59 protein-coding genes (1 of these 59 running past the window's edge) are annotated in these 54,047 nt (G+C 64.8%); 30 read left to right on the top strand and 29 right to left on the bottom strand.

Translation table 11 applies throughout. The features are described from left to right. Positions 1 to 11: the 5' end (the start) of a transglycosylase SLT domain-containing protein gene (locus ACWGPT_RS00295; protein WP_452603580.1), read on the bottom strand. 562 nt of this gene lie to the left of the window's left edge; 11 of the gene's 573 nt are visible here — the first part of the coding sequence; it begins with the start codon at positions 9 to 11; its stop codon lies beyond the left edge, outside the window. Between the two features lie 282 nt (positions 12 to 293). Between ACWGPT_RS00295 and ACWGPT_RS00290 the strand changes: the two genes are divergently transcribed. Further along, positions 294 to 842, top strand: a complete 549-nt coding sequence (locus ACWGPT_RS00290) for a transglutaminase-like cysteine peptidase (RefSeq protein WP_452603579.1) — start codon at positions 294 to 296, stop codon at positions 840 to 842. Between the two features lie 36 nt (positions 843 to 878). Here ACWGPT_RS00290 and ACWGPT_RS00285 read toward each other — a convergent pair whose 3' ends face one another. Beyond that, the gene (locus tag ACWGPT_RS00285) at positions 879 to 1,766 is read right to left on the bottom strand and encodes a DMT family transporter (protein ID WP_452603578.1); all 888 of its coding nucleotides are present in this window, start codon (positions 1,764 to 1,766) and stop codon (positions 879 to 881) included. Positions 1,767 to 1,952: 186 nt separating this feature from the next. On the opposite strand from ACWGPT_RS00285, the gene ACWGPT_RS00280 reads away from it, so the two are divergent. Both ACWGPT_RS00280 and ACWGPT_RS00275 read left to right on the top strand, forming a co-directional pair. Next, positions 1,953 to 3,251, top strand: coding sequence for an adenylosuccinate synthase (locus ACWGPT_RS00280; protein WP_452603577.1), 1,299 nt, complete (start codon positions 1,953 to 1,955; stop codon positions 3,249 to 3,251). A gap of 61 nt (positions 3,252 to 3,312) precedes the next feature. Then, positions 3,313 to 5,634 carry a hypothetical protein gene (locus ACWGPT_RS00275; protein ID WP_452603576.1) on the top strand — a complete coding sequence of 774 codons (2,322 nt, stop codon included), beginning with the start codon at positions 3,313 to 3,315 and terminating at the stop codon, positions 5,632 to 5,634. Between the two features lie 101 nt (positions 5,635 to 5,735). Here the strand turns inward: ACWGPT_RS00275 and rpoH are convergent, their stop codons facing one another. Both rpoH and ACWGPT_RS00265 read right to left on the bottom strand, forming a co-directional pair. Continuing rightward, positions 5,736 to 6,638 (bottom strand): RNA polymerase sigma factor RpoH, encoded by a 903-nt coding sequence (rpoH, locus tag ACWGPT_RS00270; RefSeq protein WP_452603575.1) that lies wholly within the window; start codon positions 6,636 to 6,638, stop codon positions 5,736 to 5,738. 213 nt (positions 6,639 to 6,851) lie between these two features. After that, a complete protein-coding gene (locus ACWGPT_RS00265) occupies positions 6,852 to 7,874 on the bottom strand; it encodes an RluA family pseudouridine synthase (protein WP_452603574.1) in 1,023 nt (340 codons plus the stop codon). Between the two features lie 35 nt (positions 7,875 to 7,909). On the opposite strand from ACWGPT_RS00265, the gene ACWGPT_RS00260 reads away from it, so the two are divergent. Both ACWGPT_RS00260 and ACWGPT_RS00255 read left to right on the top strand, forming a co-directional pair. Then, positions 7,910 to 8,290 carry a hypothetical protein gene (locus ACWGPT_RS00260; protein ID WP_452603573.1) on the top strand — a complete coding sequence of 127 codons (381 nt, stop codon included), beginning with the start codon at positions 7,910 to 7,912 and terminating at the stop codon, positions 8,288 to 8,290. A gap of 3 nt (positions 8,291 to 8,293) precedes the next feature. Beyond that, positions 8,294 to 9,127, top strand: a complete 834-nt coding sequence (locus ACWGPT_RS00255) for a TrmH family RNA methyltransferase (protein WP_452603572.1) — start codon at positions 8,294 to 8,296, stop codon at positions 9,125 to 9,127. Position 9,128: 1 nt separating this feature from the next. Here ACWGPT_RS00255 and ACWGPT_RS00250 read toward each other — a convergent pair whose 3' ends face one another. Together ACWGPT_RS00250 and ACWGPT_RS00245 are read right to left on the bottom strand one after the other, a co-directional pair. Continuing rightward, a complete protein-coding gene (locus ACWGPT_RS00250) occupies positions 9,129 to 10,343 on the bottom strand; it encodes a hypothetical protein (RefSeq protein ID WP_452603571.1) in 1,215 nt (404 codons plus the stop codon). 149 nt (positions 10,344 to 10,492) lie between these two features. Beyond that, positions 10,493 to 11,038, bottom strand: coding sequence for a DUF1134 domain-containing protein (locus tag ACWGPT_RS00245; RefSeq protein WP_452604074.1), 546 nt, complete (start codon positions 11,036 to 11,038; stop codon positions 10,493 to 10,495). Between the two features lie 214 nt (positions 11,039 to 11,252). Here ACWGPT_RS00245 and chpT point away from each other — a divergent pair, with 214 nt between their 5' ends. Together chpT and ACWGPT_RS00235 are read left to right on the top strand one after the other, a co-directional pair. Continuing rightward, positions 11,253 to 11,900 (top strand): histidine phosphotransferase ChpT, encoded by a 648-nt coding sequence (gene chpT, locus ACWGPT_RS00240; protein WP_452603570.1) that lies wholly within the window; start codon positions 11,253 to 11,255, stop codon positions 11,898 to 11,900. Positions 11,901 to 12,032: 132 nt separating this feature from the next. Then, positions 12,033 to 12,395, top strand: coding sequence for a response regulator (locus ACWGPT_RS00235; protein WP_452603569.1), 363 nt, complete (start codon positions 12,033 to 12,035; stop codon positions 12,393 to 12,395). Positions 12,396 to 12,530: 135 nt separating this feature from the next. On the opposite strand, the gene ctrA is transcribed toward ACWGPT_RS00235, so the two are convergent. Next, a complete protein-coding gene (gene ctrA, locus ACWGPT_RS00230) occupies positions 12,531 to 13,232 on the bottom strand; it encodes a response regulator transcription factor CtrA (RefSeq protein WP_452603568.1) in 702 nt (233 codons plus the stop codon). A gap of 419 nt (positions 13,233 to 13,651) precedes the next feature. Here ctrA and ACWGPT_RS00225 point away from each other — a divergent pair, with 419 nt between their 5' ends. Next, positions 13,652 to 14,002, top strand: coding sequence for a flagellar export protein FliJ (locus ACWGPT_RS00225; RefSeq protein ID WP_452603567.1), 351 nt, complete (start codon positions 13,652 to 13,654; stop codon positions 14,000 to 14,002). 96 nt (positions 14,003 to 14,098) lie between these two features. Here the strand turns inward: ACWGPT_RS00225 and ACWGPT_RS00220 are convergent, their stop codons facing one another. From ACWGPT_RS00220 to ACWGPT_RS00210, 3 genes are all read right to left on the bottom strand, one after another. Further along, a complete protein-coding gene (locus tag ACWGPT_RS00220) occupies positions 14,099 to 14,380 on the bottom strand; it encodes a GNAT family N-acetyltransferase (RefSeq protein ID WP_452603566.1) in 282 nt (93 codons plus the stop codon). Positions 14,381 to 14,539: 159 nt separating this feature from the next. Beyond that, positions 14,540 to 14,815 (bottom strand): CtrA inhibitor SciP, encoded by a 276-nt coding sequence (gene sciP, locus ACWGPT_RS00215; protein WP_007769470.1) that lies wholly within the window; start codon positions 14,813 to 14,815, stop codon positions 14,540 to 14,542. Positions 14,816 to 15,021: 206 nt separating this feature from the next. Beyond that, entirely contained in the window at positions 15,022 to 16,047 is a 1,026-nt protein-coding gene (locus tag ACWGPT_RS00210; RefSeq protein WP_452603565.1) for a DUF2793 domain-containing protein, read from the bottom strand. Positions 16,048 to 16,407: 360 nt separating this feature from the next. On the opposite strand from ACWGPT_RS00210, the gene ACWGPT_RS00205 reads away from it, so the two are divergent. From ACWGPT_RS00205 to ureG, 16 genes are all read left to right on the top strand, one after another. After that, positions 16,408 to 17,310 carry a branched-chain amino acid ABC transporter permease gene (locus ACWGPT_RS00205; protein ID WP_452603564.1) on the top strand — a complete coding sequence of 301 codons (903 nt, stop codon included), beginning with the start codon at positions 16,408 to 16,410 and terminating at the stop codon, positions 17,308 to 17,310. A 1-nt stretch (position 17,311) separates the two neighbouring features. Next, positions 17,312 to 18,700 (top strand): high-affinity branched-chain amino acid ABC transporter permease LivM, encoded by a 1,389-nt coding sequence (livM, locus tag ACWGPT_RS00200; RefSeq protein WP_452603563.1) that lies wholly within the window; start codon positions 17,312 to 17,314, stop codon positions 18,698 to 18,700. Continuing rightward, positions 18,700 to 19,563: an ABC transporter ATP-binding protein gene (locus ACWGPT_RS00195; RefSeq protein ID WP_452603562.1), complete on the top strand. Its 864-nt coding sequence runs from the start codon at positions 18,700 to 18,702 to the stop codon at positions 19,561 to 19,563. Before livM ends, ACWGPT_RS00195 begins: the two co-directional genes overlap by 1 nt. After that, complete coding sequence (locus tag ACWGPT_RS00190; RefSeq protein ID WP_452603561.1) at positions 19,563 to 20,291, top strand: ABC transporter ATP-binding protein; 729 nt, start codon at positions 19,563 to 19,565, stop codon at positions 20,289 to 20,291. Before ACWGPT_RS00195 ends, ACWGPT_RS00190 begins: the two co-directional genes overlap by 1 nt. A gap of 22 nt (positions 20,292 to 20,313) precedes the next feature. Beyond that, positions 20,314 to 20,667: a DUF6867 family protein gene (locus ACWGPT_RS00185; RefSeq protein ID WP_452603560.1), complete on the top strand. Its 354-nt coding sequence runs from the start codon at positions 20,314 to 20,316 to the stop codon at positions 20,665 to 20,667. A 142-nt stretch (positions 20,668 to 20,809) separates the two neighbouring features. Beyond that, the gene (locus ACWGPT_RS00180; protein WP_452603559.1) at positions 20,810 to 21,928 is read left to right on the top strand and encodes a branched-chain amino acid ABC transporter substrate-binding protein; all 1,119 of its coding nucleotides are present in this window, start codon (positions 20,810 to 20,812) and stop codon (positions 21,926 to 21,928) included. 417 nt (positions 21,929 to 22,345) lie between these two features. After that, a complete protein-coding gene (locus tag ACWGPT_RS00175; RefSeq protein ID WP_452603558.1) occupies positions 22,346 to 23,464 on the top strand; it encodes an alpha/beta hydrolase family esterase in 1,119 nt (372 codons plus the stop codon). Continuing rightward, positions 23,404 to 24,225, top strand: a complete 822-nt coding sequence (locus ACWGPT_RS00170) for an urease accessory protein UreD (protein WP_452603557.1) — start codon at positions 23,404 to 23,406, stop codon at positions 24,223 to 24,225. Before ACWGPT_RS00175 ends, ACWGPT_RS00170 begins: the two co-directional genes overlap by 61 nt. A gap of 19 nt (positions 24,226 to 24,244) precedes the next feature. Further along, a complete protein-coding gene (locus ACWGPT_RS00165) occupies positions 24,245 to 24,547 on the top strand; it encodes an urease subunit gamma (protein ID WP_452603556.1) in 303 nt (100 codons plus the stop codon). A gap of 19 nt (positions 24,548 to 24,566) precedes the next feature. Next, positions 24,567 to 24,872, top strand: a complete 306-nt coding sequence (locus ACWGPT_RS00160) for an urease subunit beta (protein ID WP_452603555.1) — start codon at positions 24,567 to 24,569, stop codon at positions 24,870 to 24,872. After that, entirely contained in the window at positions 24,872 to 25,294 is a 423-nt protein-coding gene (locus tag ACWGPT_RS00155; RefSeq protein ID WP_452603554.1) for a lysozyme inhibitor LprI family protein, read from the top strand. The genes ACWGPT_RS00160 and ACWGPT_RS00155 overlap by 1 nt, the downstream gene beginning before the upstream one ends. A 46-nt stretch (positions 25,295 to 25,340) precedes the next feature. Beyond that, entirely contained in the window at positions 25,341 to 27,050 is a 1,710-nt protein-coding gene (ureC, locus tag ACWGPT_RS00150; protein ID WP_452603553.1) for an urease subunit alpha, read from the top strand. Positions 27,051 to 27,058: 8 nt separating this feature from the next. Further along, positions 27,059 to 27,511, top strand: coding sequence for a GNAT family N-acetyltransferase (locus ACWGPT_RS00145; protein WP_452603552.1), 453 nt, complete (start codon positions 27,059 to 27,061; stop codon positions 27,509 to 27,511). Positions 27,512 to 27,532: 21 nt separating this feature from the next. Then, positions 27,533 to 28,021, top strand: coding sequence for an urease accessory protein UreE (ureE, locus tag ACWGPT_RS00140; RefSeq protein WP_452603551.1), 489 nt, complete (start codon positions 27,533 to 27,535; stop codon positions 28,019 to 28,021). Between the two features lie 5 nt (positions 28,022 to 28,026). After that, positions 28,027 to 28,701 (top strand): urease accessory protein UreF, encoded by a 675-nt coding sequence (locus tag ACWGPT_RS00135; RefSeq protein ID WP_452603550.1) that lies wholly within the window; start codon positions 28,027 to 28,029, stop codon positions 28,699 to 28,701. Between the two features lie 32 nt (positions 28,702 to 28,733). After that, on the top strand, positions 28,734 to 29,345 hold the full coding sequence (ureG, locus tag ACWGPT_RS00130) for an urease accessory protein UreG (RefSeq protein ID WP_452603549.1): 612 nt from the start codon (positions 28,734 to 28,736) through the stop codon (positions 29,343 to 29,345). A gap of 17 nt (positions 29,346 to 29,362) precedes the next feature. On the opposite strand, the gene ACWGPT_RS00125 is transcribed toward ureG, so the two are convergent. The 8 genes from ACWGPT_RS00125 to ACWGPT_RS00090 all read right to left on the bottom strand — a co-directional run bounded on the left by ACWGPT_RS00125 (position 29,363) and on the right by ACWGPT_RS00090 (position 39,435). Then, complete coding sequence (locus ACWGPT_RS00125; RefSeq protein WP_452603548.1) at positions 29,363 to 30,046, bottom strand: Crp/Fnr family transcriptional regulator; 684 nt, start codon at positions 30,044 to 30,046, stop codon at positions 29,363 to 29,365. Between the two features lie 174 nt (positions 30,047 to 30,220). Further along, a complete protein-coding gene (locus ACWGPT_RS00120; RefSeq protein ID WP_452603547.1) occupies positions 30,221 to 33,544 on the bottom strand; it encodes an efflux RND transporter permease subunit in 3,324 nt (1,107 codons plus the stop codon). Positions 33,545 to 33,557: 13 nt separating this feature from the next. After that, positions 33,558 to 34,754 (bottom strand): efflux RND transporter periplasmic adaptor subunit, encoded by a 1,197-nt coding sequence (locus ACWGPT_RS00115; RefSeq protein ID WP_452603546.1) that lies wholly within the window; start codon positions 34,752 to 34,754, stop codon positions 33,558 to 33,560. Positions 34,755 to 35,032: 278 nt separating this feature from the next. Next, positions 35,033 to 36,004, bottom strand: coding sequence for an ABC transporter substrate-binding protein (locus ACWGPT_RS00110; RefSeq protein WP_452603545.1), 972 nt, complete (start codon positions 36,002 to 36,004; stop codon positions 35,033 to 35,035). Positions 36,005 to 36,064: 60 nt separating this feature from the next. After that, a complete protein-coding gene (locus ACWGPT_RS00105) occupies positions 36,065 to 37,180 on the bottom strand; it encodes an ABC transporter permease (RefSeq protein ID WP_452603544.1) in 1,116 nt (371 codons plus the stop codon). Next, positions 37,177 to 38,061 (bottom strand): ABC transporter permease, encoded by an 885-nt coding sequence (locus ACWGPT_RS00100; protein ID WP_452603543.1) that lies wholly within the window; start codon positions 38,059 to 38,061, stop codon positions 37,177 to 37,179. Before ACWGPT_RS00100 ends, ACWGPT_RS00105 begins: the two co-directional genes overlap by 4 nt. After that, complete coding sequence (locus ACWGPT_RS00095; RefSeq protein ID WP_452603542.1) at positions 38,058 to 38,438, bottom strand: endonuclease domain-containing protein; 381 nt, start codon at positions 38,436 to 38,438, stop codon at positions 38,058 to 38,060. The genes ACWGPT_RS00100 and ACWGPT_RS00095 overlap by 4 nt, the downstream gene beginning before the upstream one ends. Positions 38,439 to 38,643: 205 nt before the next feature. After that, on the bottom strand, positions 38,644 to 39,435 hold the full coding sequence (locus ACWGPT_RS00090; protein ID WP_452603541.1) for an ABC transporter ATP-binding protein: 792 nt from the start codon (positions 39,433 to 39,435) through the stop codon (positions 38,644 to 38,646). 109 nt (positions 39,436 to 39,544) lie between these two features. Here ACWGPT_RS00090 and ACWGPT_RS00085 point away from each other — a divergent pair, with 109 nt between their 5' ends. Beyond that, entirely contained in the window at positions 39,545 to 39,958 is a 414-nt protein-coding gene (locus tag ACWGPT_RS00085) for a cupin domain-containing protein (RefSeq protein WP_452603540.1), read from the top strand. 86 nt (positions 39,959 to 40,044) lie between these two features. Here the strand turns inward: ACWGPT_RS00085 and hydA are convergent, their stop codons facing one another. From hydA to ACWGPT_RS00070, 3 genes are read right to left on the bottom strand one after another with little or no spacing between them, the layout of a single operon-like run. Further along, a complete protein-coding gene (hydA, locus tag ACWGPT_RS00080; protein WP_452603539.1) occupies positions 40,045 to 41,502 on the bottom strand; it encodes a dihydropyrimidinase in 1,458 nt (485 codons plus the stop codon). Positions 41,503 to 41,529: 27 nt separating this feature from the next. Then, on the bottom strand, positions 41,530 to 42,306 hold the full coding sequence (locus ACWGPT_RS00075) for an endo alpha-1,4 polygalactosaminidase (protein WP_452603538.1): 777 nt from the start codon (positions 42,304 to 42,306) through the stop codon (positions 41,530 to 41,532). Positions 42,307 to 42,309: 3 nt separating this feature from the next. Continuing rightward, positions 42,310 to 43,563, bottom strand: coding sequence for a Zn-dependent hydrolase (locus tag ACWGPT_RS00070; RefSeq protein WP_452603537.1), 1,254 nt, complete (start codon positions 43,561 to 43,563; stop codon positions 42,310 to 42,312). Positions 43,564 to 43,828: 265 nt separating this feature from the next. On the opposite strand from ACWGPT_RS00070, the gene ACWGPT_RS00065 reads away from it, so the two are divergent. Then, complete coding sequence (locus ACWGPT_RS00065) at positions 43,829 to 44,473, top strand: TetR family transcriptional regulator C-terminal domain-containing protein (protein ID WP_452603536.1); 645 nt, start codon at positions 43,829 to 43,831, stop codon at positions 44,471 to 44,473. Positions 44,474 to 44,486: 13 nt separating this feature from the next. Here ACWGPT_RS00065 and ACWGPT_RS00060 read toward each other — a convergent pair whose 3' ends face one another. The 3 genes from ACWGPT_RS00060 to ACWGPT_RS00050 all read right to left on the bottom strand — a co-directional run bounded on the left by ACWGPT_RS00060 (position 44,487) and on the right by ACWGPT_RS00050 (position 49,042). After that, a complete protein-coding gene (locus tag ACWGPT_RS00060; RefSeq protein ID WP_452603535.1) occupies positions 44,487 to 46,148 on the bottom strand; it encodes an alpha-amylase family protein in 1,662 nt (553 codons plus the stop codon). Between the two features lie 198 nt (positions 46,149 to 46,346). Then, positions 46,347 to 47,663, bottom strand: coding sequence for an NAD-dependent dihydropyrimidine dehydrogenase subunit PreA (gene preA / locus ACWGPT_RS00055; protein ID WP_452603534.1), 1,317 nt, complete (start codon positions 47,661 to 47,663; stop codon positions 46,347 to 46,349). Between the two features lie 17 nt (positions 47,664 to 47,680). Further along, positions 47,681 to 49,042 carry an NAD(P)-dependent oxidoreductase gene (locus ACWGPT_RS00050; protein ID WP_452603533.1) on the bottom strand — a complete coding sequence of 454 codons (1,362 nt, stop codon included), beginning with the start codon at positions 49,040 to 49,042 and terminating at the stop codon, positions 47,681 to 47,683. Positions 49,043 to 49,252: 210 nt separating this feature from the next. Between ACWGPT_RS00050 and ACWGPT_RS00045 the strand changes: the two genes are divergently transcribed. Together ACWGPT_RS00045 and ACWGPT_RS00040 are read left to right on the top strand one after the other, a co-directional pair. Next, the gene (locus ACWGPT_RS00045) at positions 49,253 to 49,681 is read left to right on the top strand and encodes a DUF2325 domain-containing protein (protein ID WP_452603532.1); all 429 of its coding nucleotides are present in this window, start codon (positions 49,253 to 49,255) and stop codon (positions 49,679 to 49,681) included. Further along, complete coding sequence (locus tag ACWGPT_RS00040; RefSeq protein ID WP_452603531.1) at positions 49,662 to 49,940, top strand: hypothetical protein; 279 nt, start codon at positions 49,662 to 49,664, stop codon at positions 49,938 to 49,940. Before ACWGPT_RS00045 ends, ACWGPT_RS00040 begins: the two co-directional genes overlap by 20 nt. Positions 49,941 to 50,527: 587 nt before the next feature. Here ACWGPT_RS00040 and ACWGPT_RS00035 read toward each other — a convergent pair. The 3 genes from ACWGPT_RS00035 to ACWGPT_RS00025 all read right to left on the bottom strand — a co-directional run bounded on the left by ACWGPT_RS00035 (position 50,528) and on the right by ACWGPT_RS00025 (position 51,598). Then, positions 50,528 to 50,896: a DUF423 domain-containing protein gene (locus ACWGPT_RS00035; protein ID WP_452603530.1), complete on the bottom strand. Its 369-nt coding sequence runs from the start codon at positions 50,894 to 50,896 to the stop codon at positions 50,528 to 50,530. 4 nt (positions 50,897 to 50,900) lie between these two features. After that, positions 50,901 to 51,290 (bottom strand): globin domain-containing protein, encoded by a 390-nt coding sequence (locus ACWGPT_RS00030; RefSeq protein WP_452603529.1) that lies wholly within the window; start codon positions 51,288 to 51,290, stop codon positions 50,901 to 50,903. Between the two features lie 80 nt (positions 51,291 to 51,370). Further along, on the bottom strand, positions 51,371 to 51,598 hold the full coding sequence (locus ACWGPT_RS00025; RefSeq protein ID WP_452603528.1) for a hypothetical protein: 228 nt from the start codon (positions 51,596 to 51,598) through the stop codon (positions 51,371 to 51,373). 164 nt (positions 51,599 to 51,762) lie between these two features. Between ACWGPT_RS00025 and ACWGPT_RS00020 the strand changes: the two genes are divergently transcribed. After that, positions 51,763 to 52,146, top strand: coding sequence for a response regulator (locus tag ACWGPT_RS00020; protein ID WP_452603527.1), 384 nt, complete (start codon positions 51,763 to 51,765; stop codon positions 52,144 to 52,146). A gap of 169 nt (positions 52,147 to 52,315) precedes the next feature. Then, the gene (locus ACWGPT_RS00015; RefSeq protein ID WP_452603526.1) at positions 52,316 to 52,705 is read left to right on the top strand and encodes a nuclear transport factor 2 family protein; all 390 of its coding nucleotides are present in this window, start codon (positions 52,316 to 52,318) and stop codon (positions 52,703 to 52,705) included. 151 nt (positions 52,706 to 52,856) lie between these two features. Here the strand turns inward: ACWGPT_RS00015 and ACWGPT_RS00010 are convergent, their stop codons facing one another. Together ACWGPT_RS00010 and ACWGPT_RS00005 are read right to left on the bottom strand one after the other, a co-directional pair. After that, positions 52,857 to 53,543: a Fic family protein gene (locus ACWGPT_RS00010; protein ID WP_452603525.1), complete on the bottom strand. Its 687-nt coding sequence runs from the start codon at positions 53,541 to 53,543 to the stop codon at positions 52,857 to 52,859. Next, positions 53,540 to 53,737, bottom strand: coding sequence for a hypothetical protein (locus ACWGPT_RS00005; protein ID WP_452603524.1), 198 nt, complete (start codon positions 53,735 to 53,737; stop codon positions 53,540 to 53,542). Before ACWGPT_RS00005 ends, ACWGPT_RS00010 begins: the two co-directional genes overlap by 4 nt. Positions 53,738 to 54,047: the final 310 nt, after the last annotated feature.

The following is a 54,047-nucleotide window of genomic DNA, read 5'->3' as shown; positions in this document are numbered from 1 at the left end:
GCAATACGCATCGCTTAACCTCTCGTTTCGGAAGATTAATGGCGCCTAAAATTTAATGAAAAGTTTCGAGACCCGGCCGGCGGTCCGATCCGTTGCCGGCGGCGCGACTGTGCCAAGACTGGAAAAAATCCGATTTCCGTAAAATTGCATCTTTCCGCTTAAGCGCCCGGCAAAGGCGTTCGCCTATGGTGAAGGCACAGACGGCATGAGGCCCGCACATCCGAGATGACTTCGGAGCACCAGGCGAGACGGCGAAGAACGCCGTCCATCAGAACAGGGTTTCGAACATGCCGATGAAAACTCTTCTTGCCGCGGCATTCCTGGCCGCTCTCGTCTCCGGCGGCGCAGCTCAGGCGGCCGGCCCGGCCGGTTTTGCCCGCTCCTTCGCCTCGTCGCCCGCCGTCCGCTACGACATGGCGATGGCAGATCCGATCCGCTCGGCGGTCGAGCCGCAGAGCGCGCCGACCCTTACCCGGTCGCGCGCCATCGAGCTTTCGCGCGTCAACCGCCTCGTCAACACGGCCGTCCGCGGCCTCGACAGCTACCTCGAAGGTTTCGCGCCGGACCTCGGCGACACCGTCGCAGACCGCTGCCACGACTGCGCCGACCTGAAGCGCGACCGTCTGGTCGCCCTCGGCTGGCCGGCAGGTTCGCTGAAGATCTCCTATGCCCTGACCGGCGAGGGCAAGGTGGAGCGGGTCCTGGTCGTCGCGACCGACCGCGGCCAGGTCATCCTCGGCGAACGGCTGACGATGGTCGGCAAGCGTGCCACGGCGGACACCCGTTCGTCCGCAAGCGCCCGCCCGATGGGCGCCGCCGGCCGCGCATACGCCGACATCTGATCTTCGCGGAGACAGTCTTTTCCGCACCCGCCTTCCTCAAGGGGAGGCGGGTTTTCCCTTTTCGGCAATGGCGATGCCGCCGAGCGCCAGCACGAGGGCGGCGACGTGGAAGAACTGCAGGTCCTCGCCGATGATCGCCACCGACAGCAGCGTCCCGAAGACGGGAATGAGGTTGATGAAGAGGCTGGCTCGGTTGGGGCCGATGCCTTCGACGCCCTTGATATAGAGGACCTGGGCGAGCAGCGAGGCAAAGAGCGCCGTGTAGAGGACGATCACCCAGCCGCGCGTATCCGGCCAGATCGTTGCGTCGGCGGCATGTTCCCAGAGGACGAGCGGAACGGTGGTCAGAAGCGCGAAGAGCGCCGGGATGGCCATCAGCGTGCGCCAGTCGATGGCCGGCTTCCAGCGCAGCGAAACGGTGTAGACCGCATAGGCGACGACGGCGATCAGCATCAGGGCGTCGCCGAAATTGACCGTGAGGTTCAGGAGGCTCGCGAGGTCGCCGTTCGATGCCGTCAGCGCGACGCCGAGGAGGGTGAGGGAGAAGCCGAACACCTGGGCCAGCGATACCCGCGTCCTGAACAGGATGAAATTGATCAGGAAGATCAGCATCGGAATGCCGGCCTGCTCGATCGCGACGTTGATGGCGGTCGTGTATTTCAGCGCCGTATAGAGGACCGCGTTGAAGGTCGTGTAGCCGACGACGCCGTAGAAGATCAGGATCGGCAGCCGTTTGCGGACGACCGGCCAGTCCTTCCTCAACTGCGGCACGGAAATGGCGAAGATGATCGCGACGGCGAAGGCCCAGCGCCAGAAAGTCAGCATCATCGGGCTGACATGGCCCACCGCAAGCTTGCCGGCCACGGCGTTGCCGCCCCATGACAGCGTGGCGATCACGAGACACAGATAGGCCGTTTTGTGCAAGATCATCTCCGTGGGGGAGGGGGTGGAGGCCGCAATCGACGTCCGCAGATAGACCGCAGTCCCCCGTTTTGTCACGCAAAAACCTCTTTTGCGGTCACAAACAGATCGCAATCCTTGAAACGAGGTCTTATAGATGCGCCGGTTTGAGTTGGCGCATGGAATGCGCGAAAACAGGAAAAGCAAAAGATGACGAACGTCGTGGTAGTCGGCTCCCAGTGGGGTGACGAGGGCAAGGGCAAGATCGTGGACTGGCTGTCGGAGCGCGCGGACATCGTCGTGCGCTTCCAGGGTGGACACAATGCCGGTCATACGCTCGTCATCGACGGCGTCAGCTACAAGCTGTCGCTGCTGCCCTCCGGCGTCGTGCGGCCCGGCAAGATGGCCGTCATCGGCAACGGCGTTGTGGTCGATCCGCATGCGCTGATCGCCGAGATCGACAAGCTCGGCAAGCAGGGCGTGACGATCACCCCCGACAATCTCCGCATCGCCGACAACGCCACCCTCATCCTGTCGCTCCACCGGGAGCTTGACGGGATGCGCGAGGACGCGGCCTCCAACACCGGGACGAAGATCGGCACCACCCGCCGCGGCATCGGCCCGGCCTACGAGGACAAGGTCGGCCGTCGGGCGATCCGCGTCATGGATCTCGCCGATCTTGATACGCTCGGGGGCAAGGTGGATCGCATCCTGACCCACCACAATGCCATCCGCCGCGGGCTCGGCGCGCCGGAAGTTTCCCATGAGGCGATCATGGAGGAACTGACCTCGGTCGCCGACCGCGTTCTGCCGTTCCGCGAGACGGTCTGGCTGCTTCTCGACAAGGAGCGCCGCAAGGGTGCCCGCATCCTGTTCGAAGGGGCGCAGGGCTCGCTGCTCGACATCGACCACGGCACCTATCCGTTCGTGACCTCGTCCAACACGGTCGCGGGCCAGGCCGCCGCCGGTTCGGGCATGGGCCCGGGCACGCTCGGCTATATCCTCGGCATCACCAAGGCCTACACGACCCGCGTCGGCGAGGGCCCGTTCCCGACCGAGCTCAACGACGAGATCGGCCAGTTCCTGGGCGAGAAGGGCCATGAGTTCGGCACCGTCACTGGCCGCAAGCGCCGCTGCGGATGGTTCGACGCCGCGCTGGTGCGCCAGTCGGTCGCGACCAACGGCATTACCGGCATCGCGCTGACCAAGCTCGATGTCCTCGACGGCCTCGACGAACTGAAGATTTGCGTCGGCTACAAGCTCGACGGCCAGGAGATCGACCACCTCCCCGCCAGCCAGGCGGCGCAGGCCCGCGTCGAGCCGGTCTACATCACCCTGGAGGGCTGGAAGGAATCGACAGTCGGCGCGCGCAAGTGGGCGGATCTGCCGGCTCAGGCGATCAAGTATGTTCGCCAGGTGGAAGAGTTGATTGGCGCGCCTGTCGCCCTACTTTCCACGAGCCCGGAACGCGAGGATACGATACTTGTGACCGATCCCTTTGAGGATTAAAGTTTCCGTCCGGTTATCGTTACCAGCCGGTTAATCGACCGGTGACCATGAGAAAGTGCTGATGGCAGATTTTGTAGCGGTTATCCGCCGAGCTGTGGATGGTCTGGCGAAGAACACGCCGGAAATGCGCGCCAAGGTATACGACAAGGCACGCGCGGCGGTTCGGCGGCAACTCGAGAACATGAAGCCGACGCCTTCCGAGGACTTGATCCTCAGGCAGATGGGCAAGCTTGAGGCGGCGATCGAATCGGTCGAGGCGGAGCATGCCGAGGCATTGCCGGCGGATGCTCCCGCGGTCGCGCCGGTCGTTGCCGCGCCCGATGTCGGTTATGAACAGGAGCCGGTGGCCGAGCAGCCGCCGGCCCCGGAGGCCGTGGCCGAACCGGCACCGCCGGTGGCGTCCGACGCGGAATGGCAGCATCACGAGGCTGCCCCCGTACAGGCCGAGACCGCCGAGGACTATCGCGGCGATCATCCGGAAAGGGCGGACGAGCCCCATCAGGCCGACCACGGCTATGTCGAGCCGGCCCATGAGGCCGTCGTCGAAGCCTATCCGGAAGACACTGCCCCGGCGCAGGAGCCGGACTACCCGGCGCCGAGCGTGCATGGTGCCGAGGGCTTCGAGCCTGTCGGCGAAACGTGGCCGCGCGATCCCGATGCGCCGTCCGAGGGCGAGCATCACCAGGCATATTCCGAGCACCCGGGCGAGGTGGAGGAGCCGCGGCATGTCGAAGCCGACGTCCAGCCCGCCACCTGGCCGGAACAGGACGCCGCCTATCTGTCCCACGAGCAGCACCCGGCGGATGTAGTTTCGCCGGAGCCCGTCTCCGCGAGCCCGCCCGTGGAAGAGGAAACGGGTTGGCATCCCGAGGAAGTCCAGCCGTCCGCCCCCGCAGCCGGGGACGAGTGGACCTGGCCGCCGGAGGAACCCCGCAGGGAAGCCGCCGCCTGGGACAGGCCGGAGACTTTCGAAACCACCAGCGCGCCCGCGGAAGGTTCCCACGATCATCAGCCGTCGGTCGAGCCGGTCGAGGCCCATTTCGGCGAGGAGACCCATGTTTCCGCCGATTCCGTCCGGATGCCGTCGATCGCCGAATTCCCCGAGGTGGGCGAGACAGGGCACGTTGATCCGGCCCGGCCCGAAGGCGAGGCTGCCTACGCAGCCTATGCGTCCGATCCGGCGCCGCGGCAGAACGGGGGCGATCCCTGGACCGACCTCGAGGAACTGATCGGCTACAACAAGGACGCGCTTCCTGCCTCGACCGCCGCCGCCATCGGTGCGGGCAGCGGGGAGGAGATGGTTCCGCCTCCGCCCCGCACCTATCGCGTGGCACCGAAGAAGCGGAACTATACGGCTCCGATCCTCGCCGTGATCGCCTTCCTGATCGTCGCGGCGGGCGCCTATGCGCTGTGGATCAACCGGGACGAGATCATCGGTGACGCAGGCGTGCCGAACACGTCGGATACCGCAACCGGCCAGGCGGCGGGCGATGCCGCTCCGGCAGCCGGCGCCGCAGGTACCGCGGATGCGACGGCTCCGGCGCAGGCAACGGCCCCGCAGGCCGACGCGACCGCCGGGGCGAGCGAAGACGGTGTCTCCGCCGATGCGAAGTTCACCCAGCGGCTCCTGGCCGACGGCACCGAGGTCGATGACGGCCCGGCGGCCGGCGGCCCGACCGGCGAGGGGCAGTCGGTGGCACAGCTGAACGCACCGCCGGCCGCGCCTGCGCAGGCGGGTGCCGCTCCGGAGGCGGCGCCGACCGAACCCGCAGCCACCCCCGCCGACGCGGCCGCGCTCGCCGGCGAGAAGATGTTCCTCTACGAGGAGCGTCTCGGCCAGACGGCGCCGACGGCGATCGAAGGTGCCGTATCCTGGAGCCTCCAGCAGGAAGCCGGCCAGGACGGCAGGCAGGAGCCTGTTGTGCAGGGACGCATCAACGTTCCCGGCCGCGGCCTGACGGCGCTGATGACGTTCAAGCGCAATACCGATCCCTCGCTTCCCGCAAGCCATCTGGTCGAGATCGTCTTTGCGGTGCCGGCCGGTTTCGAGGGCGGTGCGATCGACAGCGTCCAGCGGATCGCAATGAAGCAGACGGAGCAGGATCGCGGGGATTCCCTGATCGCCGTACCGGCGAAGATCACCGACGACTTCCACATGATCGCGCTGAACGACTTCCCGGACGCCCGGGCGACGAATATCGAGCTCATGCGGTCGCGCAACTGGATCGATATCCCGCTGTCCTACCGCAACGGCCGTCGCGCGCTCCTGACCCTGCAGAAGGGTCCGGCCGGGACGGAGGCCTTCAACGAGGCGATCCGCGAGTGGGGTGCCCTGAACGGCGGCACCAACGGAACCACGCCGCCGCCCCCGACCGGCCAGTAAGGCCGGCAGAGGGCCCAGCGAGGCGGGCCAGCAGAATGACAAAGGGCCGGCGGAGTGATCCGCCGGCCCTTTGTCTTGTGGTTCTAAAGAACGTCAGCCTATCAGGCGTCGACCACCCGCAGCGCATTGGCTTGCGCCAGCGCCTCGTTCTGGACGGCTTCCTGAACCTTCTCGAAGGCGCGAACCTCGATCTGGCGCACGCGTTCGCGGCTGATGTCGAATTCGCTCGACAGTTCCTCCAGCGTGATCGGATCGTCGGCAAGGCGGCGGGCCTGGAAGATGCGGCGTTCGCGATCGTTGAGGACGCTCATCGCCTTGGCGAGCATGCGCCGACGGGTTTCCAGTTCGTCCTGCTCGATCAACACGTCTTCCTGGCTCTCGTGGTCGTCCACGAGCCAGTCCTGCCACTGTCCGGATTCGCCTTCCGTGGCGCGGATCGGTGCGTTCAGCGATGCATCGCCGGAAAGCCGGCGGTTCATCGAGACGACCTCCTCCTCGGAGACGTTCAGCCTGGTGGCGATCTCCGCCACCTGCTCGGGCTTCAGGTCGCCTTCCTCGATCGCCTGCAGGCGGCCCTTGAGCCGGCGCAGGTTGAAGAACAGCCGCTTCTGGTTGGCTGTGGTGCCCATCTTCACGAGCGACCACGAGCGCAGGATGTATTCCTGGATCGAGGCCTTGATCCACCACATGGCATAGGTTGCGAGACGGAAGCCGCGTTCGGGATCGAACTTCTTGACGGCCTGCATCAGGCCGACATTGCCTTCCGAGACAACCTCGCCGATGGGCAGGCCATAGCCGCGATAGCCCATGGCGATCTTCGCCACGAGGCGAAGATGGCTCGTCACCAGTTGATGTGCGGCGTCGCGATCCCCATGTTCGGCATAACGCTTGGCGAGCATGTATTCCTGCTGCGGCTCAAGCATCGGAAACTTGCGGATCTCGTCGAGATAGCGATTGAGACCGGCTTCGCCGGCCGTGATCGACGGCAGTGTGTTGCGGGCCATAAAGCACCCCCTTCTGATCGATTTCTCCTGGCTCCCTCTTCACGAGCGACAGGCGCTGAGGCGAGCCAAACGGCGCGGATCATTTCCGATCCCACACCGACCCAGATGACAGATAAGTACGGCGGAACATTGATGCAAGCAGCGGGGCAGCATCACTTAAACGTTATTTCATTACATTTCTGTAATGTATGTTCGCCGGTGTGTTCGTGGAGTCTAACTCTGAAGCGCCACGATGAGTTCCTGCATGTCTTCGGGCATCGGAGCCTCGAATTCCATGACCTCGCCGGTGCGCGGGTGCTCGAATGCGAGCAGGAAGGCGTGCAGGGCCTGGCGGTGGAAACGGCCGGCGACGGTTCTCGCAGGCTCCGGCAGCAGGTTGATCTTGGTGCGGAAGCCGGCGCTGTAGTCGGGATCGCCGAGAAGCGGGCAGCCGATATGGGCCATGTGGACACGGATCTGGTGGGTGCGCCCGGTTTCCAGTCGGCACTCGACCAGGGAGGCGAGGGCGGTGGCATCCAGCTTCTCGTGAAAGCGCTCGACCACCTCGTAATGGGTGATCGCTTCGCGGGCGTCGTCGCTCCCCTCCCGCTTGACGGCACGCTTGGTGCGGTCTCCCCCGCGGCCGAGCGGCGCGTCGATGGTTCCCTTCAACTGCTTGGGCCGTCCCCAGACGATCGCCTGGTAGGCCCGTTCCAGCGGCCCGGTGCGGCCGTGATCGGCAAACTGCGCGGCGAGATGGCGGTGGGCGACGTCGTTCTTGGCGGCGACCAGCACGCCGCTCGTATCCTTGTCCAGCCGATGGACGATGCCGGGCCGGCGCACGCCGCCGATGCCGGAGAGGCTTTCGCCGCAATGATGGATGAGCGCGTTGACCAAGGTCCCGGTCCAGTTTCCGGCACCCGGATGGACGACCAGGCCGGCGGGCTTGACGATGACGATGACGTCCGCGTCCTCGTAGAGCACGTCGAGGGGGATATCCTCGCCCTGCGGTTCCGGATCTTCCGGTTCCGGCAGGACGATCTCCACCGGATCGCCCGGCGCGACCTTCCGCTTCGGCTCCGTGCAGACGCTCCCCTTCAGCGAGACGGCTCCCTGCTCGATCAGCGCCTTGATGCGGCTGCGGGAGAACTCGCCCTCAAGCGCCGTCGCAAGCCAGGCATCCAGCCGGCCCTCGGCGCCTTCGTCGGCGACGAGCACTTTCCTTGGCGCGTCGGCTTGTTTAAAGGGATCGTTCATTCAAGGTAATCCGATAGCAGCGAGGACGTTCAGCAATGGCCCATCCTGATCCCGAGGAACAGGAAGAACCGCTTGATCCGGCGATGGAAAGGATCCGCCGGAAGATGGTGCTTCTGCAACTCGTCTCGGGCGGCATTTTGTTCGTCTGCTTTATGGCGGTCCTCGCCGCGGTTGTCTACAAGGTCGCGCAGCGTCCCGACGAGGCCCCGGTGGCCGCGTCCGGCTTCGCGGTACCGTCCGACCAGCCGCTGACGTCGTCGGTCGATCTTCCCGCAGGCTTCGAGGTGCGTTCGGTATCCATGTCCGGCTCGCAGCTGCTCTTCTACGGCAGCGTGGCGGGCGTGCAGAAGGCGCTGGTCTACGACCTTTCGCTCGGCCGGCTCGTCGCCGACGTGTCCATAGGCAATGCACCCTGACCCGTGACCGCTGACCGCCCTCTCATCCGCATCAGCGATCCCGACGACGGGCGGATCGCCGAGTTCCGCAACATCCGGGAGCGCGACCTTACCGGTCGCGACCACCGGTTCATTGCCGAAGGCACGGTCGTGCTGCGGATGCTGGCGGCCGCGCATGCCCGGGCAGGGGATTTCGCGGCGGAGAAGATCCTGCTCCTGGAGAACCGGGTGGCAGGGCTTTCAGCGGAACTGTCGGCCTTTCCCGCCGACGTGCCCGTCTATGTCGCCTCGGCCGAGGTCCTCGACGCGATCGCCGGCTTCCACCTCCACCGCGGCGTGCTCGCCCTCGGGCGGCACCTGCGGCAGGCAGGGCCGGCGGAACTCCTGGAGAGCCTGCCGGAGCGCGCCCTCGTGGTCGCGGCCTGCGGGATTTCCAACCATGACAATATAGGTGCGATGTTCCGCAATGCCGCGGCCTTCGGCGCCGATGCGGTGCTTCTGGACGAGACCTGCTGCGACCCGCTCTACCGCAAGTCGCTGCGGGTTTCCGTCGGCGCTGTGCTCAAGGTGCCCTATGCACGGGGCGGGACGATAGAGGCCAATCTCTCGGCCCTCGTGGATGCGGGTTTTCACGTCTGGGCCTTGTCCCCCTCGGGCTCGACCGATGTGCGGGACATCCCCGTCAGCGCGCGCGTCGCGCTTGCGACGGGAACCGAGGGCGAGGGATTGCCGCAGGACGTGCTTGACCGGTTCGATACGGCGAGGATTGGCCAGGCGCCGGGGCTCGACAGCCTCAATGCGGCGACGGCGACGGCCGTGGCGCTCTACCAGATCGCTGTCGGGCAGGGCCGGATCTAGGTCAGCCGGCGGCCTCGTGGGCAAGGCCGATCGCCGCGGAGGCACGGGCGGCAAGGCTTTCCCGCCCGGCCGAGGAGGCGGATTGCGCGCCGGACAGGATCGGCAGGATCGGCGAATTCTTTCCTTCGGCCTTGGCGGTGAGCGCCACCATGGTCGCGGCGATGACGGCGAGCTCGTCCCGCAGGGCTTCGTCATGGACGTCGGAGCCCGCCTTCAGCAAACGGTCCGAAAGCGCCCTGGCGCGGTTGTGGACCTCGTCGGCGAGGGCCGACAGCTCCGGCGAGGCCGCAATCCTCTCCGAAATCGCCGCGCTCCCGCCCTGCTTCGCCTCGGCCAGTTCGACGACTTCGGTCGCGTCGCCCCGGGGTGGCGACACATTCCTCAGGGCGATGCCGGCGGCCTTGCCGGATGTCTTCGAAATCCGGGAGACCTCACGCGTCTCCGCGCCGGAATTCCTGAGCTTCTCCTTGAGAAGGTCGATTTCCTGGAGACGTCGTTCCAGCGCGTTCTCCTTGTCGGTGCGCGCGGCGATCTCGCGGGAAAGCTTGTCCTCGAGGCGCATGGCGCGGTGCTCCTCCTGGGAAAGCCGCGTTTCCGCGTCCTTTGCCCGGGACGTCTGCATCTTGATGTCCGCCCGCAGCGCGTCGCGCTCGTCCCGAAGGGCGCTGATGCGGAACTTCAGGTTCTCGATCTCGGTATCGCGCGCCATGAGGTCGATGCGCAGTCCGTCGAGGTCGCTCGTCAGCCTTGCGACCTGTCCCTCGAGCTGGTCGATCTCGATGCCCTTTGCCGCATCGGCCTCCTCGGCTGCCTCGACGGCCGCCTTCAGCTGCCGGATGTAGCTGTCTTCCTGGCGAAGGCGCGAACGCAGGTCCGCCGCCTCGACGTCCATGTCGTTGATCTGCATCTGGAGGTCGTGGTTCTCCGCCTGGAGCCTGCGCGCCTCGTCGGCCAGCGTCTCGTAACGCAGCTTGAGGGCGAGCGACCTGTCGCGTTCGTCTACGAGTTCCTGCTTGGCGCGGGCGTTCTCGGCGGCGTAAACGGCGCGCGCCATGTCGCGCTGGGCGCGGACCTCTTCCGGGCTGATCGGCAGCGTCGCCTTGAGGCGGTTTTCCGTGTAGCGGACGATCCGGCCATGAATGGCGGGGGCTACGAGCATCGCCAGCAGTGCTGCGGTCAGGAAACCCAAGCCGAAGAGAAGGGCGAACTGGATCACGATGGAACGGTCCCGCTGGCTTGGATGGATGGAGAAGGTGCCACGCCTTTAAGCATAACCCCCGTCCGCCCGCAAGCGCGCGGCGCGCCCCGGAATGCTCTGCCCTGCATGAAGTCCCTCCCTTTCGCCGGGTGGGATAATCGCCTGGATCAGAATGGGTTCCACGTTGGCGTGCGCGTCAGCTTCAGGTAGCCGACATTGATGCCGAGGCGGGCGCCGACGCCCGTGCGGATCGGCACGAGGACGACGTCGTTGTTGCGCATCACGGTCATGCCGACGCCGGCGACGACGAAGGCGGAGCCGGATACGCCGCCGAAGCGGGCATAGAGGGCGTCGATGGACGGCAGGTCGTAGACGAGCATCATGGCGCGCGAGCCCTGGCCGCCGTAGTCAATGCCGAGCGAGGGCCCCTGCCAGAAGACCGGGTGCTGGCCGGCATTTTTCGTATAGAGTTCGCCCTCGCCATAGGTCAGGCCGGCGATGAAGGCGCCGGAACCCTCCTGGCCGAGGATATAGCCGTTCGGCAGGCCGTACTGCTCGAAAGCCCTCTCGACCACCTTCGCCAGGCCGCCGCTCGTGTTGCCGAAGAAGCTGTGGCCAGCATCGATGACTTCCTGCGCCGTGTACTGGCTGCTGTTCTGGGCCGTGGCCGGACGAACGGCGGCTGCCGTGGCCATCACGAGCAGGGTGAGCATCGTCGCGGCAAGGCGGGCTGGAAGGGTGGTCTCATAAAGGCGCATCGATCGGTCCGTCTTGTTTGTCGGTACGGGGTGCGGTTTTCCTATACTGGGTGAAGGGGTCTTAACAATCGGTTTACCAAATATGTTGTCATTATGGCCGCGCCCGCGCCATGTTCGCGCAACCTTGCTGCGGCATTAGCACTGGCAGGACAAGCATCAGGAGAAAAATATGCCCAGGAACCCGAATCTCACCCTCGAAGGGCCGGATCTTGCGGCGCTCCTGTGCAGTCGCGTCTGTCACGACGTGATCTCGCCGGTCGGCGCGATCAACAACGGGCTGGAACTTCTCGACGAGGGCGCATCCGACGCCGACGCGCTGGACCTGATCCGCACCTCGGCGCTCAACGCCGCCGTACGCCTCAAGTTCGCGCGGCTTGCCTTCGGCGCATCCGGCTCCGTCGGCGCCTCCATCGACACGGGCGAGGCGGAGAAGGCGGCGAAGGACTTCGCTTCCGCCGAGAAGAAGACCGAGGTGACCTGGAGCGGCCCGCGGGCGATCGTCGCCAAGAACCGCGTCAAGCTGCTGCTGAACCTCTTCCTGGTGGCCTATGGCGGCATTCCGCGCGGCGGCTCCGTCGACGTCACGCTCGAAAACCCGGAATACGACGCGAAGTTCGTCATCACCATCAAGGGCCGGATGATGCGGGTGCCGGCTAAGTTCGTCGAGATCGCCGAGGGCACGCTCTCCGAGCCGGTCGACGCGCACTCGATCCAGCCCTACTACACCGTGCTCCTCGCCGAGGAATGCGGCATGGATCTGCGCCACGTGGTCTCCGAGGAAAAGATCGTCTTCATCGCGGAAACCCGCCCGGCCTGATCACGCTCCAGAGCCGGTTCCCGGCTCCCTGAAAGCCCCGATTTTCCAGGTAACCATTCCTTAGAGGCATGGACATATGCTCGCGCTTGTCCCTGCCTCCAAGGCGGGGTGGTGCAGGGGGAGTTTTGGTCAATGCAGCGCCTGATGATCGCCGATGGTTCCGATGTCGTCCGCAAGGTCGGAAAGCGTATCCTGTCGGAACTGGGGTTCGTGGTCGTCGAGGCGGCGAGCGCGGGTGAGGCGATCAGCCGCTGCCAGGCCGAACTGCCGGCCTTTCTCATCGTCGACGCCGCCATGGACGGCGCCCTTGACGTCATCCACGCCGTCCGGGAACTGCCGAACGGCAAGACCGTCCGCATTTTCTACTGCGTCATCGAGGCGGACCTCAAGAAGATGATGCTCGGCAAGCGGGCAGGCGCCACCGACTTCCTGCTCAAGCCCTTCGACCGCAAGATCCTCACCTCGGTCTTCGGTGGCCTCTCGGTCGCCGCCTGACGATCCTTTCCGGACAAGCTCTTCGCGGGCTGGCGCCAATGGCGCAGCCTCTCTTCCCGCCACGCCTGCCGAGCGGATACGAAAACGCCCGCGGCAGGCGCGGGCGTGAAATCAATCCAGTCCGATATGGCCCGATCAGGCGCTTTCGGCGTAGTCGTTGCCTTCCGGCTCGCGCAGCACGTAGCCGCGGCCCCAGACGGTCTCGATGTAGTTGGCGCCGCCGGCCGCATTGGCGAGCTTCTTGCGAAGCTTGCAGATGAAGACGTCGATGATCTTCAGTTCCGGCTCGTCCATGCCGCCATAGAGGTGGTTGAGGAACATTTCCTTCGTCAGCGTGGTACCCTTGCGGAGCGAGAGCAGCTCCAGCATCTGGTATTCCTTGCCGGTGAGGTGAACGCGCTGGCCGCCTACTTCAACCGTCTTGGCGTCCAGGTTGACGATGAGTTCGCCGGTGATGATGATCGACTGGGCGTGACCCTTCGAGCGGCGGACGATGGCGTGGATGCGGGCCACCAGTTCGTCCTTGTGGAAGGGCTTGGTCATGTAGTCGTCGGCGCCGAAGCCGAGGCCGCGCACCTTGTCCTCGATGCCGGCCATGCCGGAGAGGATGAGGATCGGCGTCTTGACCTTGGAAAGCCGCAGCGTGCGCAGCACCTCGTAACCCGACATGTCGGGGAGGTTCAGGTCGAGGAGAATGATATCGTAGTCGTAGAGCTTGCCGAGATCGACGCCTTCTTCGCCCAGGTCAGTCGTATAGACGTTGAAGCTTTCAGACTTCAGCATCAGTTCGATGCTCTGCGCTGTCGCGCTGTCATCTTCAATGAGTAGAACCCGCATGTTTTTCCCCTTTGCCGCCGCCCAGGCAGTCCGTGCCCCCTAAGCGAGACGGATCCAGCCGCGCCTGATTTGGAAGCTGCCACCAAATGGTTAACAAATTCTTATTGCCCCTGGCAAGGGGTGATGAATTTATTAAGCATAAAGCTCAGCCAACTGATTTCTCATCAGGATTGGTCATCGCCTGACTTGAATCTTTGCGTGAAGAAATCCCGCTAAGTGATTCATGCGACTCTCCATTGTCGCGTCCAGTTTTCGGCCTCGGCATTTACCGACCCTTAAATGATGACCGGTAGTGTTAATGATGCCCGTAAACGAAAGGTTAACGCGGAAGGAGTTCGGATTAACGCGACCGGATATTTTTGCCGGGAGTGTATCGATCCGGTTACAGGCGGGGTGCCGCTACCCACGGAGTATTGCGTATGAAGTCGCGTGACAGCCTAGTCCGCCTGAAGGAATTTCAGGTCAATGAAAAACGCCGTCAGCTGCAGCAGTTGCAGATGATGATGGCAGAGTTCGAACGCATGGCGAAGGAACTCGAGCACCAGATCGGCCTGGAGGAGAAGAAGTCGGGAATCACCGATCCGACCCATTTTGCCTACCCGACGTTCGCCAAGGCGGCGCGCCAGCGTGCCGATAACCTGCAGGTCTCGATACGAGAACTCAAGACGCAGCAGGAAGCCGCAGAACTGGCGGTCGAGGAAGCCCAGGCCGAGTTTGCAAGGGCGGCAGCGCTCGAGGAGCGCGACGGAGCGATGCGCGCCCGCGCCTGACATCCGTTCAGGACGGGATCTGCGAAGCCGCGGGCCGGGAGGCCACGCGGCCTTCGCCGTTTGAGCGAGGTCTCGCTTCGCGTTTCGTGGCGACGGTCAGCCGCTGATCACGTCTCGCCAGTCCGGGTGGCGGGCGACCTGCGCCTTGAAGAAGGGGCAGAGCGGGATGATCTTCCACTCTCCGCGCCGCGCGCCGTCCACGGCATAGGCGGCAAGCGCCTGGCCGACGCCCTTGCCGCGCAGGGCATCCGGCACGCCCGTATGGTCGATGATGATGAGTGTCGGCGACGTGCGGGAATAGGTCATCTCCGCCTCGTGCCCGTCGACCAGGGCGACATAGCGTCCGCCCGACCGACCTTCTTCCTGCCTGATGTCCATGGAAATCTCCCTTTGGCGGGAGGAGGCTAGAGCATCCGCGGAGAGCGGCCAAGGGTCAATGCGGTCCGCGTGGGCGGATGCTGAGGTCCGCACATGCCAAAAGGCGCCGCGGTGTGGTCTCCCGTTCGGCGCCTCTGCTGCAGGTGGTGCGGGTCGGAACTAGTGCCGGTACTGCTGGATACGCGTCGTCCGGAGGCCGGCAAGACCGTGATCGTTGATGGAGGACTGCCAGGAGAGGAACTCCTCGACGGTCAGCGTATAGCGTTCGCAGGCTTCTTCGAGGCTCAGCAGTCCGCCCCGAACCGCGGCGACCACCTCGGCCTTGCGGCGGATGACCCAGCGGCGGGTATTGGCCGGCGGCAGGTCGGCTATCGTCAGCGGACTGCCATCGGGGCCGATGACATACTTTACTCGGGGTCGTATCAATTCGGTCATGGAACTCTCTACACAAACACAAGACCACGAGCGGGAGCCTAGACCGGCAGTTTTAACATTTACCTAAATGTGGCGAAGCATTTGTTCCGGAGGCCGACGGCGGGCGAGAAAAGTCTCGCGCCGCCCGGGCAGGCCGGAAACCCTGCTTCCGGAGGCGGCGCCAGCCCCGCTCGCGTCCCGCGTGACTTGCCTTGCTGGCCTGACCGTCAGAGCAGGGCCACCGACAACTGGGTGCCGCCGTCACCCAGGGCGATCGTTGCGGTGCCGGTGTGGTGGAGGGAGAGGAGGTCGCCCGCCGCCAGTTCCATCACCGCGCTTGCCGACAGCGTGCCGGAAATACCGGACGGACCCGTGACGCGGAGCGCGGCCGGCGTGCCGTTCAATGCAAGGGCGACCGCATGCCCGGAACTGGCCGTGGTCGTGACCTGCAGGCAGGCGAGATAGGTGCCGCCCGCCGGTACCGTGACGGCGTTGCCGCCGCCGGGCATCGAGCCGCCAAGCGCGAAGCCGCCACGTTCGAGGCCGAAATGGGTGAACCCGCTCTGCTGCCCGCCGGTCGGGGAGGCGGTGGTGCCCGTCCTGTAGGCGCGCATCGCCGGCTGGCTCGGGCGTGCATGGCGTCCCTGCTCGTCGATCACCAGCGCCGTCTTCCACGTCGCGCCATCGCTGACCTTGATCGAGAAGGCGTTGTTGCCCGCAAGGCCGAGTTCGGCATGGCCCGTATAGCCTGTCTGGAAGAGCAGCGACCCGGTGTCGCCGGCGGCGGCCTTGTTGATCTTCAGGTGGTGGCCGCTGCCCGCGTGGTCGAAGAGCGAGGCCGGGGAGGAGACGGCGAGCCGGTTGGCGGCGTCGCCGTCGGCGTTGATGCCGAGCCTCTGGAACCTCGGCGAGGCGGGCAGGGCGGGGCGCCATTCGTTTTCCCAGAAGACAGCGAGGGTTTCGCTTGCGGCGAACCACGCCCGCCAGCCGGGGAGGGGTCGATGGAAGGTCCATCCGCCGTCCTGCCAGGCCGCGATCTGTCCGTCCCTGCCTGCCCATTCCATCGTCGCCGCCTCGCCGACGAGGTAGCAGATGCCCTCCTGTGGGCTCGGGGGCGGGGCAGTAATCTCGTCGCTGATGGTCAGTTGAACCAGTGCGTCGAGAACAAGCAGGGCCTCGTTGTGAGTTACGTGCTTCTGCGCCTGCGACGGGAGGATGAAGGGTATTTCGAGATTGCTGGAAAATTCCGCCATTGTCCTTGCTCCGCTGATGGCGGTTCAGAATATGCGCCGACCGGAGCGCGGGGATGATCAGCCTGCTAAGTATCTGTTTTCAGTATAGTGTCCGTGTAGAATCCTGCTGATCATCATTGCTGGTGAAGAGAGGCGAAAAGCGCAGCATAATTGTGCGTCCTTCTGCCTCGAATCTGAAAAGCACGCCTTTTCAATAGGCAAGCTGTTAAGAAAGGCGCGTTTTGGTCAGGTTGTCGGCTTTTTGTCTTCACATTTGTCGCGAAAACAGTATTGGATGCGCGCCGGAGCCCCGGAAGACTCATGGGGTCGGGAACAGAGAAGATGCGGCCACACCGAGGACCGCATCCAGGGGAAAAATTGATGGAGTACTTTGTCCAGCAGCTCGCCAACGGGCTGACGCTTGGATCGATCTATGGCCTCATCGCTATCGGCTATACGATGGTTTACGGCATCATCGGCATGATCAACTTTGCCCATGGTGACATCTTCATGCTCGGCGCCTTCGCCGCACTGATCGTCTTTCTCATCCTCACCTCATTCGTCGCGGGCGTGCCGGTCGCGCTGGCGCTTCTGGTGATGCTGCTCGTCGCAATGCTGATGACCAGCCTGTGGAACTGGACGATCGAGCGCGTGGCCTACCGTCCGCTTCGCGGCTCGTTCCGTCTTGCGCCGCTGATCACGGCGATCGGCATGTCGATCGTGCTCTCCAACTTCATCCAGGTGACGCAGGGACCGCGCAACAAGCCGATCCCGTCGCTGGTCACCGACGTCTACCATTTCGGCGCGATCACCATCTCGCTCAAGCAGATCATCATCATCGCCGTCACGGCGGTTCTGCTGACCATCTTCTGGTATATCGTCAACAAGACGCCGCTCGGCCGCGCCCAGCGTGCCACGGAGCAGGACCGCAAGATGGCCGCGCTTCTCGGCGTGGACGTCGACCGCACGATTTCCATCACCTTCGTGATGGGCGCCGCGCTCGCCGCCGTCGCCGGGACCATGTACCTGATGTATTACGGGGTCGCCACGTTCAACGACGGCTTCATTCCGGGCGTCAAGGCGTTCACCGCGGCCGTGCTCGGCGGCATCGGATCGCTTCCGGGCGCCGTGCTCGGCGGACTGCTGATCGGGCTCATCGAGTCGCTCTGGTCGGCCTATTTCACGATCGCCTACAAGGACGTGGCCACCTTCGCGCTTCTCGCCTTCGTGCTGATCTTCAAGCCGACCGGCATTCTCGGCCGTCCGGAAGTGGAGAAGGTCTGACATGTCGCAGGGTACCAATTCCGAGAAAACCAGCGTCATCGGCCAGGCCTTCAAGGAGGCGCTCTTCGCGGGCGCCATGGCTTTCGGCCTCTTCATTCTCTATGTCGGCATCGAGACCTACCAGAACATCAACAACCAGCTGGTCTGGCGCACCCGCTGGGAACTGCTGGCGATCTTCGTCGCCGTTGCGGCCGTCAGCCGCTTCATCGTCGTCGCCTTCGTCATGCCCCATCTCGACAAGCGCAAGCTTGCCAAGGCCAAGGCCGGCGTTCCCGACATTTCCGAGGACAAGGGCTTCTTCCACAGGCACTTCCTCAAGATCGCGCTGGTCGCGCTGGTGGTCTATCCGATCGCCTCGGTCATGCTTGCCGGCACTCAGGGTTCGCTCAAGTATGTCGACAACTTCGGCATCCAGATCCTGATCTACGTCATGCTCGCCTGGGGCCTGAACATCGTCGTCGGACTGGCCGGCCTGCTGGATCTCGGCTACGTCGCCTTCTACGCGGTCGGCGCCTATTCCTATGCGCTGCTTTCGGAGCATTTCGGCTTTTCCTTCTGGGTCCTGCTGCCGCTCGCGGGCATCCTCGCCGCCTTCTGGGGCGTCATTCTGGGCTTCCCGGTGCTGCGCCTTCGCGGCGACTACCTCGCCATCGTGACGCTCGCCTTCGGTGAGATCATCCGCCTCGTGCTGATCAACTGGACGGACGTGACCAAGGGCACGTTCGGCATCTCGGGCATTCCCAAGGCCTCCTTCTTCGGGATCTGGAGCTTCGACGTCGGCGCGACCAACAACTTCACCAAGGCGTGGGGGCTCCCCATGTCCTCCGCCTATTACAAGATCTTCCTGTTCTACCTCATCCTGGCGCTCTGCCTGCTGACGGCCTACGTGACGATCAAGTTGCGCCGCATGCCGATCGGTCGCGCATGGGAAGCCCTGCGCGAGGACGAGATCGCCTGCCGTTCGCTCGGCATCGACACCGTCACGACGAAGCTGACCGCCTTTGCGATCGGCGCGATGTTCGGTGGCTTCGCCGGCGCCTTCTTCGCGACCCGCCAGGGCTTCGTCTCGCCGGAAAGCTTCGTCTTCCTGGAATCGGCCGTCATCCTTGCGATTGTCGTGCTGGGCGGCATGGGTTCGCTGACCGGTATTGCGATCGCCGCCGTGGTCATGGTCGGCGGCACGGAGCTCCTGCGCGAAATGGAATTCCTGAAGCACATCTTCGGTCCCGATTTCACGCCGGAACTCTATCGCATGCTGCTGTTCGGGCTGGCGATGATCACCGTCATGATCTTCAAGCCCCGCGGCTTCGTGGGATCGCGTGAACCGACGGCGTTCCTCAAGGAGCGCAAGGCGGTCTCCGGAAGCTTCACCAAGGAGGGCCACGGCTGATGACCCTCGGAACCGATAGCATGAACAGCGATACGATCCTCAAAGTCGAGCACCTGTCGATGAAGTTCGGCGGCCTGATGGCCATCAACGACTTCTCGTTCGAGGCGCGGCGCGGCGACATCACCGCGCTGATCGGCCCCAACGGCGCCGGCAAGACCACGGTCTTCAACTGCATCACCGGCTTCTACAAGCCGACCATGGGCATGATCACCCTGCAGCAGAAGGACGGCACTTGCCATCTCCTGGAGCGGTTGCGGGACTTCGAGATCACCAAGGTCGCGAAGGTTTCGCGAACCTTCCAGAACATCCGCCTGTTCTCGGGGCTCACCGTGCTCGAGAACCTTCTCGTGGCGCAGCACAACGCGCTGATGAAGGCCTCGGGCTACACGATCCTCGGGCTCCTCGGCCTGCCGGCCTACCGCAAGGCGTCGCAAGCGGCGATCGACAAGGCGAAGTACTGGCTGGACAAGGCGGAACTGACCGAGCGTGCCGACGATCCGGCGGGCGACCTGCCCTACGGGGCACAGCGGCGGCTGGAAATTGCCCGCGCCATGTGCACGGAGCCGGAGCTTCTGTGCCTCGACGAACCTGCGGCCGGCCTCAACCCGCGTGAATCGGCCGCCCTGAATACGCTCCTGCACTCCATCCGCGACGAAGGCGTCTCGATCCTGCTGATCGAGCACGACATGTCGGTGGTGATGGAGATCTCCGACCATGTCGTGGTGCTGGAATACGGCCAGAAGATTTCCGACGGCACGCCCGACCACGTGAAGAACGACCCGAAGGTGATTGCCGCCTATCTCGGCGTCGAGGATGACGAAGTTGATGAAATCGAGGAAAAACTCGACGAGGGGAGGATCTGATGTCCGATGAACCCCTTCTGAAAGTCCAGGGTGTCCAGACATTCTATGGCAATATCCGCGCGCTCGACGGCGTCGACGTGCATGTGAACCGCGGCGAGATCGTCAGCCTCATCGGGGCCAACGGCGCCGGCAAGTCGACGCTGATGATGACGATCTGCGGCAGCCCCCAGGCGCGCCACGGCTCGATCATCTTCGACGGCGAGGACATCACCCAGCAGCCGACGCATCTGATCGCGCGGCGCCGGATCGCGCAGTCGCCCGAGGGACGGCGCATCTTCCCGCGCATGACGGTCTACGAGAACCTGCAGATGGGCGCCGGGCTCGACAACCTCAAATACTTCAACGAGGACGTCGAGAAGATCTTCGCGATGTTCCCGCGGCTGAAGGAGCGCCAGAGCCAGCGCGGCGGCACGCTCTCCGGCGGCGAGCAGCAGATGCTGTCGATCGGTCGCGCCCTGATGGCCCGGCCGAAGCTCCTCCTTCTCGACGAGCCGTCGCTCGGGCTGGCGCCGCTGATCGTCAAGGGCATCTTCGAGGCGATCAAGAAGCTGAACCAGGAGGAGGGGCTGACCGTCTTCCTGGTCGAGCAGAACGCCTTCGCCGCACTGAGGCTGTCGGACCGCGCCTATGTGATGGTCAACGGCAAGGTGACGATGACGGGGACCGGCAAGGAGCTTCTCGCCAATCCGGAAGTTCGTGCGGCCTACCTCGAGGGCGGCCGGCACTGAGCCGGGACAGGGAGATACTGACATGCAAGGCCTATTCTTCGAAACGGATACCGGCGTGCGCTACGCGCTACGGACGCTGGTCGTGCTGATCGGCTTCTGGACCGCCTGGCGGACCGGCAAGGCCGTGGCGGAAACCTGGGGCAACTACCAGACGGTCGTCGCCTACACGCTGCTGCTCGGAATCGTGATGCGCTTCCTGCACTTCTCGCTGTTCGCCGGCCCCTTCCTCAGCCCCTTCTTCTACGTCGTCGACGTAGTTCTCCTGCTGGTGTTTTCGACCCTCGGATACCGCGTCTACAGGACCCGCCAGATGGTCAACAACTATTACTGGCTATACGAAAGAACATCACCTTTCTCATGGAAGAAGAAAGATTGACAGTCACGGACAACTGGCCTCAGATTGAGTAAAGGTTCAACCGAGACAAGACCTTAGAGTGGAACAGTTTCCGGCGCGATGATGGTGGGTATCGTGCAGGCTTTCTCAACCAAACCCGCTTAAAAAAACTGGGAGTAACATGATGAAGAAGTCTCTTCTTTCGGCCGTCGCGCTGACGGCTGTCGTCGCGTTCGGCGGCAGCGCATGGGCCGACGTGCTGGTCGGCGTCGGTGGCCCGCTGACGGGTCCGAACGCCGCCTTCGGAGCGCAGCTCCAGAAGGGTGCGGAACAGGCTGCTGCCGAGATCAATGCCGCCGGCGGCATCAATGGCGAACAGATCAAGATCGTGCTGGGCGACGACGTGTCGGACCCGAAGCAGGGCATTTCGGTCGCCAACAAGTTCGTTGCGGACGGCGTGAAGTTCGTCGTCGGTCACTTCAACTCGGGCGTCTCCATTCCGGCTTCGGAAGTCTACGCCGAGAACGGCATCCTGCAGGTCACGCCCGCTTCCACCAACCCGGTCTTCACCGAGCGGGGCCTCTGGAACACGTTCCGTACCTGCGGTCGTGACGACCAGCAGGGCGGCATTGCAGGCGCCTACCTCGCCGACAAGTTCAAGGATGCCAAGATCGCCATCGTTCACGACAAGACCCCGTACGGCCAGGGCCTTGCCGAAGAGACCAAGAAGGCGATGAACGCCGCCGGCGTGACCGAAGTCGTCCTCGAAGGCGTCAACACCGGCGACAAGGACTTCTCGGCCCTGATCGCCAAGATGAAGGAAGCCGGCGTCTCGATCATCTACTGGGGCGGTCTCCACACCGAAGCCGGCCTGATCATCCGCCAGGCTGCCGACCAGGGTCTCGACGCCACGCTCGTCTCGGGTGACGGTATCGTCTCCAACGAGCTTGCCTCCATCGCCGGCGACGCCGTCGAGGGAACGCTCAACACCTTCGGTCCCGATCCGCGCCTTGCACCGCAGAACAAGGAACTGGTCGAGAAATTCCGCGCCGCCGGCTTCGAGCCGGAAGCCTACACGCTCTATTCCTACGCAGCCCTGCAGGCGATCGCAGGCGCGGCCAAGGAAGCCGGTTCGAACGATCCGGAGGCCGTGGCCGAAGCGCTGAAGGGCGGCACGTTCCCGACCGCGCTCGGCGACATGGGCTTCGACGAGAAGGGCGACCCGAAGCTTCCCGGCTACGTCATGTACGAGTGGAAGAAGGGCGACGACGGCAACTACAGCTACTTCCAGATGGCGGAATAACAGCTTCAGTTCGTCGAAAAGCTATCGAGGGCCCGGCGCAAGCCGGGCCTTTCTGCGTTACAGGCGCCGGACGAATGTCTTGCTGGCACGGTTCGGAGGGGGAGTCGAAAAGGAAGGTGCACGCGTCCGGACAGCAACGCCGCGACGATGCCGGTTCACGTCTTCATTCTGGCCGAGATGAGGCGAAAGCAAGGCGGTATATTACTGTTTGCGGGTCAATAATCGTATGGCTTTCTAACGCTTTAATCGTTTCAATACTCACTAATATATGCTATCACCTCCGCAGTTATCCAACAGGCCGCAGAGAGTGAAAGACCCTGCACCCCGCTAGCGAGGCGCTTGATGGCATTTGCACGCATTAATGGTATTCCCGGTTCCCGCGCTCTTGTCTGGCTGTTTGCCGGAGGAGCGTTTTTCGTGGGCGCGAACGCAGCGCTCGCCGACGGCTGCGGGCAGCCGATCCAGCCGGGCCCGCATGAGTTCACGGTACAGTCCACGGACGCGGTTCGCACCGGCGTCTATTTCGTTCCCTCCTCCTATTCCGGCACGGACAAGGTGCCGGTGGTCTTCGACTTCCACGGCAGCCACAGCAATCCCGCCGGGCAGCTGAAGCGCAGTTCCTGGGACAAGGTAGCGGAGAAGGAGGGCTTCATCGTCGTCGCCCTCCAGGGAAGCCTCGCCGGGGCCTACGAAGGCACGCATGCCTGGAACGTGCCGCTGGTGACGACGCAGGAGGGCGGTCTCGACGAGGTCGACTTCATCAGCGCCGCGATCAACACGATCGAGGAGACCGCCTGCGTCGATCGCAACCGCATCTATGCTTCCGGCTATTCCGGCGGAGGGCGGATGCTCTCGCAATATATCTGCAGCGGCCACGACGAGTTTGCGGCGGCCGGCTTCGTCCACTCGCTGCGTGCCGGCGCGCCGGTCAATATCGACGGCCAGTGGAAACCCGATCCGGCGACCTGCGCCCCGGCCCGCCCGATGTCGATCATCGCCTTTGCCGGCGAGAAGGACGACGCCAATCCCTATGCCGGCGGCGGAAAGCCCTATTGGCGCTACGGTTTCCTGACCGCGCTGCAGCGCTGGAGCCGGATGGACGGCTGCACGGGTGACGCGGTGACCAACACTGTCGGCGACGTGACGCAGCGCCTCTACGACACCTGCAAGGCAGGCGCGCGCATCGCGGCCTATGTCTATGCCAACGGTACGCATGCCTGGCCGAACACCGCGCCCGCCGAAGGCATGATGGCGGCCGCCTCGGCCTCTTCCGCCAAGGCCGGCGTGGTGCAGGTCGCCTCGGCCGGCAAGCCTCCCGCCTTCGATCCATCTGTTGATCCGGCTTTTCGGATGTGGGAGTTCTTCCTGAAAGCGGATAAGGCGAATGTCGTCGCGGAGGCTCTTCCGGCTGTTGCCAAGTCTGGCACGGCGGTTGCTTCGGATTGTGCAAGGACCGGGGATATCCAGGAGACGAATTGCAGCAGCCAGCCGAATACCACGCGCCGCAGCGGGCAAGGGGTAAGGGACGCCTTGTAACCAAGGCGTTCGCCGGCCGTACGCGTCTGGCCGAGTTTTTTCAGGAAGGCTGCGCAAAAATCAGGCTTCCGGAGACATTTTCGCCCGATATGGAGGCGATCCTCATCAATACGTCAGGGGGACTGACGGGCGGCGACGTGATCGAATGGTCCGTCGCCGCCGCCAATTCCACCCGGCTCACCGTCACCACGCAGGCGAACGAGAAGGTCTACAAGGCCTCGGCCGACATGGCCTGCGTGACCACCCGGATCTCGGTCGGGAAGGACGCCGCAGTCCACTGGCTGCCCCAGGAAACAATCCTCTTCGATCGCTCCGCACTCAACCGGACGCTGGAGATCGACCTTCAGGCGACATCGGAATTCCTGGCCGTGGAGGCCGTCCTCGTCGGCCGGCAGGCCATGGGCGAACGGCCGAGCAGCGGGGTCTTCCGCGATCGCTGGCGCATCCGGCAGGAGGGGCGGCTTCTGCATGCCGAAAACCTGCGCCTGGATGGCGAAATCGACCGGCTTCTCTCCCTCGACGCGACACTTGGCGGCCAATCGGCCTTCGCCACGCTCATCTATGTCGGGCCGCTTGCGGAGGCAATGCTGTCAAAGGTAAGGGCTGCGCTCGGGTCGTCGATGGGCGGCGCAAGCCACTGGCAGGGCAAGCTTCTCGTCCGGCTGGTTGCGCAGAGCGGCTTCGAGCTTAGAAAAGTGCTGGTACCGGTAATTACCGTATTGCGAAACGGAGCGCCGGTGCCGAAGGTCTGGAACATTTGATGACGAGTGCGGAAGCAAGATGAACCTCACCCCCAGGGAAAAAGACAAGCTGCTGATATCGATGGCGGCCATGGTGGCGCGCCGAAGGCTCGAGCGCGGCGTCAAGCTCAACCATCCGGAAGCGATCGCGCTGATCACGGATTACGTCGTGGAAGGCGCGCGGGACGGCCGGTCCGTCGCCGACCTGATGGAGGCGGGCGCCCATGTCGTCACCCGCGACCAGGTGATGGAAGGGATCGCCGAGATGATCCACGACGTGCAGGTCGAGGCGACCTTTCCGGACGGGACGAAGCTCGTCACCGTCCATGAACCGATACGTTAACGGGCTTTGAGGTTGATTCATGATTCCGGGCGAAGTGATTGCCGCTGAAGGCGAAATCGAACTCAATGCCGGTGCGCCGACGATCACCGTCGAGGTGGCGAACAGCGGCGACCGGCCGATCCAGGTGGGCAGCCACTACCACTTCTTCGAGACCAACGAGGCGCTGGTCTTCGAACGCGTGATGGCGCGCGGCATGCGGCTCGACATTCCCGCCGGCACCGCCGTCCGCTTCGAGCCGGGCCAGACCCGGCAGGTGACGCTGATCCCGCTTTCGGGGGCGCGCAAGGTCTACGGTTTCCAGCAGAAGGTCATGGGGGGACTCTGATGTCGAAGATACTGCTTACGCTGATGATGTGCGGTTGCGTGCTTCTGGCGGAGGCTCCGGGGTTTGCGCAACAGCCGGATGTCGACTGCGGCAAGGCGACGACACAGATGGAGCTCACCTATTGCGCGCAGCTCGATTTTGCCGACGCCGACGAGCAGCTCAACGCGCAGTACAAGCTGACGCGGGAGGCGATGAAGGAGTGGGATGCGGACGGCGGCGAGGACCTAGGGAGCGCTTCGGACGCGCTGCTTGCCTCGCAACGCGCCTGGCTTGCCTTCCGCGACGCGCAATGTGCCTTCCACGGCTACCAGGCACGCGGCGGGACCATGGAGCCGATGCTCATCTACGGCTGCCAGGCGGTGCTTACCCGCCAGCGGACCCAGCAATTGAAGGAACAGACGGATCTCATGACGGGCAGGTGACGCCCCCTCCGGCTGTTTCAACAGGTAGTTTTCAGAAGGTTCATTCATGCCCCACAGGATTTCCCGCGCTGCCTACGCCTCCATGTTCGGTCCGACGGTCGGCGACAAGGTGCGGCTCGCCGATACGGAACTCTTCATCGAGGTGGAGAAGGATTTCACCACCTATGGCGAGGAGGTGAAGTTCGGAGGCGGCAAGGTAATCCGCGACGGCATGGGGCAGAGCCAGGCGACGCGCGCGGAAGGCGCCGTCGACACGGTAATCACCAATGCGCTGATCGTCGACCATACGGGCATCTACAAGGCGGACGTCGGCCTCAAGGACGGGCGCATCCACGGGATCGGCAAGGCCGGCAATCCGGATACGCAGCCGGGCGTGACGATCATTGTCGGACCATCGACCGAGGCGATCGCGGGCGAGGGCAAGATCCTTACCGCAGGGGGCATGGACGCGCATATCCACTACATCTGCCCGCAGCAGATCGAGGAAGCGCTGATGAGCGGCGTGACCTGCATGCTGGGCGGCGGCAGCGGTCCCGCGCACGGCACGCTGGCGACGACCTGCACCGGTGCCTGGCATATCGAGCGGATGATCGAGAGCTTCGACGCCTTCCCGATGAACCTCGCGCTCGCCGGCAAGGGCAATGCCTCCCTTCCCGCGCCGCTCGAGGAGATGATCCTCTCCGGCGCGTCGTCGCTGAAGCTGCACGAGGACTGGGGCACGACGCCGGCGGCGATCGACAACTGCCTGACCGTCGCGGACGAATACGACGTGCAGGTGATGATCCACACGGACACGCTGAACGAATCCGGCTTCGTGGAGAATACGGTTTCGTCGATCAGGGGCCGCACGATCCATGCCTTCCATACGGAAGGGGCGGGCGGCGGGCACGCGCCGGACATCATCAAGGTCTGCGGCCACCCCAACGTCATCCCGTCCTCCACCAACCCGACACGACCCTATACGGTGAATACGCTCGCCGAGCATCTCGACATGCTGATGGTCTGCCATCACCTGTCGCCGTCGATCCCGGAAGACATCGCCTTTGCCGAGAGCCGCATCCGCAAGGAGACGATCGCGGCGGAGGACATCCTCCACGATATCGGCGCCTTCTCGATCATCTCGTCGGACAGCCAGGCCATGGGCCGCGTCGGGGAAGTCGCCATCCGCACCTGGCAGACCGCCGACAAGATGAAGCGCCAGCGCGGCCGGCTGAAGGATGAGACGGACGAGAACGACAATTTCCGCGTCCGCCGCTATATCGCCAAGTACACGATCAACCCGGCGATCGCCCACGGCGTCTCCCACGAGATCGGTTCGGTCGAGGTCGGCAAGCGCGCGGACCTCGTGCTGTGGAGCCCGGCCTTCTTCGGCGTGAAGCCGGAAATGGTGCTGCTCGGCGGCTCGATCGCGGCAGCGCCGATGGGCGATCCGAACGCCTCCATCCCGACGCCGCAGCCGATGCACTACCGGCCGATGTTTGCCGCCTATGGCAAGCTTCGGACCAATTCCTCGGTCACCTTCGTTTCCCAGGCCTCGCTGGACGCCGGACTTTCCCAGCGGCTCGGCGTGGCGAAGAAGCTCGTCGCTGTGAAAAATGTCCGCGGCGGCATTTCCAAGGCCTCGATGATCCACAATTCGCTGACGCCGCAGATCGAGGTCGATCCGGAGACATACGAGGTGCGCGCCGACGGAGAACTGCTGACCTGCGAGCCCGCAACCGTGCTGCCGATGGCCCAGCGCTATTTCCTGTTCTGAGGATGAGCTTGAAACCTGTATCTGTCAGATCGCTGACGTCCCTCGACGCGGGGCCGTGGTCAAGGCTGCGGCAAGCCCTGTGGCCGGATCAACCGGCTGACGCGCATCTGGTCGAGATAGAGGAGATGCTGGGCCAGCAGGGCGGTGTCGGCTACGGTGCGTTCAGCCCCGACGGCGCGCTCGTAGCCTTCGCGGAGGTCTCGATCCGTGCCTATGCCAATGGCTGTACCTCAACGCCCGTTCCGTTTCTCGAAGGCATACTCGTCGAAGAGCGCAGTAGGCGAATGGGCATCGCTGGCCAGTTGCTGGCCCAGATCGAGTCTGATCTTCGAGCCAAAGGTTTCGTCGAGCTTTGTTCGGATGCCGAAATGCACAACACCTCCTCCCATCTGGCCCATCGACAGTGGGGCTTTGTCGAGACAGAACGGGTCATTTACTTCCGCAAGCCACTGGGCACATGATCCTCGCTCAAGGACGAACGCATGCAACGCATCACCGCCTACCACCATGCCGGTGTCATCACCGACCCGCCGATCGACACCATTTCGCTGCCGCACGACCTGCGGCATCTTCGGCGCAAGGTGCTGCACCTTTCGAACGGCGAGATGGTGATGCTGGACCTCAAGGAACCCGTGCTGCTCGCAGAGGGCGACCGGCTGATCCTCGAGGACGGCAACAATGTCGCGATCGCCGCGGCGGCGGAAAAGCTGTTCGAGATCCGCGCCCGCGACCCACTGCATCTGATCGAACTCGCCTGGCATCTCGGCAACCGGCACCTTTCGGCGCAGATCGAGGAGGAGCGCATCCTCATCCTTCGCGACCACGTGATCCGGCAGATGCTCGAGGGGCTGGGCGCGACGGTGGCGGAAGTGGAGGAACCCTTCCATCCCGTCCGCGGCGCCTATCATGCGCATGGCGGCCATTCGCATGGGTCTCACGGGCACGACGACACTCACCACTCGCATGACTGAGCGCCATGGGTGACGCCGGCCTGCAGACCCGGGCGCTGCTTCGCCTGATGGCATGGCTGTCGCCTGCCTTTCCGATCGGCGGCTTCGCCTGGTCGGGCGGGCTGGAGCGGGCGGTCCATGACGGGATGGCGGGCGATGCTGGCGGCCTGCGCTCCTGGCTGGAGGCCCTCCTGCGGCATGGCAGCCTGTGGAACGACGCCGTGCTGTTTGCGCAAGCCTGGCGGCGTCACGACGACGAGGCGGCGCTCGCGGACGTCGCGGAACTCGGGCTCGCGCTTGCGGGCTCGGCGGAGCGGCATTTCGAGACGCTGTCGATGGGACAGGCCTTCGTCACGGCGGCCCGTGCCTGGCCGAGCGACCAGTTCGACCGCCTGCCGCGGGAGCTTCCGCTGCCGGTCGCCGTCGGGGCGGTGTCGGCGGCCCATGACGTGCCGCTCACTGAAGGGCTCGCCGCCTACCTGCATGCGGCGCTGTCGCAGTCGGTCTCGGCGGGGATCCGGCTGGGGGCCTGCGGGCAGGCGGAGGGCGTCGCGATCCTCGCGGCGCTGGAGGCGGCGGTCGTGGACGTTTCGTCCCGCGCTTCGGAATGCGGCCCGGACGATCTAGGGACGGCCGCCATCCGGGCGGAGATCGCCTCGCTCAGGCACGAGACACAGAATTCGAGGCTCTTCCGCTCCTGAGGGGCGGCCTGTGGATGAGAAAGGACAAACGCATGAAATCGCCCAACGGACCGCTTCGCATCGGCATCGGCGGTCCTGTCGGTTCCGGCAAGACGGCGTTGACGGAAAAGCTCTGCAAGGCGATGCGCGAGGAATACTCGGTCGCCGTCGTCACCAACGACATCTATACGCGGGAAGACGCCGACGCGCTGGTGCGCATGCAGGCGCTGTCGTCCGACCGCATCGTCGGGGTGGAGACCGGCGGCTGCCCGCACACTGCCATCCGTGAGGACGCGACCATCAACCTGCAGGCGATCGCCGGCCTCAACGAGCGGTTCCCGGATCTCGACGTCGTCTTCATCGAATCCGGGGGCGACAACCTGGCCGCAACCTTTTCGCCCGACCTTGCGGACCTGACCATCTACGTCATCTCCACCTGCCAGGGCGAGGAAATCCCGCGCAAGGGCGGGCCCGGGATCACGCGCTCGGACCTGCTGGTGATCAACAAGAAGGATCTCGCGCCCTATGTCGGCGCCGATCTCGATGTCATGGACCGCGACGCCTCACGGATGCGCGAGGCGAAGCCCCACCTTTTCACCGACCTTAAGCGCGGCGAAGGCGTCGACCACGTGGTCCGGTTCCTCAAGGAAAACGGTGGGCTGTGAACAGGGCGCTGCCGACGTCAGACGTCGCGCAGCGCCTTCACGTCGCCGATCTGGATGATGCGGCCGCGGACGGTGACGCCGGCGCGGCGGAGCGATGAAAAGGCGCGCGACAGGGCTTCCGGCGCAAGGCCCAGCATTCCGGCAAGAAGGCTCTTCTGGAACGGCAGGCGGACGGAAGCCGGGCCGCCATCCACGGGACAGGCCTTCATCAGATATTCCGCCACGCGCTGGGGCGCGGTGTGCAGGCGGTCGTTCGCGACGCAGTCCATGGTCGTCAGCAGGTGCCGCGACAGGCAGGAAATGATCGCCCGGGCGATCTCCGGTTCCTGCTCCGCCAGCTGCCGGACGACGCGGATGTCGAAGCGGGCGAGGGTCGCGTGCTCGGCGGCCTGGGCGTGGAAGCGGTAGATCTCGTCGCCGTAGATCAGGCATTCGGCGAACGTGTCGCCCGGCCCGCAGATGCGGATATCGGCCTCGCGCCCCTCGCGGTTCAGGCGGTAGAGGCGGACATAGCCCGAGAGCACGCAGTAGAAATGATCGGCGGGCATGCCTTCGCGAAAGACGATATGGCGCGCCGGAACGCTGCTGATCGATGCGGCGTTCAGCATCTTGATCAGGGCTTCGCCGTTCAGGTCGGCCAGAAACGGCGCCCTGACCAGCATTGCCTTGTCGCGGCTATTCACTCTCAGGCTCTTGTTCATTGAAACCGTGGGCTTTTCCATTGCTAGACGCGGTTGCTCGACCAACTCTTGACAGATATCTAGCAACTGCCGCGGGAAAACCTTTGACATCGATCAAATGTGGACGCAGTTGCTCGCGAACGGAAAAGGCCGGGCGCTGGCCCGGCCTCGACGATCTCCTGCGGTCGTTTCGACCTATTCCGCCGCCCAGGGCGTCATCCGCATCACATTGGCACCGGACGCCTTGTCGTCGTTGGCGCCGTTCTGCTTCTCGATCGACGTCAGGCGCTCCTCCAGCGTCGCGATCGAGGAGGCTGTCTCGTGGGCACGGCGGCTGAGTTCTTCCGTCGACAGTTCCGCGGCCTCGTGCTCCTTCTTGCCGAACAGACCGCCGAAGATGCGGCCGAGCAGCAGCGACAGGTCGTCCATGATCAGGAAGAAGGCGGGAACCACGACCAGCGACAGTACCGTCGAGACGATGATGCCGCCGATCACGGCAATCGCCATCGGGGCGCGGAACGAGCCGCCTTCGCCGACGCCGAGCGCCGAGGGCAGCATGCCCGCCGACATGGCGATCGAGGTCATGATGATCGGCCGGGCGCGCTTTCGGCCGGCCTCGACCATGGCATGGACCCGCTCCATCCCGTGGCGGCGCATCTCGATCGCGAAGTCCACGAGCAGGATGGCGTTCTTGGTCACGATGCCCATCAGCATCAGGATGCCGATCAGCACCGGCATGGAGAGCGAGTTCTGGGTGATGATCAGCGCCATCGCGACGCCGCCGATGGCAAGCGGCAGCGACAGGAGGATGGTGAAGGGCTGGATGACATCCTTGAAGAGCAGGATCAGCACGACGAGCACCATCAACAGGCCGAGCAGCATGGCATTGCCGAAACTCTGCGTCATCTCGGCCTGCACCTTGGCGTCGCCGCTTTCGGCAAGCCGCACGGTGGGCGGAAGCTCCGTCTGGTCGACGATCCGCTTGAATTCCTCCGTCGAGGTGTCGAGGGCCGTCCCGAACGGAACGTCGGATCCGATCGAGACGACGCGGCTGCGGTCGTTGCGCCTGATGGAGCTCGGGCCTTCCGCATAGTCGATGTCGGCGACGCTGTAGAGCGGCACGGTCTCGCCGGTCGCCGTCTTGATCTTCAGCGCCCGGATCGCGGCGAGGTCGCGGCGCAGGTCGAGCGATGCCTGGACGCGGATCGGGATCTGCCGGTCGTCGATCGACATCTTCGCAAGCTGCGCGTCTATATCGCCGATGGTCGCGACGCGCACCGTCTCGGAGATCTGCTGCGGCGTGATGCCGAGCCGGGCGGCCTCGTCCTTGCGCGGGCGGATCTGCAGTTCGGGCCGCGGCAGGGCGCCTTCCGAGCTGACGTTCGCGAGGATAGGCGAGGCGCGCAGCCGCGATTCCAGCAGGCTCACCGCCTCGTTCAGGTCCGCTTCGCTGGAAGACAGGAAGTTGAAGCTGAGTTCGCGCTCGGCGCGGTCGTTGAGCTTGGAAATCCGCACGTCCGGGATCGAGCGGACCTTTTCGAAGAGTTCCCGCTCGACCTCCCACTGCGGGCGGGTACGGCCGTGGTCGGGCAGCTTGGGGATGATGTCGCCCAGGACGGGAATGGAGCCGAGGCCCTTGTTGACGAGGGTCTTCAGCAGCGAGTGATCGATGTTTTGCAGGATGACGCGGACCGTCGCGCGGCGCAGTTCCAGATCGCCCTTGGGGGAGGCGCCACCGAGCACGAAGACGCTTTCGACGCCGTCGAGATCGCGCACGGCCTCGTAGATGAGGTCGGTGGAGGCGGCGGTTTCCTCGAGCGCCGCATTCGGCGGCAGTTCGACGGAAAGGACGATGCGCGAGGAGTCCTCCGGCGGCAGGAAGCTGCCGGGAACCTGGCTGAGCAGCGCCACCGAACCGATGAGGAAGGCGATCGCGCCGAGAAGCGTCGCGTAACGCATGTACCATCTGGTGGTGGTGCCGGTGACGAGCCGCGTATAGGCCTTCATCAGCCGGCCGTCATTGTCCTGATGGTCCTCCATCGCGTCTTCGGCGCGCATCCAGTAGGCCGCCATCAGCGGCGTGATGAGACGCGCCACCAGCAGTGAGAAGAAGACGGAGAAGGCCACCGTCAGGCCGAACTGGATGAAGTACTGGCCCGGAATGCCAGGCATGAACGAGACCGGCACGAAGACGGCGATGATGGTGAAGCTGGTGGCGATGACGGCAAGGCCGATCTCGTCGGCCGCATCGAGCGCTGCGCGATAGGGCGTCTTGCCCATCTTGATGTGCCGCGCGATGTTTTCCACCTCGACGATCGCGTCGTCCACGAGGATGCCGGTGGCGAGCGTCAGCGCCAGGAAGCTCACGAGGTTGAGCGAGAAGCCCAGGAGATCCATGACCCAGAAGGTGGGGATCGCCGAGAGGGGGAGGGCGACCGCGGAAATCACCGTCGCGCGCCAGTTGCGCAGGAAGAGCATCACCACGATGACGGCGAGGATCGCGCCCTCCGTCAGCGTGTGCAGCGCGGCCTCGTAGTTGCCGTAGGTGAAATAGACGGAATCGTCGACCATCTCGATGTTGACGTCGGGATTTGCCTCGCGAACCGTCTTCAGGCTCTCGGCCACCGTCTCGGCCACGGAGACCTCGCTGGCGCCCTTGGCACGGAAGACCGCGAAGGTGACGGAGGGCGAGCCGTTGAAGCGCGAGAACGACTTCTGCTCCTCGTAGGTATCGGTGACCGTGCCCAGTTCGGAGAGCTTCACGAACCGGCCGTTGGTGAGCGCGATCGTCGTGTCGGCGAGCTGCTGCACGGTCCGGGCGTCGCCCAGGGTGCGGATGGTCTGCTCGTTGCCGGCCACCTGGCCACGGCCGGAACCCAGGTCGACGTTGGTGCCGCGGATCTGGCTATTCACCTCGACCGCGGTAATGCCGTAGGAATTCAGCTTGGCCGGGTTGAGCGACACGCGGATTTCGCGGTCGGAACCGCCGTAGCGGTCGATCCGGCCGATGCCCGGCTGGCCCTGCAGTTCCCGCTTGATCGTGTCGTCCACGAACCAGGAGAGTTCCTCGAGCGTCATGTTCGGCGAGCTTACCGAGAAGGTCTGGATCGCCTGGCCCTCGACGTCGATCTTGGAGACGACGGGCTCCTCGGCGCTTGCGGGCAGATCGCTGCGGATGCGGTCGATCGCATCCTTGGTATCCTGCACGGCCTCGTCGGTCGGCTTCTCGATGCGGAAGAGGACGACGGTCTGCGACTGGCCGTCGGTGACCGTCGACTGGATCTCGTCCACGCCGCTGATGGAGGCGACGGCGTCCTCGACCTCCTTGGTGACCTGCATCTCTAGTTCCGCCGGCGAGGCGCCGCTCTGGACCACGGTGATCGAGACGACCGGAACGTCGATGTTCGGGAAGCGGGTGATCGGCAGGGAATAGAAGGACTGCAGCCCGAGGAAGAGCAGCAGCGCAAAGCCGAGCAGCGGCGCAATCGGATTGCGGATCGACCAGGCGGAGAAATTCATCTTTGGTCCTCGATCAATTCGACGCGGTCTGCCGCGCGGGAACCGGATTGATCCGGTCGCCATCGCGCACGAAGGCGCCGGCCTTCTCCACCACCACGTCGCCGGCCTTGAGGCCGCTCGCTATTTCCACGAAGCCGTCATCCTGGATGCCGACCTCGATCTCCACCTGCTTGACGACATTGTCCTCCACCTTGCGGGCGAAGGAGCCCTCGCGTCCCGTTGTGACCGCAGACAGCGGCAAAGTGAGGGCGGTCGTCTCCTCGACGATGATCTGCGCGCTGCCATACATACCGGCACGGGCGCCGCTTTTGGCGTCGACGGCGATGCGCACGAAACCGAGGCGGCTGACGGGATCGACTGTCGGCGATACCAGCCGCACCTCGCCCTCGATGGCCCGCTTGCCGCCGGCGATGCTGAGCATGGCCTTCTGGCCGGGCTTTATCTTCTGGATGTCCGTTTCCGAAAGGTCGGCGACCAGTTCCAGCGCGCCGTCGCGGATGATGGTGAACAGGGGTTCGCCTGCGCCGCTCGCGATCGCGCCGACCTTCGCGTTGCGCGCCGCGACGATGCCTGCGAAGGGTGCCTTCACGCCGGTGCGGGCGAGCTTCAGGTCGATGTCGGCGATCTGGCTTTCGACGACCTTGATGTCCGCTTCGCCGACCGAGACCGACTGCCTGGCGGCTTCGAGCCGTGCCTCGGCAACGTCGGCCGCCGCCGTCGCGCGTTCGACCTCGGCGACCGAGCCGGTGCCGGTCTTGCCGAGCCGCGTGGCGCGTTCCCGCTGCCGGATCGCGTCGTCGAAATTCGCCTGCGCCTCGATGACCTGCGCCTTGTACTGCGCAAGCCCGGCCTCCGCCTTCGCCTTGTTCGCCTCCAGCTGGCTCTTCTGCAGGATCAGCGCGTCGTCGTTCAGCGTCGCAAGAACCTGGTCGGCCTCGACCACGTCGCCGACATCGGCCTCCAGCGAGCGGATCGACAGCCCGTCGACGAGCGGCTGGACATAGACTTCCTGGACGGCCCTGATCGTTCCCGTGGCGATCACGCGGTCCGTCAACGGCCGCTCCACCGCCTCGGTGACGATGATGGAGGGCAGGTTGGCCTCCTGCGCAGCGGCGGGCTCGGCATCTTCCTGCGCAAGGCCGGGGAGCGCCGGCAGGGCGAGAAGGGCGGCCGGGAGGAGACAGGCCAGGAAAATAGACTTGCGGAGCATGCGTACTGGATCCAGTTGGGCAACAGGGTTCAATCGGCCCCGCCATCGCGCGGGAAATACCCGACCGCCGGCGGTCGGGGTGGAACGACAAACTGGTGCCGGGGCAAACGCCTGCAAGGCAGGCATGGATGTTTCACCGGCTCACTTTTCTAGGAGCACGCGGTATGCAAATCAAGTATGTTCTTTTATTGTTCTCATTACATTATGTTATGGTTTACGTAACAACGCGCGGTGGTGGCCGCGCGTTGTTCTCCGTGCCGGCAAGTTGAACGGGACCGTTACTGCGCGGCCGCGTCGGTGATCTCGGTGGTGAAGGCGCCGTCCGGCTCCTTGGTGATGATCTTCTGGTCGAGAAGCGCCTTGGCGGTGCGCTCGTAGACGGCGGGGTCCAGCTTGCCGGTGCCGTCGCCGATCAGCTTGGCGACCTCGCCCATCATGCGCGTCTGGTGGTTCTCGTCCTGGCCGCCGTTGTCCATGACGATCCCGGCGGCTTCCTCGGGGTTCTCCATGGCGTATTTCCAGCCCTTCATGGAGGCGCGGACGAACTTCACCATGTTCTCCTTGAAGGCCGGGTCGGCAAGCTTGTCCTCGAGGACGTAGAGGCCGTCCTCCAGGAGGTCGTTGCCCATCTCGGTATAGTTGAAGACGACCAGGTCCTCCGGCTTGAAGCCGGCATCGATCGCCTGCCAGTACTCGTTATAGGTCATGACGGAGATGCAGTCGGCCTGCTTCTGGACGAGCGGCTGCACGTCGAAGCTCTGCTTGAGCACCGTGACGCCCTCCGGGCCGCCTTCGGTCGAGAGCCCGAGCTTGTTCATCCAGGCGAAGAAGGGATATTCGTTGCCGAAGAACCAGACGCCGAGCGTGTGGCCCTTGAAATCGGCCTCGGTTGCGATCGGGCCGTCCTTCGGGCAGATCAGCTGCAGGCCGGACTTCTGGTAGGGCTGGGCGATGTTGACGAGCGGCACGCCCTTTTCGCGGGCGACCAGCGCGCCGCCCATCCAGGCGACGATGACGTCGGCGCCGCCGCCGGCGATCACCTGTTCGGGGGCGATGTCGGGGCCGCCGGCCTTGATCTCCACGTCGAGGCCTTCCTCGTCGTAGAAGCCCTTGTCCTCGGCCACGTAATAGCCCGCGAACTGCGACTGTGCGACCCATTTAAGCTGCAGGACGATATCGGCGGCCGCAGCCGCCTGGACGGCCGCCAGCGACATGGCGCTCGCCATCAATGCAACAAGGATATTTCTCATTGTTTTTATCCTTTCCCTCTGAGGTTTTGCCGCCTCCGTCGTTGCGGAAGGCGGATACGTCTAGCCACCACGGCTCGACGGATGCCAGAACGTCGTCGCCCGCTCCGCGAGGGCCACGACACCATAGAAGACCGATCCGATGACGGCGGCAACCGCGATCTCCGCCCAGACCATGTCGACGTTCATTCGACCGATCTCGGTGGAAATCCTGAACCCCATGCCGACGATCGGCGTGCCGAAGAATTCCGCGACGATCGCGCCGATCAGGGCGAGGGTCGAGTTGATCTTCAGCGCGTTGAAGATGAAGGGCATGGCCGCCGGAAGGCGCAGCTTGACCAGGGTCTGCCAGTAGCCGGAGGCGTAGGATCGCATCAGGTCGCGCTCCATCGGCCCGGAGGCGGAAAGCCCCGTGACCGTGTTCACCAGCATGGGGAAGAAGGTCATGACGATGACGACGGCCGCCTTGGAATGCCAGTCGAAGCCGAACCACATCACCATGATCGGCGCGACGCCGATGATCGGCAGGGCCGACATCAGGTTGCCGATCGGCAAAAGGCCGCGTCCCAGGAAGGCGATCCGGTCGGCGAGGACCGCGACGACGAAGCCCGCCGCGCAGCCCGCCACGTAGCCGAACAGCACCGCCTTCAGAATGGTCTGGCGGACGTCGGCCGCGAGAATGGGCACGGAGTTCACGATCCGCTCCCAGATCGCCGAGGGCGGAGGCAGGAGGATGAAGGGCACGCCGGCGCCGCGGGTGACCGCCTCCCAGAGGATCAGCACCCAGGCGCCGAAGATCGCCGGGATGAGCAGGCGAAGCACCGCGGACGCCGCCCGGGACGCGGGGCGGAGTTCGGAAAGCAGCGATATGCATCGCCATCCGAGCAGCCAGCTCGCGACGATCAGTAGGAAGAACGAGGTCCCTGCTTCGCCCTCGTTGCCGGCAATGGCGCCGATCAGCAGGAAGGCGGCAAGATGCGCGGTGACGAGGAGGATGAGTGCGGCTACGAGCGGCGAAAGCCGCAGGAGGGAAGCGACGGCGCCCGCGGTGACGAGCAGCAGGACGACCGCAGTGGTGCCGCTGCTTGTGCCGGACTGGACGAGCGGCAGGCCGGGCAAGGCGGTGAGACAGAGGAGAAGGGCAAGGATGCCCTGCCAGGAGCGGAGGGACGCGCTCATGCCGTTCGTACCCCCATTCTCCGGTCGACGATCCGGGCGCCGATCCCGACGATGGTGACGAGGGCGGCGGCAAGAACGGAGCCTGCGATCAGCGCCGCCCACATGTCGATCGTCTGGCTGTAGTAGGAACCGGCCAGCAGCTTGGAGCCGATGCCGGCGGCCGCACCCGTCGGCAGTTCGGCGACGATCGCGCCGACGAGGCTCGCCGCCACCGCGACCTTCATCGAGGTGAACAGGAAGGGCATGGAGGCCGGCACGCGAAGCTTCCATAAGGTCTGCCACGGGCTGGCGCTGTAGGTGCGCATCAGGTCGAGCTGGATGGGATCGGGAGAGCGCAGGCCCTTCACCATGCCGACGGCGACGGGGAAGAAGGAGAGGTAGGTGGAAATCAGCGCCTTGGGGATGAGCCCCGTGACGTTCACCGCCGCCAGCACCACCACGACCATCGGCGCAATCGCCAAGATGGGCACCGTCTGCGAGGCGATGATCCACGGCATGAGGCTTCGGTCGAGCGCCTTCACGTGGACGATGCCGACCGCGATCAGGATGCCGAAGAGCGTCCCGAATGTGAAGCCGGCGAGCGTCGAGGAAAGCGTCACCCAGGCGTGGTAGACGAGGCTGCGATTGCTGGTCACCTTGCGCAGAAAGGTGTTCTCGAACACGTTCGCGGCCACCTGGTGCGGCGCCGGCACGACGGGCTTCGGCTGCGACAGCGTCTTTGCGATGAATTCCGGGGTCGTCGAGGAGACATTGCCCCGCCGGTCGAGATCGCGCTGGAACGGCGCATTCATCCACACCGCCCCCGCATACCAGAGCGCGACGATGATCGCGACAATGGTGAGGACCGGGGCGATGCGGGAGGCCAGGGGAGTGGCGCTCATGCCGGCATTCCCCTGAGGAAGGGGGCGGCATGCGCGCAGACGGCAGCGAACACGGGATCCGGTCCCCGAAGGACCTGTTCGTTCTCGAAACGGAGCACGGTGAAGCCATTGCTCCTGAGGAAGGTGTCCCGCCGCGCGTCACGCCGGCGGCCCGGGTCCGTCTCGTGACTGTCGCCGTCGACCTCGACCACCAGACGTGCGGAGAGCCAGGCGAAGTCGGCGATGTAGGGTCCGATCGGCGTTTCCCAGCGGGACCGGGCGCCATAGGGACGAAGGTCGCGAAGCATGTTCCACATCGCCGCTTCGGCTTTGGTGAGTTCCCGCCTTAGCTCTCTCGCTCTGCTTCTTGTCCTGGGTGCAATGTTCGAATGGGGCATCCGACGCTCCTCTCCGCTGGACGAGCAAGCTCCCCCTCCCCAACCCCTCCCCACAACGGGGAGGGGCTTAACCTGCCGCGCCGTCCTGCCGCAACAAACCTTCACTGCAGGAAGCAACGCCTGATCGTGGCAGCCACCGGAGCCACGTGAGGAGCTCCTCCCCCTTGTGGGGAGGGGTTGGGGAGGGGTGTTTAGAAGGCAGGCGCTATTCCTCATAGCTGTGCCCCGCTCTCAGGCCCTCGCGCACGCGCTGGGCGATTTCGAGGAACTGCGGCGTCTCGCGGATTTCCAGCGGACGGTCGCGGGGCAGGGGGGACAGGATCACGTCGGTCACCCGCCCGGGACGCGGCGACATGACGACGATCTTGGTGGAGAGGTAGACGGCCTCGGGAATGGAGTGGGTGACGAAGCAGATGGTCTTTTGCGTCGCCGCCCAGAGCTTGAGGAGCTGCTCGTTGAGGTGGTCGCGGACGATCTCGTCCAGTGCTCCGAAAGGCTCGTCCATCAGCAGCAGGTCGGCGTCGAAGGCGAGCGCGCGGGCAATCGAGGCGCGCTGCTGCATGCCGCCCGACAGCTGCCAGGGATATTTCTTCCCGAAACCGGAGAGGTTGACGAGATCGAGCGTGCGGCGGATGCGCTCCTGCTGCTCGGCCCTCGCATAGCCCATGATCTCGAGCGGCAAGGCGATGTTCTTCTCGATCGTGCGCCACGGATAGAGCGCCGGCGCCTGGAAGACATAGCCGTAGGAACGCGCCTTGCGCGCCTCTTCCGGCGTCATGCCGTTGACGGCGATCTCGCCGGCCGTGTTCCGCTCCAGGTCGGCGATCACCCTGAGGAAGGTGGTCTTGCCGCAGCCGGAAGGGCCGATGAAGGAGACGAAATCGCCCTTTTCCACCTCCAGGTCGACATCCGACAGGGCGTGCACCGGCCCGTCGCCGGTCTGGAAGGTCAGGCCGAGTTTCCGGGCCGAGACGACGGAGACATGCGAAGCATTCATGGGGCGGGGCCAGTCGGACGTTGCGGGGATGCTAAAATGCGGCTGCGTGCTATGATCGCCGGCGAGGGCGCGCCGTATGAAACCGGCAGCCGGCCCAGGGAGGAAAGCCATGGATGCGTCATCGAAGCCCACCTGCCGGATCGTGAAGCCCGGCTCCACCTATGACGGCAAGCAGGGGCTCAGCTACTTCGAGGGCATCGCTGCCGAGACGGTGGGGTCGCAGGGCATCTGCATGCACCTCCTGACGATCCCGCCCGGCGCCCGCGCCAAGGCGCACCTGCACCAGTCGCACGAGACGGCGATCTACATGCTGTCCGGCTCGGCGCATACCTGGTACGGCGACCGGCTCGAGCACCATGTCGTCGTTCACGCGGGCGAACTCTTCTACATCCCCGCCGGCGTGCCGCACCTGCCGGCCAACCTTTCCAACACGCCCTGCACGGCGATCATCGCCCGGACAGATCCCAACGAGCAGGAGAGCGTCGTGCTCCTGCCCGAACTGGACGCGCTGGTGGAGATCTGAGGCGGCGTTTTCGCCGATTTCGGTCCTGCGAGAGACAGTGTCAGGCAGGTGAGGGGCGGACAGCGCGCCGGTGAACTCCATTCGCATCATACCCCGCTCGGGGGAATGCCCGTCCGCTCCACCTTGCGCGGCGACGTCAGTTCCTTCCAGGTGGAGAGCGCCCGGTTGACCGCCTGGAAGGGTTCGCGCTTGACGAACTTGCCGTGGCCCTCCCGCGTCCTCACCGTATCCTCCTCGATCGCGACGACGCCCCGCGTCAGCGTGTAGCGCGGCAGGCCGGTCACCTGCTTGCCCTCGAAGACATTGTAGTCGATCGCCGACTGCTGGGATTTCGCCGAGATCGTCTTCGACCGCTTCGGGTCCCAGACGACGATGTCGGCATCCGCGCCGACGAGGATCGCGCCCTTGCGCGGATAGACGTTGAGGATCTTGGCGATGTTGGTCGAGGTCACCGCCACGAACTCGTTCATGGTGATGCGGCCGGTCGCGACGCCGTGTGTCCACAGCATCGGCAGGCGATCCTCCAGGCCGCCCGTGCCGTTGGGGATCTTGCGGAAATCGCCGATGCCGTTGCGCTTCTGGTCGGTGGTGAAGGCGCAGTGGTCGGTCGCCACCACCTGCAGCGAGCCGGAGGCGAGGCCTGCCCAGAGCGAATCCTGGTGCTGCCTGTTCCTGAAGGGCGGGCTCATCACCCGGCGGGCGGCGTGGTCCCAGTCCTTGTCGAAATACTCGCTCTCGTCGAGGGTCAGATGCTGGATCAGCGGCTCGCCATAGACGCGCATGCCGGACTGCCTCGCCCGGCGGATCGCCTCGTGGGCCTGCTCGCAGGACGTATGGACGACATAGAGCGGCACGCCCGCCATGTCGGCGATGATGATGGCGCGGTTGGTGGCCTCGCCCTCGACGGAGGCGGGGCGGGAATAGGCATGCGCCTCCGGCCCGTCATTGCCTTCGTCCATCAGCTTCTGCTGCATGGCCGCGACCACGTCGCCGTTTTCGGCATGCACGAGCGGCAGGGCGCCGAGTTCGGCGCAGCGCGAAAACGAGGCGAACATCTCGTCGTCGTTCACCATCAGCGCGCCCTTGTAGGCCATGAAGTGCTTGAAGGTGTTGATGCCGTGGTTGAGCACGACGGCCTTCATCTCGTTGAAGACCTGCTCTCCCCACCAGGTAACCGACATGTGGAAGGAATAGTCGCAATTGGCGCGGGTCGACTTGTTGTCCCAGCGCTTGAGCGCATCAAGCAGCGACTGGCCCGGATCGGGAAGACAGAAATCGACGACCATGGTCGTGCCGCCGGCGAGCGCCGCGCGCGTGCCGCTTTCGAAGTCGTCGGCCGAATAGGTGCCCATGAACGGCATTTCGAGATGGACATGCGGGTCGATGCCGCCGGGCATGACATAGCAACCGGTCGCGTCCAGCACCTCGTCGCCGAAGAGGTTGGGGCCGATCTCGACGATCCTGCCGCCGTCCACCTTGACGTCGGCCCTGTAGGTCAGGTCGGCGGTGACAACGGTTCCGCCCTTGATCACTGTGCTCGTCATGCCATGCTTCCCCTATCCATGTCGGTTTCAGTTCGCCGGGCAGAATTTCACTGCCCTGGTCAGGTACCGGTCCTTGAGGATCATCGAGATGCGGTCCCGCCCGGCGGCCTTGCAGGCGGCGGCGAAGTCGATGCTGCGGTCACTGTATTCCGCATCGAAGACCGGCTTGCCGCGCTGCGGATAGGCCTTGACGCGATCGCACCAGCGGTCCTGGTAGCAACTCTCGGTGATCACGAAATCGAGCGTCGAAACGAAGTCGGCGGTCATCTCCGGGACGTTCTTCTGCGCGATCGCAAGGCCGAGACCGTGGGCGATACCGGCCAGCGCGAGGACGTAGCGCCGGGTGTCGGCCGCCTTGAGCGGGAAACCGGAATCATTGTCGTGGACATCCATGTTGTCGGGCTCGATCGCATCGAAGCCCTTGGCCTTGCAGACCTGGAAGCGGGCCTTCATGATCGGCAGCAGGACGTCGTGCCTGCGGATGTCGAGGAAGCGCTCGTCGGGCCAGTCGCCGTAGACCTTGCCGACGACCGCCTTCGGAAAAGCCTGCCTGTCCGGCGATGTCTTCTCCACCGTTCCGACGCTGACGTAGCAGATCGTCCTGATCCCGCGCGCCTTCAGCTTGCCGATGTCGGCGGTCTTCACCAGTTCGGGATGCAGGTCCAGAACCGCAACCTTGCGGGAGAGGTCGAGCGGCTCGGTGAGCTGCCAGTCCCATCGCTCGCCGACGCGGAAGGGCTGGGCGGCGAGAGCCGGGGCCGCGAATGCCGCCATCAGAGCAAGAGCCGTCAGACAGCGTATCATGCCCTAGTCTCCTATCTCGGCGGTTTCCAGCACGGCGTGGAACAGAACGTCGGCGCCGGCCGCGGCCCATTCTTTCGAGATGTCTTCCGCCTCGTTGTGTGACAGCCCGCCGACGCAGGGACACATGATCATCGTCGCCGGCGCCACTTTCGCGGCCCAGCAGGCGTCGTGACCGGCTCCGGAAATGATGTCCATGTGGCTGTAGCCGAGCCTTTCGGCCGCATCGCGGACGCGGCCGACCAGCACCGGATCGAAGGTCACCGGATCGAAATGCCCGACCGCCTCCACCGAACAGCCGACGCCGAGCCTGTCGCAGATCTCGGCTGCCCGGCTCTCGATCGTCGCCCGCATCCGGTCGAGCTTTTCCTGGCTCGGCGTGCGGATGTCGACGGTGAAGACCACCTTGCCGGGCAGGACGTTGCGGGAATTGGGCGAGAAGAACACCTGGCCGACGCCGCCGACGGCGCCCGGCTGCTCGCTCATCGCCACGTCCTGCACCATTTCGAGGATGCGAGCCATGGCAAGCCCGGCATTGACGCGCATGTCCATCGGCGTGGAGCCCGTATGGGCTTCCCGGCCGGTCAGCGTGAACTCCAGCCACCAGAGGCCCTGGCAGTGGGTGACGACGCCGATCTGCCGGTTCTCCGCCTCCAGGATCGGGCCCTGTTCGATGTGGTACTCGAAATAGGCATGCATCCGGCGGGCGCCGACTTCTTCCTCGCCCACCCAGCCTATCCGCTTCAGCTCGTCGCCGAAGTTCTTTCCATCGGGGTCCTTGCGGGCATAGGCGTAGTCGAGGTCGTGGACGCCGGCAAAGACGCCGGAGGCGAGCATGGCGGGCGCGAAGCGGGCGCCTTCCTCGTTGGTCCAGTTGGTCACCACGATCGGGTGCCTGGTTCTGATGCCGAGGTCGTTCAGCGTGCGCACCACCTCCAGGCCGGCCAGCACGCCGAGGACGCCGTCATACTTGCCGCCGGTCGGCTGGGTGTCGAGGTGCGAGCCGATATAGACCGGCAGGGCGTCGGGATCGGTGCCCGGACGGGTCATGAACATCGTTCCCATCCGGTCGACGCCCATCGCCAGCCCGGCATCGTCGCACCATGCCTTGAAGAGCCTGCGTCCCTCGGCGTCCGCATCCGTCAGCGTCTGCCGATTGTTGCCGCCGGCGATGCCGGGGCCGATCTTCGCCATTTCCATGAGCGAATCCCACAGCCTGTCGCCATTGATGCGCAGGTTCTCGCCGGGTGCTGCCACCATCAGCCTGTCCTCACCTGTTTCGGGACCGCGCGCGGCGGTCGTATGCTGTTCCCTCCGGTTCTCACTCTACTGCCCCGTCGACAGTAAAACTCAGCATTGCCTTTGTTGGACTTGTCGCTGATAATTTGACCGGTTGGTAAAAACATACAATTTCCGCGCCGCCACTCAAGACGAAAATTCGCAAATCCTGCCGCCGATCGGATGGTGACTGCGGATACGGCATCTGGAGCGGCCGGGCGGGTCGAGTGCGGGGGCAGGCGAGGGCATGGCGGTACCGAGGGCGGCGAAGACACAGCGGCGGACGCGGATCCAGGAGGAGAAGGAGGAGCGGATCCTCGATGCGGCGCTGGAGGTGTTTTCATCGAGCGGCTTCAGGGGCTCCACGATCGACCAGATCGCCGAGGCCGCCGGCATGTCGAAGCCCAACCTTCTCTATTATTTCCGCACCAAGGAGGCGATCTACCGGACGCTGCTAGAAAGCATGCTCTTTACCTGGCTGGAGCCGCTGAAGGAGTTGAACGCCGAGGGCGATCCGGAATCGGAGATTCGCTCCTACATCCGCCGGAAGCTCGAGATGTCGCGGGATTTCCCGCGCGAGAGCCGGCTCTTCGCCAACGAGATGCTGCAGGGGGCGCCCCATATCGAGGACGACCTGACCGGCCCCCTGAGGTCGCTGGTCGACGAGAAGTCGGAGGTGATCCGCAGCTGGATCAGGGACGGCAAGATCGCTCGCTGCGATCCCTATCACCTGATCTTCGCGATCTGGGCGACGACCCAGCATTACGCCGATTTCGACGTACAGGTGCGGGCCGTGCTCGGCGAAAGCCGCGCCGGGGAGGGACGCTTCGAGGATGCGGCGCGCTTCCTCGAACAGCTGTTCTTCGAAGGGCTGCGCCCGAAGCGGCCGTGACCGGAGCTTTCCGTCAGAGGTCCGTGCGTCGGAGCAGGTAGTCGAGCCCGCCGACCCGGAACCACCGGTAGGCATGGGCATCCAGAAGCAGCCGGTGGCGGCCCTTGCCGTCGGCCTGGCTGCTTTCGCCGGCGGCGATGTCGATCAGCAGCTTGCCCTGCTCGCCGCAGTGGGGGTCGAGATGGACCTCCAACGGTTCCGGCCTCAGGTTGTGGACGACCAGCACGGAATTGTTGCGCCAGTCGTAGCGCATCGCCAGCACGCCGGGATCGCCGGTGTCGAGGATGGCATAGTCGCCCCAGCCGATTTCCGGCGCCTCCTTGCGCATGCGGATCAGCCGCTCCATCCAGTTGAGGAGCGAACCCGGCTCGCGCCGCTGCTCGGCGACGTTGATGTGTTCGTAGGCGAACGGGCCCTTGGAAATCACCGGCAGGACAGGTTTGTCGCTCTTGGTGAAACCGCCCTGCGGCTCGTCCGACCACTGCATCGGCGTGCGGGCGCAATTGCGTTCCGGCAGGTCCAGATCGTCGCCCATGCCGATCTCGTCGCCGTAGCGGATCACCGGCGTGCCCGGCAGCGAGAACATCAGGCTGTAGGCGAGTTCCAGCCTTCGCTGGTCGCCGCCGAGCATCGGGGCAAGCCGCCGGCGGATGCCGCGTCCGTAGAGCTGCATGTGCTGCTCCGGCCCGAAGGCGGAAAAGACCGCCTGCCGCTGTTCCTCGCTCAGCCGACCGAGATCCAGTTCGTCGTGGTTGCGCAGGAACATGCCGAACTGGGCGGTGTGCGGCTTCTCGCGCGTCTTCTCCAGCGCGTCCACCATGGGACGCGTATCGCCGCTCGCGAGCGCGTAGAACAGCGTCTGGTTGACCGGAAAGTTGAACATCATGTGGATGCGGTCGCCGTCATCGCCGAAGTAATGCAGGTTTTCCTGCGGGAGGATGTTGGCCTCGCCGAGGATGATCGAATCCCCCTGCCGCCACTGCAGGAATTCCCGGAAGGTGCGCAGCATGTCGAACTGCTCCTTCGGCTTCCTGACATGCGCGCCTTTCTCGGCGATCACGAAGGGGACCGCGTCCATGCGGAAGCCGTTGACGCCGAGCTGGATCCAGAAACCCATGATCTTCAGGATCTCCGCCTGCACGTGCGGATTGGCGGTGTTGAGGTCCGGCTGGAACTTGTAGAACCGGTGGAAATAGTATTCGCCGGCCTTCTCGTCGCGGGTCCAGGTGCTTTCCTGGACGCCGGGGAACACCATGCCCTGGTCCGCGTTCGCAGGCTTCTTCTTCGACCAGACGTACCAGTCGCGATAGGGGGAGGCCGGATCGCTGCGGGCCGACTGGAACCAGGGATGCTGGTCGGACGTGTGGTTGACGACGAGGTCGATCAGCACGCGGATGCCGCGCTGCTTGCAGCCATGGGTGAAGTCGACGAAATCGCCGAGCGTCCCGTAGCGGGGGTCGACATTGTAGTAGTCGGCGACGTCATAGCCGTCGTCCTTTCCCGGCGAGACCTGGAAGGGCATCAGCCAGATCGCGTTGACGCCAAGCCCCGCCAGATAGTCCAGCCGTCGCGACAGGCCCTCGAAATCCCCGACGCCGTCGCCGTTGGAATCCATGAAGGTCTCCACCGACAGGCAATAGATGACGGCGTTCTTGTACCAGAGGTCGCTGATCACGATGGCTCTCCTGTGGGCAGACCTCGTGGCAATGTGGAGGAGGGGAGGTTTGTTCCGGCGACCTGGGCCAAGCCCTCGACGCAAAGGGCCCGAAGCGTTGCTGCGGGCCCTCGTTCCGGCGATTGTCGTGTCGGGCTGGCCGAAGCTTCCGAAGAGGCGGCTGCGATCTCCCCGGTGCCTCTCCCTTCGGCCGGGCTTCTATTCGGCGGCCACCGGCGCGGCCATCGGGTTGTTGGGATGCATGGTCCAGTTGGCATAGGTGGGCTCCACCACCTTGCCGGTGCGCTGGTCGATCTCGCCGGCGGCCAGCGGCTGCAGGGTGATGCAGTCCTCGACGGGACAGACGTTGACGCAGAGGTTGCAGCCGACGCACTCGTCCTCCATCACCTCGAAGCGGCGGATGCCGTCGACCTGCGAGGTGATCGCCTGATGGGACGTGTCCTCGCAGGCGATGTGACAGCGGCCGCACTTGATGCAGAGGTCCTGGTCGATATGGGCCTTGGCGACATAGTTGAGGTTGAGATAGCGCCAGTCGGTGACGTTGTTCACGGCGCGCCCGCAGATATCGTCGAGGGTGCGGTGGCCCTTGGCATCCATCCAGTCGGAAAGGCCGGTGATCATCTCCTCCACGATCTTGAAGCCGTAGGTCATCGCCGCCGTGCAGACCTGAACATTGCCGGCGCCGAGCGCCAGGAACTCGGCGGCGTCGCGCCAGGTGGTCACCCCGCCGATGCCGGAGATCGGCAGGCCTGCCGTCTCCGGATCCCGGGCGATCTCGGCCACCATGTTGAGGGCGATCGGCTTGACCGCCGGGCCGCAATAGCCGCCATGGCTGCCGCGTCCGTCGATGGTCGGCACGGGGGCGAAGCTGTCGAGGTCGACGGAGACGATCGAGGAAATGGTGTTGATCAGCGACACGGCATCCGTTCCGCCTGCCTTCGCCGCACGGGCGGGGTAGCGGATGTCGGTGATGTTCGGCGTCAGCTTGGTGATCACCGGCATGCGGGTGTACTGCTTGCACCAGCGCACCACCATCTCGATATACTCCGGCACCTGGCCGACGGCGGAGCCCATGCCGCGCTCCGACATGCCGTGCGGACAGCCGAAGTTGAGCTCGATGCCGTCCACCTCGGTCTCCTCGACGAGCGGCAGGATCGCCTTCCAGGCCTCCTCCTCGCAGGGCACCATAATGGAGGCGATGATCGCCCGGTCCGGCCAGTTCTTCTTGACCTCCTTCATCTCGCGCAGGTTCACGTAGAGGTCGCGATCGGTGATCAGTTCGATGTTGTTAAGCCCGAGGAGGCGACGGTCGGCGCCCCAGATCGCGCCGTAGCGCGGGCCGTTGACGTTGACGATGGGCGGGCCCTCGGCGCCGAGCGTCTTCCAGACGACGCCGCCCCAGCCCGCCTTGAAGGCGCGCTCGACGTTGTAGGCCTTGTCGGTCGGCGGGGCCGAGGCCAGCCAGAAGGGGTTGGGGGACCTGATGCCGACGAAATTGTTGCGGATGTCTGCCATGGGTAACGTCCTCCCCTTCAGGCGACGGCGGTGGCCGGACGGGCGCCGGCCATCAGGATGCGGTTGATGTCTTCGGCTGCGTCGCGGCCCTGGGCGGCCGCCGAGACGGTCAGGTCCTGGCCGGTGCCGACGCAATCGCCGCCGGCCCAGACGCCGTCGATCGAGGTGCGGCCCTCGAGATCCACGGCGATCTTACCGCCTTCCATCGCGAGCGGGCCGAGCCCGCTGCCGACGAAGCTCTGGCCGATCGCCTTCATCACCTGGTCGGCGGCGATGACGCCCGTCTCCCCGGTGCCGACCAGCTTGCCGTCGCGGACGGCGGTGTATTCCACCTCGATGCCGGCCACCTTGCCTTCCTTTCCGAGGATGCGCTTCGGGGCCAGCCAGTGGCGGATGATGACGCCGTTTGCGGTGGCGAGGTCCTGCTCGTAGCCGGAGGCGTTCATGTTCTCCTTGCCGCGGCGGTAGCAGATCGTCACTTCCTCGGCGCCGAGAAGCTTGGCCTGGATCGCCGCGTCGATCGCCGTCATGCCGCCGCCCAGCACGACGACCCGGCGGCCGATCGGGATGTCGGCCTTGTCGACCGCCTGGCGAAGGGCGGCGATGAAATCGACCGCGTCCTCGACGCCGGCAAGGTCCTCGCCCTCGATGCCGAGGCCGTTGACGCCGGCGAGGCCCATGCCGAGGAAGACCGCGTCGAAGCTGCCGGTGAGGTCGGCGAGCGTGAAGTCGCGGCCCAGCATCTGGCCGGTGCGGATCTCGATGCCGCCGATCGCGGTGATGTAGTCGACCTCGCGCTGCGCGAAGTCGTCGGTCGCCTTGTAGGTGGCGATCCCGTACTCGTTGAGGCCGCCGGCCTTTTCGCGGGCGTCGAGGACGACGACATCGTGGCCGTGCATGGCGAGCCGGTGGGCGCAGGCAAGGCCCGCGGGCCCCGCGCCGACCACGGCCACCCGTCGTCCGGTGGAGGCCGCGCGCGCATAGAACTGCCGGTCCGCCTCCATGGCGATGTCGGTCGCGTAGCGCTGCAGCTTGCCGATTTCGACCGGGCGGTCCTCCGCGGTGTTGCGCACGCAAGCCTGCTCGCACAGCGTCTCGGTGGGACAGACGCGGGCGCACATGCCGCCGAGGATGTTCTGGTCGAAGATGGTCTTGGCGGAGCCGAGGGGATTGCCGGTCGAGATCTGGCGGATGAAGAGCGGGATGTCGATGGCGGTGGGACAGGCCGTCATGCACGGCGCGTCGTAGCAGAAATAGCACCGGTCGGATGCGACCAGCGCCTCATGGCGATCGAGGCGCGGGTGAAGATCGGAAAAATTGGATGCGTATTCGCCAGGAGACAGGCGGCCAGCCTGTATCCCGCTTCCCAGTCGTTCCATCCGAGTTCCCTCTTTTATGGCTTTTATGGACAACTATTGGGCACAGGCTAGCACAGCCCGAAAATTTATCAAACGGTAAAAAATTGGAGCAAATCCGGCCCGTTTAAACATGATCGTAATGATCAACTTTAATCTTTACTCGATTAGTCAAGTTACATATGGTTCGCGCCGTGGAGAGGCTTCGGCCTTGGATTCGAGAGGGATGCGGACATGGCGAAGAAGCAGAAGCGGAAGGGCGGCAACGCCGGTGCAGAGGGCGCCAGAGAGGGTGCCAGGGACGGGATCAGCCGCGCTCCGCAGGATCAGGCCGTCCTCGACGTGCGCAGCTTCCTCTATGTCGGCGGCCGCGACTGCCAGGTCGCCCATCTGCGGCAGATCGCCAGCAAGCACGGCGCCGAACTGATCCATCACGACGGTGGGCTGAGGGAAGCGGTCTCGCGCATCGACACGGTCCTGCCGTCGGTCGACTGCGTCTTCTGCCCCATCGACTGTATCAGCCACGACGCGTGTCTGCGGGTGAAGACCGGATGCAAGAAGTTCGGAAAGACCTTCATCCCGCTGCGCAACGGCTCGAAGTCGAGCCTGGAACGTGCGCTGCAGACCATGAAGGAACGCAATGATGAGAGACGAACGTCCTGAGGCCAGCCTGTTCATCGGCCTCCACAAGCTTGCCGAACAGAATGGCGACGGCCTGGTGCCGGAGCTCTATGCCCTCCTGACGCAGGATGCGCCGGCGCCGGACATGACCAATGTCGTGAACTTCCCCGCCACCCGGCGCAGCGCCTTCCCGGATGCATCGCCGGGTGCTTCCCCGGATGCTGGCCAGGGTGCTTCTCCGGATGCTGGCCCGCACCCCGCATCGCATCCCTCGGCCCGGATCCTCGCCTTTCGGCGTTAGCCGCGGGCTGTCTCCGGCATTTCAACGTTCCGCCCCTCATCCGCCTGCCGGCACCTTCTCCCCGCGAGCGGGGAGAAGGACACGAAGGCCGCACCGTCGCGTCCGGCGTGAGCGATGGTTCCCGGGACATATTGGGCGCTCTCGTGGAAGCTGGAACGCTCCGCCCCTCATCCGCCTGCCGGCACCTTCTCCCCGCGGGCGGGGAGAAGGACGCGAGGGGCGCACCGTGGCGTCCGGCGTCAGGGATGGTTCCCGGGAGATGTCGGGCGCTCTCTCGTGGAAGCTGGAACGCTCCGCCCCTCATCCGCCTGCCGGCACCTTCTCCCCGCGAGCGTGGAGAAGGACGCGAGGGGCGTACCGTGGCGTCCGGCGTGAGCGATGGTCTTCCACGAGGCGCGGATGATCTCCCATGCCGACCGATCCTCCCTCATGCCGGGGAGGAGGGGCCCGCCGAGGTGTTCCCTCTCCCCGCAGGCGGGGAGAGGGCCAGGGTGAGGGGCAGAAAGGGTGAGGGGCAGAAAGGGCGAGGAGGTGAGGGGCGAAGAGGGAGGAGTTGCGTAAAGAGGGACGACGGCCCCGGAAAGCCGCTACTCTCTCCGCCCGAAGAAGGCGCCCGCGGCGACGATCAGCCAGCCGAGCATCATGGTCGTGCCGCCGGTCGGGGTGGCCATGGGGAAGAGGCCGGTGCCGAGGAAGTGGCGGGAGAGGAGGTCGCCGGAGAAGAGCAGCGTGCCGAGCGCGATCACCAGCGCCGCGAGCGTTGCGGTCCGCATCATCCGGTATCCGGCATAAAGCGCGACGAGGGCGGGGGCATGGATGAGGCACATGGTGGAGGCCGTGCCGAGCAGGCGGGCATCGGCGCCGTGGCTGGCGGCGGCCGCGAGCGCCACGCCGGCGGCTCCGAAGAGCCCCGCCAGCAAGAGGATCAGGGGCCGCAGGTTGTCGAGTCTTTCCAAGGCGCTATTCCCTGTTCTGCATGTGGTATGCAAGCCGCTCGATGGGCGGCCAGATGATGTCGCGGAGCTTCGGGTTGTCGACCGTCTCGTCGAGCGCGCGGCGGAAGCAGAGGAGCCATTCGGCGGTCTCCCGCGGGCCGATCGCCGCCCCGAAATGCCGCGACCGCAGGCGCGGATGGCCGTGCTTCTCGACATAGACGGGCGGGCCGCCGAGATAGCCGGTGAGATAGTCGTAGAGCTTGGCCTCGCTGCCGACGAGGTTCGGCGGGTGGACGGCGCGGCAGCGCGCCGCCTCCGGCAGCGTATCCATCAGTTCGTAGAAGCGGCGCGTCAGCGAGCGGACCGTCGCGTCGCCGCCGATCGCCTCGTAAAGCGTGATAGTCTCGCCCGCCATTCCGGCTCCCGTCCGTCCGCCCGTGGTCCTGGTCGGTCTAGCCGCTGGACGGCGGTCCGGCAAGCGCCAGGGCGTCGCAGTCAGTCGGGGCCGACATCCGCCTCGCGGGCCGCGTCGTCGGGAAGCGAGCCGGTGCCCGGCGTCTTCGTCGTGACCGTCAGGTCCTTTCGGGCATGCGGCCCCTCTGGGTTCTTGCCGGTCCCGTCGGTGCGGGCCGGTTCGCGTTCCTCGACGGCGTCCTGCGCCTGACCGTCCTCGACCTGCCCGTCCCGTACCTTGCTGTCCTGCATCTCTCTGTCCATGTTCATCCGGGTCTCCTTTTCGCAAGACAACAGCATCCCGGCGTGCCTGGTTCCGGCGGGGCGGGGGCGATTTTTCGCCTGTGGCGAGGAACGTAAGACCGAGCAGGCGGTTTCAGCCAGGAGAGGGGTGTCATCCCGGCCTCGATCGCATCAGAGGGGACCGCTTCGAAATGCCTTCACGTATTCCCGTGCTTGTCGTGGAAGACGAGCCCATCCTGCGTTTCGATATCGTCGATACACTCACTGACGCGGGCTTCCATGTCCATGAGGCCGGCAACGCCTCCGAGGCAATCGAGATCCTCACCCGCCATGCGGATATCCGCCTCGTCTTCACCGACGTCGACATGCCCGGCGACATGGACGGGATCATGCTCGCCGCCTATATCCGCGACCGCTGGCCGCCCCTCAAGATCATCGTAACCTCCGGATACCGGCGAGTCTCCCCGGACGAGATCCCGACGGAAAGCTGCTTCTTCAGCAAGCCCTACGACACCGACGGCATCGTCACCACCATCACCCGCATGCTCTCCGGCCAGGGCCGCTACCCTTCGTGAGCCGGCCGCGGGGTCCGGTCTTGCACTTGACTGGGCGACTGGACTTTAACGACGCGAGATCCAGTTTCATCGAACGGGCGTTTTCGGCACGGCGAGCCCGGTGAGGGATCACGCGCATGACCTCGACGAACCCCTTGCATTCTGCCCCCTTCCATTCCCCGGTGCGGCCATGAGCGGCGTTGCGTCGGAAGACGCGATCAGAACGCTGCTGCGCGCGCTGGTGCTCGACGTGTTCGACGAACACGATGCCGAAAGGCGGGCCGGCGCGATCGAGCGCGTCTTCGCGGAGGATGCCGACTTCATCGACCAGACCGGGCCTCACCGCGGCCGGGCCGACATCGAGGCGGCGGTGGTGAACCTGCATGCGCGACTGGCCGGATACCGCTTCCGCCTGACGAGCGAGCCGCAGGCGGTGCCGGGCGGCGGCCGCATCACCTGGGCATTCGGCCCGCCCGAGAATCCGTCCCGCGTAACCGGAATGGACATCATCGTCGTCAGGGACGGCCAGGTCGCACTGCTGATCACCTTCCTCGACCCGCAAGGGGGCGAAAGGCCGTAGGGCCGGGGTGGGGGAGTGGGTGTGTTAGGCGTGTCATAGCGCCGAATTTTGGATTTCCCGTGCAGGAGCATGTCGACGGCGGTCAAGGGCCTGCTCAGTCATCGTCGGCACTCACCGCTGGCCTGGGTGGACCAAACGTCGAATGAGCATGCTAGTCCGCTGATGCCTCGCTGCCCAGGTATCGTTTGCCCGTTGCCGTCTCCATGACACTTGCGAGTTGGACGGCGAGTGTGGACTCCAGAAGGGCCTCCATTCCTGAGAGGTCGAGTCTTCCTTCCGCGTCCGCACGGTCGGCGTGCTCGAGCGCGTCGAAATATGGCCGTCTATTATCTACGATTTGGTCTGGGATTGTATTTCGGCCCGGCAATAGGAGACCCAGTTTCACGGATAGAACGACGTAAGAGACCATCCGAGATGTGCGCCCATTCCCGTCAATGAAAGGATGAATCCAGTTTAGTCGCCACATGATATACGATGCGAGGTGGATGGCATTCTTTTCCGCCCACTTGCTATTCACATAGTCGCAAAGGTCTTCAATAAGTTCCGGCACCATGAAGGCCTCGACGGGCCTGTGCGCGCTGCCTTCTATAGAGACACCAGCGGGGCGAAAATTTCCGGCGTAGCCACTGATGCCCTGGAGCGCGGCGCGGTGAAGCGCGAGTATGGCCGAGGGGCGAAGTTTCCAATCATCGCCCCGCTCAATAGCTTCCATGATCATGTGGCTGGCGAGGTCGAACTGGAGGAGGCCGTTGCGGGCCTCTGCTTCGGCACGAGCCTGATCGTCGTCAATTAGGTAGGCTTCACTCGCTACGCTATGACGACGATCTTCTTCGCTCATTTGGAGCGCTCGCCCTTGGCATCGGTACCGTAAGGCATTTCATCAGCAATCCGGTCCACCATTTCGCGGGTAATTTTGTTATTCTCAAAATGAGTGTTCCCGTAGGCAAAGCTGCGACGCTGAACCTCCAGATCGCCTTTCGTCTGCGGTGCTCTCTTCGCTGCTTCGATAAGGATCCTGAGCGGTTCATTCATGATGCTATTCCTTCCTGCAAGCGCCCATAAAACCACAAACGAGATCTGTCGTAACGTATTCTTTGCATGGAGAACATTGTCTCAGGCTTATGTGGCGGGCTTGCGTCATATGGGGTGCGGGAAACCAGACGCCAATTCGCCTAATAGTACGGGTTTCGAATTCGGGCGGCTTCCTATGGCTTTCAAAACCACTGCAAATAAGAGCTAGGCTTCGATGCCCGACCTGAGAGATAGGTGACGAAACGTACCGGATACATGGGTAACACTTTCCGTTTTGCGGGAGGTGTTGATGCCGTGGAAAGAGATTTCG

The sequence above is a fragment of the Pseudorhizobium sp. NPDC055634 genome (assembly GCF_053618655.1).
Note: the sequence above shows the minus strand (reverse complement) of the source record. Positions and strands in the feature narration are given on the sequence as shown.

Excerpts from the sequence above, each read along its gene's own strand:
- livM (WP_452603563.1), top strand. The coding sequence starts at position 17,312 with ATGTCGCAGGGTACCAATTCCGAGAAAACCAGCGTCATCGGCCAGGCC.
- ACWGPT_RS00225 (WP_452603567.1), top strand. The coding sequence starts at position 13,652 with ATGAAGTCGCGTGACAGCCTAGTCCGCCTGAAGGAATTTCAGGTCAAT.
- ureE (WP_452603551.1), top strand. The coding sequence starts at position 27,533 with ATGCAACGCATCACCGCCTACCACCATGCCGGTGTCATCACCGACCCG.
- ACWGPT_RS00265 (WP_452603574.1), bottom strand. The coding sequence starts at position 7,874 with ATGAACGATCCCTTTAAACAAGCCGACGCGCCAAGGAAAGTGCTCGTC.
- ACWGPT_RS00260 (WP_452603573.1), top strand. The coding sequence starts at position 7,910 with ATGGCCCATCCTGATCCCGAGGAACAGGAAGAACCGCTTGATCCGGCG.
- ACWGPT_RS00085 (WP_452603540.1), top strand. The coding sequence starts at position 39,545 with ATGGATGCGTCATCGAAGCCCACCTGCCGGATCGTGAAGCCCGGCTCC.
- ACWGPT_RS00135 (WP_452603550.1), top strand. The coding sequence starts at position 28,027 with ATGGGTGACGCCGGCCTGCAGACCCGGGCGCTGCTTCGCCTGATGGCA.
- ACWGPT_RS00030 (WP_452603529.1), bottom strand. The coding sequence starts at position 51,290 with ATGGCGGGCGAGACTATCACGCTTTACGAGGCGATCGGCGGCGACGCG.
- ACWGPT_RS00180 (WP_452603559.1), top strand. The coding sequence starts at position 20,810 with ATGAAGAAGTCTCTTCTTTCGGCCGTCGCGCTGACGGCTGTCGTCGCG.
- ACWGPT_RS00105 (WP_452603544.1), bottom strand. The coding sequence starts at position 37,180 with ATGAGCGCGTCCCTCCGCTCCTGGCAGGGCATCCTTGCCCTTCTCCTC.
- ACWGPT_RS00160 (WP_452603555.1), top strand. The coding sequence starts at position 24,567 with ATGATTCCGGGCGAAGTGATTGCCGCTGAAGGCGAAATCGAACTCAAT.
- ureG (WP_452603549.1), top strand. The coding sequence starts at position 28,734 with ATGAAATCGCCCAACGGACCGCTTCGCATCGGCATCGGCGGTCCTGTC.
- chpT (WP_452603570.1), top strand. The coding sequence starts at position 11,253 with ATGCCCAGGAACCCGAATCTCACCCTCGAAGGGCCGGATCTTGCGGCG.
- ACWGPT_RS00235 (WP_452603569.1), top strand. The coding sequence starts at position 12,033 with ATGCAGCGCCTGATGATCGCCGATGGTTCCGATGTCGTCCGCAAGGTC.
- ACWGPT_RS00185 (WP_452603560.1), top strand. The coding sequence starts at position 20,314 with ATGCAAGGCCTATTCTTCGAAACGGATACCGGCGTGCGCTACGCGCTA.
- ACWGPT_RS00095 (WP_452603542.1), bottom strand. The coding sequence starts at position 38,438 with ATGCCCCATTCGAACATTGCACCCAGGACAAGAAGCAGAGCGAGAGAG.
- sciP (WP_007769470.1), bottom strand. The coding sequence starts at position 14,815 with ATGACCGAATTGATACGACCCCGAGTAAAGTATGTCATCGGCCCCGAT.
- ACWGPT_RS00090 (WP_452603541.1), bottom strand. The coding sequence starts at position 39,435 with ATGAATGCTTCGCATGTCTCCGTCGTCTCGGCCCGGAAACTCGGCCTG.
- ACWGPT_RS00040 (WP_452603531.1), top strand. The coding sequence starts at position 49,662 with ATGAGAGACGAACGTCCTGAGGCCAGCCTGTTCATCGGCCTCCACAAG.
- ACWGPT_RS00280 (WP_452603577.1), top strand. The coding sequence starts at position 1,953 with ATGACGAACGTCGTGGTAGTCGGCTCCCAGTGGGGTGACGAGGGCAAG.
- ACWGPT_RS00125 (WP_452603548.1), bottom strand. The coding sequence starts at position 30,046 with ATGAACAAGAGCCTGAGAGTGAATAGCCGCGACAAGGCAATGCTGGTC.
- rpoH (WP_452603575.1), bottom strand. The coding sequence starts at position 6,638 with ATGGCCCGCAACACACTGCCGTCGATCACGGCCGGCGAAGCCGGTCTC.
- ACWGPT_RS00020 (WP_452603527.1), top strand. The coding sequence starts at position 51,763 with ATGCCTTCACGTATTCCCGTGCTTGTCGTGGAAGACGAGCCCATCCTG.
- ACWGPT_RS00275 (WP_452603576.1), top strand. The coding sequence starts at position 3,313 with ATGGCAGATTTTGTAGCGGTTATCCGCCGAGCTGTGGATGGTCTGGCG.
- ACWGPT_RS00115 (WP_452603546.1), bottom strand. The coding sequence starts at position 34,754 with ATGCTCCGCAAGTCTATTTTCCTGGCCTGTCTCCTCCCGGCCGCCCTT.
- ureC (WP_452603553.1), top strand. The coding sequence starts at position 25,341 with ATGCCCCACAGGATTTCCCGCGCTGCCTACGCCTCCATGTTCGGTCCG.
- ACWGPT_RS00010 (WP_452603525.1), bottom strand. The coding sequence starts at position 53,543 with ATGAGCGAAGAAGATCGTCGTCATAGCGTAGCGAGTGAAGCCTACCTA.
- ACWGPT_RS00165 (WP_452603556.1), top strand. The coding sequence starts at position 24,245 with ATGAACCTCACCCCCAGGGAAAAAGACAAGCTGCTGATATCGATGGCG.
- ACWGPT_RS00100 (WP_452603543.1), bottom strand. The coding sequence starts at position 38,061 with ATGAGCGCCACTCCCCTGGCCTCCCGCATCGCCCCGGTCCTCACCATT.
- ACWGPT_RS00195 (WP_452603562.1), top strand. The coding sequence starts at position 18,700 with ATGACCCTCGGAACCGATAGCATGAACAGCGATACGATCCTCAAAGTC.
- ACWGPT_RS00205 (WP_452603564.1), top strand. The coding sequence starts at position 16,408 with ATGGAGTACTTTGTCCAGCAGCTCGCCAACGGGCTGACGCTTGGATCG.
- ACWGPT_RS00220 (WP_452603566.1), bottom strand. The coding sequence starts at position 14,380 with ATGGACATCAGGCAGGAAGAAGGTCGGTCGGGCGGACGCTATGTCGCC.
- ctrA (WP_452603568.1), bottom strand. The coding sequence starts at position 13,232 with ATGCGGGTTCTACTCATTGAAGATGACAGCGCGACAGCGCAGAGCATC.
- ACWGPT_RS00190 (WP_452603561.1), top strand. The coding sequence starts at position 19,563 with ATGTCCGATGAACCCCTTCTGAAAGTCCAGGGTGTCCAGACATTCTAT.
- ACWGPT_RS00045 (WP_452603532.1), top strand. The coding sequence starts at position 49,253 with ATGGCGAAGAAGCAGAAGCGGAAGGGCGGCAACGCCGGTGCAGAGGGC.
- ACWGPT_RS00065 (WP_452603536.1), top strand. The coding sequence starts at position 43,829 with ATGGCGGTACCGAGGGCGGCGAAGACACAGCGGCGGACGCGGATCCAG.
- ACWGPT_RS00070 (WP_452603537.1), bottom strand. The coding sequence starts at position 43,563 with ATGGTGGCAGCACCCGGCGAGAACCTGCGCATCAATGGCGACAGGCTG.
- ACWGPT_RS00005 (WP_452603524.1), bottom strand. The coding sequence starts at position 53,737 with ATGAATGAACCGCTCAGGATCCTTATCGAAGCAGCGAAGAGAGCACCG.
- preA (WP_452603534.1), bottom strand. The coding sequence starts at position 47,663 with ATGGCAGACATCCGCAACAATTTCGTCGGCATCAGGTCCCCCAACCCC.
- ACWGPT_RS00050 (WP_452603533.1), bottom strand. The coding sequence starts at position 49,042 with ATGGAACGACTGGGAAGCGGGATACAGGCTGGCCGCCTGTCTCCTGGC.
- ACWGPT_RS00210 (WP_452603565.1), bottom strand. The coding sequence starts at position 16,047 with ATGGCGGAATTTTCCAGCAATCTCGAAATACCCTTCATCCTCCCGTCG.
- ACWGPT_RS00015 (WP_452603526.1), top strand. The coding sequence starts at position 52,316 with ATGAGCGGCGTTGCGTCGGAAGACGCGATCAGAACGCTGCTGCGCGCG.
- ACWGPT_RS00075 (WP_452603538.1), bottom strand. The coding sequence starts at position 42,306 with ATGATACGCTGTCTGACGGCTCTTGCTCTGATGGCGGCATTCGCGGCC.
- ACWGPT_RS00245 (WP_452604074.1), bottom strand. The coding sequence starts at position 11,038 with ATGCTCACCCTGCTCGTGATGGCCACGGCAGCCGCCGTTCGTCCGGCC.
- hydA (WP_452603539.1), bottom strand. The coding sequence starts at position 41,502 with ATGACGAGCACAGTGATCAAGGGCGGAACCGTTGTCACCGCCGACCTG.
- ACWGPT_RS00290 (WP_452603579.1), top strand. The coding sequence starts at position 294 with ATGAAAACTCTTCTTGCCGCGGCATTCCTGGCCGCTCTCGTCTCCGGC.
- ACWGPT_RS00120 (WP_452603547.1), bottom strand. The coding sequence starts at position 33,544 with ATGAATTTCTCCGCCTGGTCGATCCGCAATCCGATTGCGCCGCTGCTC.
- ACWGPT_RS00155 (WP_452603554.1), top strand. The coding sequence starts at position 24,872 with ATGTCGAAGATACTGCTTACGCTGATGATGTGCGGTTGCGTGCTTCTG.
- ACWGPT_RS00110 (WP_452603545.1), bottom strand. The coding sequence starts at position 36,004 with ATGAGAAATATCCTTGTTGCATTGATGGCGAGCGCCATGTCGCTGGCG.
- ACWGPT_RS00025 (WP_452603528.1), bottom strand. The coding sequence starts at position 51,598 with ATGAACATGGACAGAGAGATGCAGGACAGCAAGGTACGGGACGGGCAG.